The 57671-nt window shown below is 72.7% G+C and carries 46 protein-coding genes; 36 read left to right on the top strand and 10 right to left on the bottom strand.

The annotated features are described in order from the left end of the window. Nucleotides 1-22 precede the first annotated feature (22 nt). From hisS to E1262_RS16165, 6 genes are all read left to right on the top strand, one after another. A complete protein-coding gene (gene hisS, locus E1262_RS16190; RefSeq protein WP_420810531.1) occupies nt 23-1219 on the top strand; it encodes a histidine--tRNA ligase in 1197 nt (398 codons plus the stop codon). Between the two features lie 53 nt (nt 1220-1272). Further along, complete coding sequence (locus E1262_RS30920) at nt 1273-2790, top strand: Rv2578c family radical SAM protein (protein WP_132104179.1); 1518 nt, start codon at nt 1273-1275, stop codon at nt 2788-2790. Between the two features lie 285 nt (nt 2791-3075). Further along, the gene (aspS, locus tag E1262_RS16180) at nt 3076-4830 is read left to right on the top strand and encodes an aspartate--tRNA ligase (RefSeq protein ID WP_132104178.1); all 1755 of its coding nucleotides are present in this window, start codon (nt 3076-3078) and stop codon (nt 4828-4830) included. 250 nt (nt 4831-5080) lie between these two features. Then, entirely contained in the window at nt 5081-6721 is a 1641-nt protein-coding gene (locus E1262_RS16175) for an ABC-F family ATP-binding cassette domain-containing protein (RefSeq protein WP_132104177.1), read from the top strand. A 94-nt stretch (nt 6722-6815) separates the two neighbouring features. Further along, nucleotides 6816-7361, top strand: a complete 546-nt coding sequence (locus E1262_RS16170; RefSeq protein WP_162605943.1) for a Uma2 family endonuclease — start codon at nt 6816-6818, stop codon at nt 7359-7361. 245 nt (nt 7362-7606) lie between these two features. After that, nucleotides 7607-8515: a ribosomal RNA small subunit methyltransferase A gene (locus E1262_RS16165; protein WP_132104175.1), complete on the top strand. Its 909-nt coding sequence runs from the start codon at nt 7607-7609 to the stop codon at nt 8513-8515. On the opposite strand, the gene E1262_RS30375 is transcribed toward E1262_RS16165, so the two are convergent. Together E1262_RS30375 and E1262_RS16160 are read right to left on the bottom strand one after the other, a co-directional pair. Then, nucleotides 8415-10361 (bottom strand): PQQ-like beta-propeller repeat protein, encoded by a 1947-nt coding sequence (locus E1262_RS30375; protein WP_162605942.1) that lies wholly within the window; start codon nt 10359-10361, stop codon nt 8415-8417. The two genes, E1262_RS16165 and E1262_RS30375, sit on opposite strands and share 101 nt — an antisense overlap. Next, entirely contained in the window at nt 10358-12526 is a 2169-nt protein-coding gene (locus E1262_RS16160) for an outer membrane protein assembly factor BamB family protein (protein WP_162605941.1), read from the bottom strand. Before E1262_RS16160 ends, E1262_RS30375 begins: the two co-directional genes overlap by 4 nt. 446 nt (nt 12527-12972) lie before the next feature. On the opposite strand from E1262_RS16160, the gene E1262_RS16155 reads away from it, so the two are divergent. From E1262_RS16155 to E1262_RS16115, 10 genes are all read left to right on the top strand, one after another. Then, the gene (locus E1262_RS16155) at nt 12973-16953 is read left to right on the top strand and encodes a heparinase II/III family protein (RefSeq protein WP_132104173.1); all 3981 of its coding nucleotides are present in this window, start codon (nt 12973-12975) and stop codon (nt 16951-16953) included. 126 nt (nt 16954-17079) lie between these two features. Beyond that, nucleotides 17080-18333, top strand: a complete 1254-nt coding sequence (locus tag E1262_RS16150; RefSeq protein ID WP_203453925.1) for an ABC transporter substrate-binding protein — start codon at nt 17080-17082, stop codon at nt 18331-18333. 57 nt (nt 18334-18390) lie between these two features. Further along, nucleotides 18391-19296 (top strand): carbohydrate ABC transporter permease, encoded by a 906-nt coding sequence (locus E1262_RS16145; RefSeq protein ID WP_132104172.1) that lies wholly within the window; start codon nt 18391-18393, stop codon nt 19294-19296. Beyond that, a complete protein-coding gene (locus E1262_RS16140) occupies nt 19293-20171 on the top strand; it encodes a carbohydrate ABC transporter permease (protein WP_203453924.1) in 879 nt (292 codons plus the stop codon). Before E1262_RS16145 ends, E1262_RS16140 begins: the two co-directional genes overlap by 4 nt. Before the next feature lie 7 nt (nt 20172-20178). Next, on the top strand, nt 20179-20904 hold the full coding sequence (locus E1262_RS16135) for an amidohydrolase family protein (protein WP_132104171.1): 726 nt from the start codon (nt 20179-20181) through the stop codon (nt 20902-20904). Beyond that, nucleotides 20901-21701, top strand: a complete 801-nt coding sequence (locus E1262_RS16130) for an amidohydrolase family protein (protein WP_132104170.1) — start codon at nt 20901-20903, stop codon at nt 21699-21701. The genes E1262_RS16135 and E1262_RS16130 overlap by 4 nt, the downstream gene beginning before the upstream one ends. Further along, nucleotides 21698-22876 (top strand): DegT/DnrJ/EryC1/StrS family aminotransferase, encoded by a 1179-nt coding sequence (locus E1262_RS16125; RefSeq protein ID WP_132104169.1) that lies wholly within the window; start codon nt 21698-21700, stop codon nt 22874-22876. Before E1262_RS16130 ends, E1262_RS16125 begins: the two co-directional genes overlap by 4 nt. Before the next feature lie 127 nt (nt 22877-23003). Beyond that, nucleotides 23004-23141: a hypothetical protein gene (locus E1262_RS30370; protein WP_158602927.1), complete on the top strand. Its 138-nt coding sequence runs from the start codon at nt 23004-23006 to the stop codon at nt 23139-23141. A 481-nt stretch (nt 23142-23622) separates the two neighbouring features. Further along, entirely contained in the window at nt 23623-24639 is a 1017-nt protein-coding gene (locus E1262_RS16120) for an NAD-dependent epimerase/dehydratase family protein (RefSeq protein WP_132104168.1), read from the top strand. Beyond that, nucleotides 24639-25685: a dihydrodipicolinate synthase family protein gene (locus E1262_RS16115; RefSeq protein WP_132104167.1), complete on the top strand. Its 1047-nt coding sequence runs from the start codon at nt 24639-24641 to the stop codon at nt 25683-25685. Before E1262_RS16120 ends, E1262_RS16115 begins: the two co-directional genes overlap by 1 nt. Here E1262_RS16115 and E1262_RS16110 read toward each other — a convergent pair. Then, nucleotides 25675-26901, bottom strand: coding sequence for a response regulator (locus tag E1262_RS16110; protein ID WP_132104166.1), 1227 nt, complete (start codon nt 26899-26901; stop codon nt 25675-25677). The genes E1262_RS16115 and E1262_RS16110 overlap by 11 nt on opposite strands. A gap of 47 nt (nt 26902-26948) precedes the next feature. Here E1262_RS16110 and E1262_RS16105 point away from each other — a divergent pair, with 47 nt between their 5' ends. The 3 genes from E1262_RS16105 to E1262_RS16095 are packed head-to-tail and all read left to right on the top strand — an operon-like array spanning nt 26949 to nt 29652. Then, nucleotides 26949-28217 (top strand): DegT/DnrJ/EryC1/StrS family aminotransferase, encoded by a 1269-nt coding sequence (locus E1262_RS16105; RefSeq protein WP_132104165.1) that lies wholly within the window; start codon nt 26949-26951, stop codon nt 28215-28217. Beyond that, nucleotides 28214-28921, top strand: coding sequence for an amidohydrolase family protein (locus E1262_RS16100; RefSeq protein ID WP_132104164.1), 708 nt, complete (start codon nt 28214-28216; stop codon nt 28919-28921). Before E1262_RS16105 ends, E1262_RS16100 begins: the two co-directional genes overlap by 4 nt. Then, on the top strand, nt 28918-29652 hold the full coding sequence (locus E1262_RS16095) for an amidohydrolase family protein (RefSeq protein WP_132104163.1): 735 nt from the start codon (nt 28918-28920) through the stop codon (nt 29650-29652). Before E1262_RS16100 ends, E1262_RS16095 begins: the two co-directional genes overlap by 4 nt. 344 nt (nt 29653-29996) lie before the next feature. Here the strand turns inward: E1262_RS16095 and E1262_RS16090 are convergent, their stop codons facing one another. Together E1262_RS16090 and E1262_RS16085 are read right to left on the bottom strand one after the other, a co-directional pair. Next, entirely contained in the window at nt 29997-30749 is a 753-nt protein-coding gene (locus E1262_RS16090; RefSeq protein WP_132104162.1) for an NAD-dependent epimerase/dehydratase family protein, read from the bottom strand. Between the two features lie 38 nt (nt 30750-30787). Continuing rightward, nucleotides 30788-33178, bottom strand: a complete 2391-nt coding sequence (locus tag E1262_RS16085; RefSeq protein ID WP_132104161.1) for a ligand-binding sensor domain-containing protein — start codon at nt 33176-33178, stop codon at nt 30788-30790. Nucleotides 33179-33346: 168 nt separating this feature from the next. Between E1262_RS16085 and E1262_RS16080 the strand changes: the two genes are divergently transcribed. From E1262_RS16080 to E1262_RS16065, 4 genes are read left to right on the top strand one after another with little or no spacing between them, the layout of a single operon-like run. Further along, entirely contained in the window at nt 33347-35794 is a 2448-nt protein-coding gene (locus tag E1262_RS16080; RefSeq protein WP_132104160.1) for a ligand-binding sensor domain-containing protein, read from the top strand. After that, the gene (locus tag E1262_RS16075) at nt 35794-38484 is read left to right on the top strand and encodes a hypothetical protein (RefSeq protein ID WP_162605940.1); all 2691 of its coding nucleotides are present in this window, start codon (nt 35794-35796) and stop codon (nt 38482-38484) included. Before E1262_RS16080 ends, E1262_RS16075 begins: the two co-directional genes overlap by 1 nt. A gap of 34 nt (nt 38485-38518) precedes the next feature. Then, a complete protein-coding gene (locus E1262_RS16070; RefSeq protein ID WP_132104158.1) occupies nt 38519-39469 on the top strand; it encodes a dihydrodipicolinate synthase family protein in 951 nt (316 codons plus the stop codon). A 37-nt stretch (nt 39470-39506) separates the two neighbouring features. Next, nucleotides 39507-40862, top strand: coding sequence for a replication-associated recombination protein A (locus E1262_RS16065; protein WP_132104157.1), 1356 nt, complete (start codon nt 39507-39509; stop codon nt 40860-40862). A gap of 3 nt (nt 40863-40865) precedes the next feature. Here the strand turns inward: E1262_RS16065 and E1262_RS16060 are convergent, their stop codons facing one another. Together E1262_RS16060 and E1262_RS16055 are read right to left on the bottom strand one after the other, a co-directional pair. Next, nucleotides 40866-41699 carry a Gfo/Idh/MocA family oxidoreductase gene (locus E1262_RS16060; protein WP_162605939.1) on the bottom strand — a complete coding sequence of 278 codons (834 nt, stop codon included), beginning with the start codon at nt 41697-41699 and terminating at the stop codon, nt 40866-40868. 153 nt (nt 41700-41852) lie between these two features. Beyond that, entirely contained in the window at nt 41853-43301 is a 1449-nt protein-coding gene (locus E1262_RS16055; RefSeq protein WP_132104155.1) for an FAD-dependent monooxygenase, read from the bottom strand. A gap of 127 nt (nt 43302-43428) precedes the next feature. Between E1262_RS16055 and E1262_RS16050 the strand changes: the two genes are divergently transcribed. From E1262_RS16050 to E1262_RS16035, 4 genes are all read left to right on the top strand, one after another. Next, nucleotides 43429-44016, top strand: a complete 588-nt coding sequence (locus E1262_RS16050; protein ID WP_132104154.1) for a TetR/AcrR family transcriptional regulator — start codon at nt 43429-43431, stop codon at nt 44014-44016. A 177-nt stretch (nt 44017-44193) separates the two neighbouring features. After that, nucleotides 44194-45855 (top strand): serine hydrolase domain-containing protein, encoded by a 1662-nt coding sequence (locus E1262_RS16045; protein WP_162605938.1) that lies wholly within the window; start codon nt 44194-44196, stop codon nt 45853-45855. A 2-nt stretch (nt 45856-45857) separates the two neighbouring features. Then, nucleotides 45858-46529, top strand: a complete 672-nt coding sequence (locus E1262_RS16040; protein WP_203453923.1) for a winged helix-turn-helix domain-containing protein — start codon at nt 45858-45860, stop codon at nt 46527-46529. After that, nucleotides 46526-47479: a sensor histidine kinase gene (locus E1262_RS16035; protein WP_132104152.1), complete on the top strand. Its 954-nt coding sequence runs from the start codon at nt 46526-46528 to the stop codon at nt 47477-47479. Before E1262_RS16040 ends, E1262_RS16035 begins: the two co-directional genes overlap by 4 nt. A 116-nt stretch (nt 47480-47595) precedes the next feature. Here E1262_RS16035 and E1262_RS16030 read toward each other — a convergent pair whose 3' ends face one another. Then, complete coding sequence (locus tag E1262_RS16030; protein WP_132104151.1) at nt 47596-48549, bottom strand: helix-turn-helix transcriptional regulator; 954 nt, start codon at nt 48547-48549, stop codon at nt 47596-47598. A gap of 95 nt (nt 48550-48644) precedes the next feature. Between E1262_RS16030 and E1262_RS16025 the strand changes: the two genes are divergently transcribed. From E1262_RS16025 to E1262_RS15985, 9 genes are all read left to right on the top strand, one after another. Further along, nucleotides 48645-49082, top strand: coding sequence for a VOC family protein (locus E1262_RS16025; RefSeq protein WP_132104150.1), 438 nt, complete (start codon nt 48645-48647; stop codon nt 49080-49082). After that, on the top strand, nt 49079-49657 hold the full coding sequence (locus E1262_RS16020) for a YdeI/OmpD-associated family protein (RefSeq protein ID WP_132104149.1): 579 nt from the start codon (nt 49079-49081) through the stop codon (nt 49655-49657). Before E1262_RS16025 ends, E1262_RS16020 begins: the two co-directional genes overlap by 4 nt. Before the next feature lie 142 nt (nt 49658-49799). After that, nucleotides 49800-50201, top strand: a complete 402-nt coding sequence (locus tag E1262_RS16015) for a DUF948 domain-containing protein (protein WP_132104148.1) — start codon at nt 49800-49802, stop codon at nt 50199-50201. After that, nucleotides 50201-50503 carry a DUF6167 family protein gene (locus E1262_RS16010; protein WP_203453922.1) on the top strand — a complete coding sequence of 101 codons (303 nt, stop codon included), beginning with the start codon at nt 50201-50203 and terminating at the stop codon, nt 50501-50503. Before E1262_RS16015 ends, E1262_RS16010 begins: the two co-directional genes overlap by 1 nt. Before the next feature lie 2 nt (nt 50504-50505). Beyond that, complete coding sequence (gene alaS / locus E1262_RS16005) at nt 50506-53181, top strand: alanine--tRNA ligase (protein WP_132104147.1); 2676 nt, start codon at nt 50506-50508, stop codon at nt 53179-53181. A gap of 59 nt (nt 53182-53240) precedes the next feature. Next, nucleotides 53241-53702 (top strand): Holliday junction resolvase RuvX, encoded by a 462-nt coding sequence (gene ruvX / locus E1262_RS16000; protein ID WP_132104146.1) that lies wholly within the window; start codon nt 53241-53243, stop codon nt 53700-53702. Next, nucleotides 53695-54855 (top strand): endolytic transglycosylase MltG, encoded by a 1161-nt coding sequence (gene mltG / locus E1262_RS15995; RefSeq protein WP_132104145.1) that lies wholly within the window; start codon nt 53695-53697, stop codon nt 54853-54855. The genes ruvX and mltG overlap by 8 nt, the downstream gene beginning before the upstream one ends. Continuing rightward, the gene (locus E1262_RS15990; RefSeq protein WP_132104208.1) at nt 54852-55682 is read left to right on the top strand and encodes a shikimate dehydrogenase; all 831 of its coding nucleotides are present in this window, start codon (nt 54852-54854) and stop codon (nt 55680-55682) included. The genes mltG and E1262_RS15990 overlap by 4 nt, the downstream gene beginning before the upstream one ends. Beyond that, nucleotides 55679-56446 (top strand): prepilin peptidase, encoded by a 768-nt coding sequence (locus E1262_RS15985; RefSeq protein ID WP_132104144.1) that lies wholly within the window; start codon nt 55679-55681, stop codon nt 56444-56446. The genes E1262_RS15990 and E1262_RS15985 overlap by 4 nt, the downstream gene beginning before the upstream one ends. Nucleotides 56447-56554: 108 nt before the next feature. On the opposite strand, the gene E1262_RS15980 is transcribed toward E1262_RS15985, so the two are convergent. Together E1262_RS15980 and E1262_RS15975 are read right to left on the bottom strand one after the other, a co-directional pair. Beyond that, nucleotides 56555-57034, bottom strand: coding sequence for a phosphatase domain-containing protein (locus E1262_RS15980; RefSeq protein WP_132104143.1), 480 nt, complete (start codon nt 57032-57034; stop codon nt 56555-56557). Next, the coding region (locus tag E1262_RS15975) for a polysaccharide deacetylase family protein (RefSeq protein WP_132104142.1) at nt 57031-57671 on the bottom strand (641 nt) is incomplete at its 5' end. The genes E1262_RS15980 and E1262_RS15975, both read right to left, overlap by 4 nt.

The following is a 57671-nucleotide window of genomic DNA, read 5'->3' as shown; positions in this document are numbered from 1 at the left end:
CGTGCCGCCGCGCGGCGAGGCCATGCTCGCCGTCCGCGACGCCATGGCCGCGCCGCTGCGCTCGGCCGGCTACGGCTACGTCGAGACGCCCAGCTTCGAGGAGACGACGCTGTTCGCCCGCGGTGTCGGCGAGTCGACGGACATCGTCACCAAGGAGATGTACTCCTTCACCACCCGCGGCGGCGACGACGTCACGCTGCGGCCCGAGGGAACGGCGCCCGTGCTGCGCGCCGTCCTCGAGAACGGCCTGCACCGCGGCGCGCTGCCGGTGAAGCTCTGGTACTCCGGCTCGTACTACCGCTACGAGCGGCCGCAGAAGGGCCGCTACCGGCACTTCTCGCAGGTCGGCGCGGAGATCCTGGGCACCGAGGACCCCGCCAGCGATGCCGAGCTGATCGTGCTCGCCGTCGATGCCTACCGCGCGCTCGGCCTGACCGGCGTGCGGGTGCTGCTGAACTCGCTCGGGTCGCACGAGTCGCGGCCGGCCTACCGGGCCGCGCTGCAGGACTACCTGCGCGGCCTCGACCTCGACGACGAGACCGCTCGCCGGGTCGAGATCAACCCGCTGCGGGTGCTCGACGACAAGCGCTCGGAGATCCAGAAGGCGCTGGCCTCGGCGCCCGTGGTCACCGACTTCCTGTCGCCGTCGGATCGCGCGCACCACGACACCGTCCGCTCGCTGCTGACGTCGGCCGGGGTCGAGTTCGAGGACGACCCGCGGCTGGTGCGCGGCCTCGACTACTACACCCGCACGCTGTTCGAATTCGTGCACGACGGGCTCGGCTCGCAGTCCGCGGTGGGCGGCGGCGGCCGGTACGACGGGCTGTCGGAGCTGATCGGCGGGCCGGCGCTGCCGGGTGTGGGCTGGGCGCTCGGCGCCGATCGAACGCTACTGGCCATGGAGGCCGAGGGGTTGCCGCTGCCGGGAGTCACCGGCGTCCAGGTGTTCGCCGTCCCGCTCGGCGACGAGGCGGCGGCGTGGGCGTTCGGCCTGGTGACGCAGCTGCGGCGGGCGGGTGTCGCGGCCGACTTCGCCACCGGCGGCCGCGGCCTCAAGGGCGCCATGAAGGCCGCCGACCGCAGCGGCGCGAGGTACGCCGTCGTCGTCGGCGAGCGCGATCTCGCCGCAGGCGTCGCCCAGGTGAAGGACCTGGCGACGGGGGAGCAGCAGGCGATCTCGCTGAACGGGCTGGTCACGCACCTCCAGCGGCTCGTCTAGCACCTGCTCGGCGTGGGCTTGTGTCTACACCGAACATGTGTTCGAATGGATGAGTGCGTTGGGAAGGTCAGGAGCTCGCGGTCACCGACGGCGCGGCGCTGCCGGGGTTGCAGCGGCTGTCGGGGCTGGTCCGCAGCGTGCGCACACCGGAGTTCGACGGCATCACGTTTCACGAGGTGACGTCCAAGTCGGCGCTGAACAAGGTGCCGGAGGCGTCCCACGTGCCGTTCCGGTGGACGGTGAACCCGTACCGCGGCTGCAGCCACGCGTGCACGTACTGCCTGTCCGGGTACGCGCCCATCGGCATGGCCGACGGCTCCACCATCCCGCTGGCCCGGGTGCGGCCGGGCGACCGGGTGCTCGGGACCCGGCTCGAAGGACTGAGCCGGCGACTGGTGCGTACCCAGGTGCTCGACCACTGGCGCACGTCGAAGCCGGCGTTCCGCGTCGAGCTCGACGGCGGCACCTCGATCGTCGCCAGCGGTGACCACCGGTTCCTCACCCCCGACGGCTGGAAGCACGTGACGCCGGCCGCCGAGGGTGAGCCGCCCCGTCCCTACCTCACCACCCGCGACCGCCTGATGGGCCTGCGGCGCAGCGTCGTCGGCGCGGCGGTGCGGGCCGACGACGCTCTGAACGTCAGCTACGTCCGGCCGATGGACGTCGACCTGCCGATGTTCGACCTCACCACCGGCACCGGCGACTTCATCGCGCACGGCGTCGTCAGCCACAACTGCTTCGCCCGCAACACCCACACCTACCTCGACCTCGACGCCGGCGACGACTTCAACCGTCAGGTCATCGTCAAGGTCAACGTCGCCGAGGTGCTGCGGCGCGAGGTCAGCCGCCGCACGTGGTCGCGCGAGCACGTCGCGATGGGAACCAACACCGACCCTTACCAGCGGGCCGAGGGCCGGTACCGCCTGATGCCGGGCGTCATCGAGGCGCTGGCCGGGTCCGGCACGCCGTTCAGCATCCTCACCAAGGGCACGCTGCTCCGCCGCGACCTGCCGCTGCTGCAGCGCGCCGCTGAGGACGTCCAGGTCGGTGTCGGGGTGTCGCTGGCACTGCTCGATGAGCGGTTGCACCGCTCGGTGGAGCCCGGCACGCCCACGCCGAAGGCGCGCCTGGAGCTGGTACGTTCGGTGCGCGAGGCCGGGCTGCCGTGCACCGTCCTGCTGGCGCCGATCCTGCCCGGGCTCACCGACTCCGAGGAGCACCTGTCCGCGCTGGTCGCGGCCGTCGCCGACGCCGGCGCGACGGGCATCAGCTACATCCCGCTGCACCTGCGACCCGGCGCCCGCGAGTGGTACCTCGGCTGGCTCGAGTCCACCCGGCCCGACCTGCTGCCGCTGTACCGGCGGCTCTACCACAGCGGCTCCTACTCCGACCAGCGCTACCGCGACTGGCTGCGGGCCCGGATCGAGCCCCACCTGCGCAAGTATCGCCTCCGCGACGACGACGAGGATCTCGTGGACGACCGCCGGCGCCCCCTGCACGGGCGGCGCTGGGGCCCACGGCCGCTGCCCGAGCCGGCGCCTGTCGAGCACGGTCAGGGCGCGCTGTTCTGACGTGGCCGGGTGCGGGCTGCTGGATGGACGTGGCGACGACGTGGGCGGCTGTCGTATGGGCGGCGGCTGGCCGGGTTGACGTGCGGGATCTGGCCGTTCGCCGTCCCCCTGCTGCCCCATTCTCTTGCGTCGATCATGGAGCCGGCCGTGGGTACCGTGATCATGTTCCCTCGCGGTCGCTGACACGCCGCCAACGCACATGATCAAGAGGACTCGCCGTGGCGGCGAGCGGTTACGTAGGATCGCTGGGTCAGCGCAACCACACCGCTTCCCGGAGGAACACCCGTGCTCCGCACCCACGAGGCCGGCACGCTGCGTGCCGACCACGCCGGCCAGACCGTCACCCTTACCGGCTGGGTGGCCCGCCGTCGCGATCATGGGGGAGTGGCGTTCCTGGATCTGCGCGACGCGTCCGGGGTGGCGCAGGTGGTGGTGCGCGACGAGGCCGTGGCGCACGGGTTGCGCAACGAGTTCTGCATCCAGGTCACCGGGCAGATCGGCCGCCGCCCGGCGGGCAACGAGAACCCGAACCTGCCGACCGGCGAGATCGAGCTCGTCGCCGAGGCCGTCGAGGTGTTGAGCGAGGCCGCGGCACTGCCGTTCCAGATCGACGACTACGTCGACGTCGGGGAGGAGGTGCGGCTGAAGTACCGGTACCTCGACCTGCGCCGGTCCGGGCCGGCCGCCGCCATCCGGCTGCGCAGCGCGGTCAACCGCGCCGCCCGCGACGTCCTGCTGGCCGAGAACTTCGTCGAGGTCGAGACGCCGACGCTGACCCGGTCGACGCCCGAGGGGGCGCGCGACTTCCTGGTGCCCGCCCGGCTGCGGCCGGGGTCCTGGTACGCGTTGCCGCAGTCGCCGCAGCTGTTCAAGCAGCTTCTCATGGTCGCCGGGCTGGAGCGGTACTTCCAGATCGCCCGCTGCTACCGCGACGAGGACTTCCGCGCCGACCGGCAGCCCGAGTTCACCCAGCTCGACATCGAGATGAGCTTCGTCGAGCAGGACGACGTCATCGCACTGGCGGAGCGTGTCCTCAAGGCGCTGTGGGCGCTCGTCGGCCACGAACTGACCACGCCGATCCCGCGCATGACCTACCACGACGCCATGGACCGATTCGGCTCGGACAAGCCCGACCTGCGGTTCGGGCAGGAGCTCACCGAGGTCACCGAGCACTTCGCGAACACAGAGTTCCGCGTGTTCCAGGCAGCCTACGTCGGCGCCGTCGTGTACCCGGGTGGCGCGTCGCAGAGCCGCAAGGAGCTCGACGGCTGGCAGGACTGGGCCAAGGCGCGCGGCGCGAGAGGGCTGGCGTACGTGCTGGTCGGGGCCGACGGCGAGCTGTCAGGCCCGGTCGCGAAGAACCTGTCCGAGGACGAGAAGACCGGTCTGCCCAAGCTGGTCGGCGCGGTCCCCGGCGACGCCGTGTTCTTCGCCGCCGGCGCGCGCCGGCCGTCGCAAGCGCTGCTCGGCGCGGCCCGGCTGGAGATCGGCCGCCGCGCGGGACTGATCGACGAGGACGCCTGGGCGTTCACCTGGGTGGTCGACTCGCCACTGTTCGAGCCGGTCGACGAGACCGACGACATCGCCGTCGGCTCCGGCGCCTGGACCGCAGTGCACCACGCGTTCACCTCGCCGAAGCCGGAGTCGCTGGACACCTTCGACACCGACCCGGGCAATGCGCTGGCCTACGCCTACGACATCGTCTGCAACGGCAATGAGATCGGCGGCGGGTCGATCCGTATCCACCGCCGTGAGGTGCAGGAGCGCGTCTTCCAGGTGATGGGCCTGGGCCGGGAGGAGGCGCGGGAGAAGTTCGGCTTCCTGCTCGACGCTTTCAAGTACGGCGCCCCGCCGCACGGCGGCATCGCGTTCGGCTGGGACCGCATCACCGCGCTGCTGGCCGGGTCCGACTCGATCCGCGACGTCATCGCGTTCCCGAAGACCGGCGGCGGCTACGACCCGCTGACCGCGGCGCCGGCGCCCATCACCGCGCAGCAGCGCAAGGAGGCCGGCATCGACGCCGTCCCGGAGCAGGCCTAGGCCTGAGCCGCGGCCGGCTCACTGAACGCAGAACTCGTTGCGACGACGATGTTGCAGATGTTCATGGGTGACTCCTTCGCTCGGAACGCCGCACACCTCAGTGAGGGGCACCGACAGTCGCGGAAATCCGTTTGCCCGCGGCCGGGCCCGGATGGCATCATCGACAGCGATGTGATCTGACGCGTGACTCCGCCCGCGCCCGAGGTGTGTCCACCCGGCGGGCTCCCAGCAACCTCGTCGAGGTCGTCACGTGTCTCTGCTTTCTGTTCGCCACCTCTCCATCGCCTACGCCGGCCGCCGGGTCCTCGACGGTGTCAGCTACGACGCCACCGCGGGGGAGCGGCTGGGCATCGTCGGCGAGAACGGCGTCGGCAAGTCCACGCTGCTCCGGCTCTCCGCCGGGGTCGAGCGGCCCGACTCCGGCACAGTCGAACGGCATGGCACCCTCGGCTACCTGACCCAGGAGCCCGACCTGCCCGACGGCGGCACCGTCGACGGCGCGATCGACGCCGCGCTGGCGGAGTTCCGCCTCCTCGAGCAGCGCATGCGGGCCGCCGAGGCGAAGCTCGCCGACGGCGACCAGTCGGTGCTGGACGAGTACGGCGACCTGCTGGCCGAGTTCGAGCACCGAGACGGCTGGTCCGCCGACGCCCGCGCCGCCCGCGCGCTGGCCGGACTGGGGCTGGCCGACGTCGCGGGGGACCGGCCGCTCGACACGCTGTCCGGCGGTCAGCGGTCCCGCCTGGCGCTGGCGCTCGCGCTGGTCCGGGCGCCGGACGTGCTGCTGCTGGACGAGCCGACGAACCACCTCGACGACGACGCCATCGCGTTCCTCGAGGAGGCGCTGCGGGCCCACCGCGGTGCCGTCGTCACCGTCTCGCACGACCGCGCGTTCCTCGACGGCGTCGCGACGTCCATCCTCGACCTCGACCCCGTCCTGACGGTGGACCGCGACGGCACCCCGCACGTCGGCCCGGCCCGCTACACCGGCACGTACACCGACTACCTGGCCGGCAAGGCGGCCGCCCGGGCGCGGTGGGAGCAGGCGTACGCCACCTGGACCGACGAGGTCGACGAAGCCCGCGCCGTCGTCAAGCAGGATGCCCGGCGGGTCGGCCATGACGGCCGCGGCCGCCGCGACAACGACAAGTTCGTCGCGCACTTCCTCAGCCAGAAGGTCGACGCGGCGGTGTCGCGCCGGGTCCGCGACGCCGAGAACCGGCTGCGCCGGCTGGAGGAGCTGCGCATCCCGAAGCCGCCGCGGCTGCTCACCTTCGACGCCGCGCTCGGCGCAGACGTGCCCGACGGCGTGCTGATCGCCGTCCGCGACGTCAAGGTGCCCGGCCGCATCACCGCACGCGCCCTGGACGTCACCCGCGACACCCGGCTGATGATCAACGGCCGCAACGGCTCCGGCAAGTCGTCGCTGCTGTCGGTGCTGGCCGGGGCGCTGGAACCGGAGACCGGCGAGGTGCTGCGCTCGCGCCGGCTGCGGATCGGCTGGCTGCCGCAGACCGGCAGCTTCCCCGACCCGACGCTGACGGCCGTGCAGGCGTTCGCCGCCGGCCGCCCCGGCCCGGCCGACGAGTACCAGGCCGAGCTCGCCGGTCTCGGCCTGCTGCCGGGACCGGCGCTGGCGACACCGGTCGGCGCGCTGTCCGTCGGACAGCAGCGGCGGCTCGCGTTGGCCCGGCTCCTGGTGACCCGGCCGCAGGTGCTGCTGCTCGACGAGCCGACCAACCACCTGTCGCTGGGCCTGGTGGAGGAGCTGGAGGCCGCGGTCGACGGCGCCGGCCTCGCCGTGGTCGTCGTGACGCACGACCGCTGGGCGCGGCGCCGCTGGCAGGGCGAACGCGCCGAGGTCGTCCACAGCGAGCTGCTGCTCGGCTAGTCATCCACAATGTGCGGATCGCCGATTGCTGGGCGCGGTGTCGCCACGGAAGGCTCAGTGGCGACCGCGCCCGGAAGGGGGCACCATGACAACCATGACGGCGATGCCACATGCAGTCGAGGGATGGACTGTCGCCGACCTCGAGTCGTTGCCGGCCGATGGGCTGCGGTACGAGCTGGTCGACGGGATCCTGCTCGTGAGCCCGGCGCCCCGGCCCGTTCACCAGGAGGCCATCGGCGAGCTCTTCGTGCTGCTACGCGCGGCGCGACCGGAGGATTTCAAGGTCTATGTCGTGCCGCTGGACTGGCAGCCCGACGATGTCACGTCGCTGCAGCCGGACCTGCTCGTCGTCCGGCGGGCGGACGTTCGAGCGCGCAACATCGTGGCGCCGCTCGTGCTGGCCGTCGAGGTGCTGTCGCGCAGCACCCGCCGCTACGACGAAGTGTTCAAGGCCTCCGTCTACGCCGAGCACGGGGTGGCGTCGTACTGGATCGTGGACCCCGACGAGCCGTCCATCGTCGCCTACGACCTGGTCGACGGCGCATACGAGGAGGTGGGCCGGACGGCCGGCGACGAGAGCGTCACCCTGGCGAGGCCGTTCGAGGTCACCGTCACGCCGAAATCGTTGGTGTCCGGCTGACCGCGGCCGCTACCCTGGAGGCGTGGGAATGACAAAGAACGCCGCTGTGGCGTACTGGCGTCCCCGCCGGTCCGTCACGGCGTAGCTTCGCGTACCACCGGCTGACCCCCATCTGAGCGGGTCCGGGCCGGCGACACGGGAGCACGCCGCAGCCGCGTCCGTCCCTCGGTGACCACACCCGAGGCGCACGGCGCGGCTTTTCGACGTCCGCCGTCTCCCGTGATCCCGATTGGTCGTGATGGCCCATGCCACGGCATGCCCGCACCCACTCCCGTACTCACTCCCGTACGAACCGCCCCGCGAGCAACAGCGCACCGAACCACGCCGGCATCCACCTGCTCCGCGACCCGTCCGTCAGCGCCCGCATGGTCCGTTCGTCCGGTGCCGGGCCGGGCGACCTCGTCGTCGAGCTGGGCGCCGGGCTCGGCGCGCTGACCGCCCCGCTCGCCGAGACGGGCGCTCGCGTCATCGCCGTCGAGCGGGACCCGCGGTTCGTCGCGAAGCTGCGGCGGCGCTTCGACGGCGACGACGGCGTCCGGGTGGTCGAGGCCGACGCGCGCACCGTCATGCTGCCGCACCGTCCGTACGCTGTGGTCGCGAACATCCCGTACGCGATCTCGACGGCGCTGCTGCGCCGGCTGCTCGACCCCGAGGCGACGTCCGTCCAGCAGGCGGACCTGCTGGTCGAGTGGGGGTTCGCCAAGCGGATGACGGACAGCCGCCCGCGCGACCTGGAGGTCGCGTGGTGGCAGGCCCGGTTCGAGTTGAGCATTGCCGGCCGGGTCCGGCCGGGCAGCTTCCGGCCGGCGCCGTCGGTCGACTCCGCTCACCTGGTGGTCCGCCGCCGCACGGACGTGTCCCGGCCGCAGGCCCGCCTGGCCCGGAGGCTGTTGCAGGACGCCTACCGGCAGCCGCACCGGGCCGCTCGGGACGTGCTCGCTGCGCACGTGCCGAAGAAGCGCGCCCACCGGCTGCTCACGTCGACGGGGATCGACCCGCCCGCCGCCGCGGAGACGGTTCCGACGTCGACTTGGCTGGCGCTCGCCCGCGACCTCACCGCCGATGCCGCGGATGCAGGTCGAAGCGGGCGAGCTGGCGGCCCGCCACGCCCCACGCCGTCCAGCCGCGCTCGAACGCCAGCTGCGGGACGGTGAACCAGCTGGTGGCGATCGGGCCGGCCAGTTGCTCGGCGTCGTGGTCGGACCGCAGCCGGTAGATGTAGTCGCCGAAGTTGGTCTCCGCGAAGACCTGGTCGTTGTGCACACAGATCTCGCCGTACCCGCTGAGCTTCCCCTGACGGACGACGGTGCGTGTGGCCAGGTCCATCGCGAACCAGGTGCCGCTCACCCGCTTGTACACGCCGTACAGGAAACCGTCGTACACCTCGACGTGCTGGAGGCTGGCCTGCCCGGCCAGCGGCTCGGTCCGCCAGAGGACGGCCCGGGTGTCCAGGTCGAACGCCGCCACCTGCGCCACCTTCCGGGTGGGGGTGGCTCCGCCGCTGCCCCAGGTGTCGCCGGCCAGGTAGGCGACGCCGTCGTGCACGGTGACCGACATGACGCTCTGCTCGGGCAGCACGCCGACGTACACGTCCATCGCTCCGGTCGCGAGGTCCACCACGGTGAGCGCGCCGTCAAGACGGCCGTACGACGGTGCCGTCGCCACGAGCAGGAGCCCACGCTCGGCGTCCATGGCCAGCTCCCAGGGCCGCTGCTGGTTGTGCCCGATGAGGCCCATCGACGAGACGCCATCGGTCGCCGGGTCGATGCTGATCAGCTCGCCGCTCGGATACAAGGCGGCCAGCACTCGCCCATCGTGCGGCTTCATCGCCTTGACCTCGCCGGCCACCCGGATCCGATGCGGCTCGACGCCGTCCCACGGACGGTGCACGGTCAGGTAGAAGTGCCCGCCCACGTTCACGGCGCTGCCGTCGTAGGCGATCGACTGGACGAGATCGGGCCCGGCGACGTCGGTGTCGGTGAGGTCGACCGTCCCGGTGTCGCCGGTGACGAGGTCGTGGAACCACAGCAGGCCGCTGCCGCCGGCACCCAGCAGCACCGATCCGTCACGCAGCCAGATGCCCCGGGTCTCGTCACCGGCGTTGGCGGCGCCGACCCGCTCCAGCATGTCGCCCACCCGCCGGTACAGCGCTCCGGTCCCGCGGGCGGCCGCGAGTAGCTCGCCCGACGGCGTCACCGTCAGCGCGTCGATCATGCCAGGGCCGTCGGGCGCGGTGGCCACCGCGTGATCGGAGCCGTCCGGTGCCAGGTCGAGCAGTCGGCCGCCGGTGGAGGCGATCACCCGGCCGCCGGTGGCCACTATCGCGTCGATCGACCCGGCCCGGTCGAGCTCCGCCGGATAGATGTCGCGCATCGCCCCGGTGGCTCGGTCGACGGCGACGACGTGCCGGACCGGCGTGGTGCCCACGTAGACCGAGGTTTCGTCGGCGGCTACCACACGGGCGTATGCAGCATCCGTGGCGACTCGGCCGAGGTTGCGCAGCACCCCCGTGTCCGGCCGGAACTCCCACAGCTCACACCGCGGCGACGTGCCCGCGTACACCGCGCCATCCGGTGCGGTGGCCAAGCACCAGACGAAGCCGCCGCTCGGCCCGATGGTGCCCAGGCGCTCGACTCCGCCGCCGGCCGGGTCGTACCGGTAGAGGTCGGGGGTCGGATAGGTGCCGACGTACACGTGCCCGCCGGACACCGTGCACGCCCAGCCGCCGTCGCCGCGCTGGAGTCGGTCGATCCTGGTGACCGACCGGCTCGGCAGATCGACGGTGACGACCTTGGGCGGGGTCTGGCCCCGGGTCACCGCGTAGCCGGTGTCGCCGTCGACCGCCATCCCGACGATCGCCGCCGTCAGAGCGGCCGGCCCGAACAGCTCCGGCGCCGGCGCACCCGCAGCGGCAGCAGTGCCCACAACTCCCGGTACGACGGGCAGGGCACCGGCCGCGGCGACCGCGGAGAGAAACGTGCGGCGGCTGAGCTCGGTCATCGGAAGGTCCTCTCCGGTGCGGCGACGGTGACGCTCTCGGATACCTCGACCTCGCCCCGCGGAAGCGACGGGTGCGCGACGCCGGTGACGTCGACGGTGACAGCGGCAGTGTCGGCGACCGTGCCGCGCAGGACGCAGCTGCCGTCGCCGCCCGTCACGCACGTTGTGGCAGCGCCGGGCGGCCGGCCGCTGTCGGACCGCCACGCCGTCGAGACCCGAGCGCCGGCCAGCGGCGACCCATGTCCATCCAGCACACTGACGGTGACGAACGCCTGCCACACCCGGGACCGGTCCGGGTCGCCCACCCACGACGACGCTGCCGACGCGGACACCGCGGCGAACAGCTCGCCGGGGACGTCGAGGCGCACGAGGGTGCGGCCCTGCACGGCGAACAGCGCCGTGCCATCCGGTGTCGCGGCGACCGTGGGCGGCCCCGCCCACTCGCCGGCGAGACCGGTGTAGACGGTCGAGACGACCGGCACGCCCGGCTCCGGCCAAGTCAGGCGGAAGATCGACTTGCCATCGGTCGTGTAGACGCCGGTGGCCGACGGCGTCAGAACCGACGCGTTCGCCCCCAACCCGTGCTCCCAGCGCAGGTCACCGGACGCCTGATCGAGTCCGAAGAGCAGGCCGGTCGAGGTGATGCCCACCAGCTCGCCGCCGATCAGCTGGAGATCGCCGATGACGGTGGCGCCGGCGGGCGCGTCGACCGACCAGCGCACCGTGCCGGTGCCTGCGTCGACGGCGGCCACCTCGGCCCGCGTGGCGACGGGGGGCGTGCCCAGGCCGCTCTTGATGTCGCTGCCGATGTAGACGGTGTCGCCGTCGGCCGTGACCGCGGAGATCGTCTGCGCCTTCACGATGTCGCGGTACACGTCCAGTTCGCCGGCTCCGGTGTCGTAGACGGCCAAGGCGCCGCCGTAGCGTCCGTAGTCGGGTTCGGTGGCGACGTAGAGGCGGCCGGTGGGCTCGTCGAAGAAGGAGTCGCGGGGCCGGGTCTGCTCGTGTCCGATGTCCGCCAGGGACCTCACCGGCCCGGACACCCGCGGCAGCTCGTAGATCAGCGCCCTGGTGTAGACCGACAGATAGACGGTGTCACCGGTGGGCCACAGTGACTTCGCCTCGCCCGGGACGAAGACCCGGCTGCTGGTGCCGCGGGCGATGTCATGGATCTGGACTCCGCCGGAGCCGGACACGTAGACGTGCTCGGCGTCGGCGGCCAGAGCCATCGGCCGTTCCGGGTTCGGGCTGACGCCGGCCGCGTCCAGCGGCAGGCCGGTGACGCTGCCGTCGGCCGGGTCGTAGCTGTAGGCGAGGCCGTCGACCAGGCCCCAGACCCGGCCGTCGTGAAAGGTGAGGCCGTTGGCCGCCTTCTCCGGCGCTGGTACGGCCAGTACCTCGGCGGTTCCCGACCACAGGTCGTAGCCGTACAGCGTCCCCGACGGGCGCGCGGCGAAGTACGCGCGGCCCGCCTCGCCACCGGCAACGGCGACGACGAACGTCTCCGCCGGTGCCTGGACCAGCTCATACCGGGATGGATCCGCCGTGTCCAGCGCGAGCAGCTGGCCGCGCGGCGACACGCCGCCGAGGAGCACACCGTCGTGCAGGGCCAGGGACGACACGAAGGTGGCGCCCGCCAGGTCCGGGGGAGTGACGTCGGTGAACTCGAGTGTGGCCCGGTCGATGCGCACGAGTGACGCGGCCGCACCGATACCGGCGTAGACGTGCCGTTCATCGGCCACGAGTGCCCGCACGTAGTCCTGCCCCGGCACGGTCACCCCCAGGTCGGTGACCGCTCCGGTGGCCGGGTCGTAGGCGAAGATCCGCCCGCCGGACGACTCGTACGTCCCGGCGTACACCACGCCGTCCGGTGCCACCGCCAGGGCGTAGATGACCGCACCGGAATCTCCGGCGGTGAGGATCTCGTCGACCGCACCGCTCACGGTGTCGACGCGGTAGAGCTTGGCCGGTGTGTAGGTGCCGACGTACACGTCGGTACCGGACGCGGCGCTGACCCATGCGCCCTGCCCGGCCGGCAGCGGAATCTGGTCGACGGCCCGGCCGGTGGCCGGGTCGAGCCCGATCAGCGTCGGCGGGGTGGTCTGCCGGGTCGAGAACCACAACACGTCGCCGATGAACCCGCCCGAGCCCGTCGGTGTCGCCACGCTGGCCGGCCCCAACGGCCTTGCGGTCCAGGCCATATCGCCGGCCGCCGGCGTTGACGCGTCCGCAGACAACGATGCCAGCAGGGAAACGACGAGCACGAACGTCGCGAGCAGGGATGGGCGGGGCATACGGCCTCCTCGAACTGAACTTGCCGCAGCGTAACGAGCTGGGCATATTCGGTCAAGACCGTAATTGTGGGTGTGCTCGGACGATGTTGTTGGAAGCGCGGGCACACGCCGGGCTGCCGATGTCGATTGCTCGCAAGGCCTCATCGAGAGACCGACGCCCGACTGCGCGGTCGGCTCCCAGCGCCTGCGGAGAACGGCCGGCCCGGGTGGGAGCGCACCGATCGTGCGAACTCCCAATTGCGGCCCTGGACGTAATTACCGCCGTCTCGCTAGGTTGGCGCGCAGACGTCAGGCAGGCACGGCCCTGAGGAGTGCGGATGCGGCTGGTAGGCGAACGCAGAGCGCGACGATTTCGACGGCTGGGCGGTGTCACCGTATCCGCCACCCTGACGGCGGCCTTGTTCGCGGCTCAGCCCGCAGACGGCCTCGTAGACGCCGCCTTCTACGCCGAGCTCGACCTGACCAGACCGGGGCTCGCGGCCGTGAAGGCCGAGGTGGACGAGGGCGACTTCGCGGGCGCGGACGAGGCACTGCGGGATTTCTATGCCGCGCGGGAGACCCCGGTCCACCTGCCGCTGCAAGGTGACGCCAGCGCGATCCCGAAGGCGACCGACCTCGCCGCGGGCCGCTTCGAATTCGCGGGCGGCATGGTGCGCGACTACTACGACGACGCCGCGGGCAGGATCGACGTCGACTGGGGCGATACGTGGAGCGACTACGAGAACGCACCGGTCGACGCGCCGTCGCTGATGCATCGCTTCACGTTCTACGACGAGCTGATCCGGGCGTACCTCGCGCTCCCGGCCGACGACCCGCGACGCGACGACCTGGCCGTCGCCTGGATGCAAGTGGCCCAGGACTTCATCGCGGACATGAGCGACGCGCCGATCGGTGCCGCGCCGCACACCCTGCTCACCGAGGGGATCCGGCTGCGGTACTGGCTGGACGCGTTCTCGGTGTTCAAGAGCAGTCCCGCCGTCTCGGCGCGCGACCTCGTCAGGTACGTCGACTACATACGCCACTCCGCGGATGACATCCAGCTCAACATCGAGACTCGATACGGGAACAACTGGTACATCTCCCTCGCGCGGTCGATCTACCTGGCCGGCATGTACCTCCCGGAGTTCAAGGGCGCGCCGACCTGGCGCTTCAAGGGCATGACAGCGGCCGACCGGTACGTCGACCGCAACATGCGCAGCGACGGGTTGAGCTACGAGCCGGCGCTCAACTACCAGAACTACGCCATCGACCTCATGGCCGAGATGCAGCGGATGGGCCAGATCAACGGGGAGTCACCGTTCACCGACCAGGAGCTCAGCTACTTGATCCTGCAGACCGAGGCGCTGGCCGCGGTGACGATGCCCGATTTCACGGTCCCGCTGTTCGGCGACACGTCGAACGCGCGGCTCGATTTCCAGGGCCTCGCGACGTTCGCCGATCAGTTCGGACGCGACGACATCAGGTGGGTCGCGACGAGGGGCGCTTCCGGGCACAAGCCATCGTGGGGTTCGCGGCTCTATCCGGAGAGCTACGCGATCATGCGCAGCGGCTGGGACACCGACGACCAGTACATGTTCGTCGGCAACCAGGACAGCGACTACTCCGCGTCCCACCGGCACCCGGACGACCTCGGAGTGGTGGCCTACGCCTACGGCCGGCCCTTGGTGGTCGACCCGGGCGTGTACGGATCGGCAGCTGCCGCGGACACCTGGCTGCGGCGCACGACCGAGGCACACAACACCGTCGAGGTCGGCGGCGTGCCGCAGCCGCCGACGAGTGCGAGCAACCCGCTCGCGCGACGCTCGCTGCAGTGGTACTCGAACGACGGCTTCGACTTCTACGAAGGCGAGCACGAGGACTACGAGCCCATCACGCACTCGCGCAGCGTGTTCTCGCCGAAGCCGGGCTTCTGGATCGTCAGCGACGTGCTCGCCGGCAGCCCGGAGCCGGAGGACTATCGGCAGCTGTGGCACTTCCCTGCCGACGCACCGGTCTCGATCGACCCCGCGACGGAGACGGTCGCAGCTGGGTTCGCCGACGTGCCCGGAGTAGTGGTCGCGCCGGTCGATCCTGGAAGGACCACGACGAACCTTCACCCGGACGGCTACGTGGCGGACGGGTTCGGGCGCCTGCACAGCGGCGTCGACTACGTCTCGATGTCGCAGACGACGCCGGGTGACGCCACCTTCGACACCGTGCTGTACCCCGGCGACGCGGGCGCCGCCCCGGACGTCTCCACCAGCCGGATCGAGTTGCCAGTGCCGACCAGCGTCGCGACCGCGATGCGGGTGAACCTTCCCGGCGGCGTCAGCGGCGTCTACTACCTGTCGCACGAGGCCGGCCCCGCCGCGCGGACGGCCGGCGACTACCGGTACGACGGGCGGCTGTTCTACGTCGAGACGGACAGCGCGGGCGACGTCACGCGACTGTCGCTCGCCGCCGGCAGGACCCTCGTCCACGGCGCCACGACGGTCGTGTCGTCCAGCGCACCGGTGAACGACCTCTCGCTCGAGTACTCGGGCAGCCGCCTCGTCCTGTCCACGGGCGAGCCGTTCGAGGCCGACCTGACCGTCCACGCACCCGGCGTCACCGAGGTCGTGCTCAACGGCTCTGGCGTCGAGTTCACCCGCGACGGCGACGCCGTGACCGTCGCGGCACCGGTGCTGGCACCCGCCGACACGCTCCTGGACGAGCCGTTCGGATCTGTGCGCGACGGCGGCGTCCGCGAGTGGACATTCGCCGACGGCGGCGCCGAGCACTGGCAAGGCCGGCGCGGCGACTGGTCCGTGACCCACGACGCGACGGGCGACCAGGTCTACCGCCAGACCGACCGCCGCGCGGTCCGGGCTCAGACGGCCGTGCCGGCGTCCCTCGACGACGCCTCGCTCAGTGCCGACGTGACCCGCGGAGCGGCCGGACAGGGCGTTCACGAGCTCGGCCTGCTGATGCGGTACCAGAACCCGGAGAACCATTACCGGCTCGAGCTGCATCGCCTGCGAGACGACCTCGTGCGCGCCAGGATCACCGCGTCGATCGACGGGGAGGTGACCATCCTCGCCTCAGACGCGGTGTCGATCGACCTCACCGAGCGGCACCACCTCACCGGCACCGTCCGCGGCGACCGGATCGAGCTCGCGGTCGACGGCACCGTCGTCGCCGCGGCCACCGATGCTCGGCTGACGACCGGTGGTGTCGGGCTCTACGCCCACCGGACCGAAGCGTCGTTCGACAACGTCAGGGTGGACGCGAGCACCGTGTGGGACTTCGACGACGGCAGTGCGGGCGACTGGCGCGGCCTGGCGGGCACCTGGGGCGCAGCCGACGGTTTGTACCGGCAGACCGACACCAGGCAGGTCGAGGGCATGGCGATCGCCGAGTACCTCGCCGACGACGTGGACGTCGCGGCGACGGTCGGCCTGGGCCAGCCGGGATCCTCCACCCACGCGTACGGCATCGCCTTCAGGATGCACGACTCCCGCACCTACTACATGGCTCGGATCTACCGGAGTTCCGGGACGACGTCCGCGGAGCTCTTCAAGGTCATCAACGGCAGGCGCGAGGGCTTCACGAGTGGTCCCGCCGTCACGGTGCCACTGTCACTCGATGCCGCCGAGCGACATCAGCTGCGGGTCAGGGCGAGCGGCGACCTGCTCCAGTTCTGGATCGACGGTGAACTCGTCGCCACGGCGATCGACAGCGATCTGCCGACCGGAGGTGTCGGGCTGCAGGCGCACCGGGCGAACGTCGTGTTCGACGACGTCTCGGTGACGGAGTTCACGGACCCGACGGCGTGGACGGCGTCCCGAGGCCATTTCGCCGACACCTCCGAGAACCTGCGCATGGAGTCGTCGGGACGCTCCCGCAGTCAGCTGGACCTGGCCACCACGGTCATGTGGGAGGACTATGCCGCCTCGGCCGCCTTCCTACCCGACGACTGGTCCGGTGCCGGGGAGGTCGGTCTCACCGTACGCTCGACGAAAGACACCCTCGGGTACCGCTGCGTGCTGGTCGACACCGGTGCCGGCCGGGTCGCCCGGATCGAGCGGTTCGCCGGCAGCTCACGGGCGACGGCGGACCCCGTGGTCCTAGCCGAGCGGCCGGTGAACTTCTCCAAGAGCGGCCCGCTGGCCGTCGAGGTGATCGCTCGCGGATCGACGATCGAGTTCTGGCTCGACGGCACCCTGCTGATCTCTGCCACGGACACTCTGATCCGCCGAGGCGGAGTGTCGATCATCGGCTCGGGTGTCAACGCTGAGGTCACCGGCGTGCACGTGCGCGAGCTGGCCTTTCGCGAATAGGGCGATCGGCTGGTGCCGGCCCGCGCAGTCACGGGGCGGTGGCGACCGGTCTTGACCGTCTCCAATGGTCCGCTATAGTTTCGGCCCAGGCCGGTATTTGCTGGCCCTTCGGCGAGGAGGTTTCCGGTGCGAGTTCGAGGTATGGCGGTCGGGGTGGCGGCGCTGTTGACCGTCGCCGCATGCGGGGGTTCGGACGACGACACGGCCGGCGGCGGCTCGGCCGAGGTCACGGTGTGGATGTACCCGGTGATCCCGGACCAGGACGCCAGCATCGAGTTCTGGGGCCAGGTCGAGGCGGACTTCGAGGCCGAGCACGAGGACATCGACCTGACCATCGAGCAACAACCGTGGGAGGGCCGCGACGAGAAGATCGCAACGGCGATCGCGTCCGGCCAGGGTCCGGACCTCGTGCTACTCACCCCCGACCAGACGCTGCAGTACCAGGTCACCGGCGGGCTGAAGCCGGTGGACGGCGCCGTCGAGGAGGACCGCGACGCGTTCCTGCCGAGCGCGCTGGACGTCGTGACGTTCGAGGATGAGCTCTACGGCGTGCCGATCTACCACACGAGCACCACGACGGCGTACAACATGGCCGCGTTCCAGACCGCCGGCATCACCGAGCCGCCGACTACCTGGGAGGACGTGCTGGCCGCCGCGCCGGCGCTGGCCGCGAACGGCGTCGCGGTCATGGACTACTCCGGCTCGCCGGAGACGACGCTCAACCTGACCTTCTATCCGTTGCTGTGGCAGGCCGGCGGCTCGGTCTTCACCGAGGACGGCTCCGACGTGGCCTTCGATGGGCCCGAGGGCCTGGCGGCGTTGCAGTTCCTGCTGGACCTGCAGGCGCAGGGCGGGCTCCCGGCCGATGCGGCGACGAAGACGAATGCCGTGGACGGCGGGCCGCTGACCACGGGCGCGGCAGCCATGACCTTCGCCATTACCATGCCGGACGTCGAGCACATGCGGACCGCCGTCGGCGCGGAGAACGTCGTGGTCGCGGAGCCGCTGACCGGCGAGGAGCAGGTGAGCTTCGGCATCCCCGGCGTCCTTGCGCTGACCAGCATCAGCGAGGACGACGAGGCGGCCTACGAGGTGGCGTCGTACATCGCCTCACCCGAGGTCAACGCCCGCCTGAACGACGCGGCCGGCACCTTCCCGGCCCGCACCGACGTCGACGCGCCCACCGGCGACGACGCCCTGACGGCGCTCAACGACGCGCTCCAGTTCGCCCGCCCGGGCGAGGTGACGCCGACCGCGCGTCAGGTGATGGCGGTACTGTCGGCACAGCTCCAGGCTGCGCTGCAGGGGTCGAAGTCGCCCGAGGACGCGCTGGCCGACGCCGCCGCGGAGGCCCGCGACCTGATCGCCCGTGGCGGCTGACGCCACCACGACTGACGCCACCACTGCTGACGCCCCACGGCGGGCGAGGAGAACCGTATGACGTTGGAACGCACGGCAGTGCCTCGCCCGACGTGGCGGCAGCGCGTCCGCGACCCGGGCTGGGGCCTGCTGTTCGTCCTGCCCATGCTCGTGTTGTTCGTGATCTTCCGGTTCGTGCCGAGCCTCGGCGCGATCGGGATGAGCTTCACCGACTACCGGCTGAGCGGGGAGTTCTCGTTCGTCGGCGCGGAGAACTACAGCCGTCTGATCAGCGACGACCTGTTCTTCGACAGCCTGCGCGTCACGCTGCTCTACGCGGTGATCTACGTGCCGCTGACGCTGGTGGTCTCGCTCGGCACGGCGACCCTGCTGCACCACGTCGTGCGGGGCCGCGGGCTCTTCCGAGGGCTGCTGTTCCTGCCGTACGTCACCTCGTTCGTCATGGCCGGCATCATCTGGATCTGGATCTACCAGTCCGACGGCCTGATCAACGGCGCGCTGGACGGCCTCGGCCTCGGGCCGGTGCCGTTCCTCACCGGCAACCAGGCGATGGTGCTGGGCTCGCTGGCCGTGGTGTCGGTGTGGAAGAGCTTCGGGTACTCGATGCTCATCCTGCTGGCCGGGCTGAAGAACATCCCCGAGGACGTCATGGAGGCGGCCACGCTCGACGGCGCCGGCGCGTGGGCCAAGTTCCGCCGCATCACGCTGCCGCTGCTGCGCCCGGTGATCTTCTTCGTGCTCGTCATCGAGACGATCGCGGCGTTCCAGGTGTTCGACACGATCTACGTCATGACCGGCGGCGGCCCGGCCCGCGCGTCGTACGGATTGGTGTACATGCTCTACGACCAGGGCTTCCGGTTCTTCGACTTCGGCTACGCCGCCACCATCGGCGTCATGCTGTTCGTCGTCGTCTTCGTGATCTCCCTGGTGCAGCGATACGTCCTGGACCGGGAGAACACGTGACCACGCTCACCGCACCGCCGGCTCCGGCGGAGACGCGACCGGCCGGCACCGGCCGGCGTCGCCGCCGGTGGTCCGGCGCGAACATCTGGCTGACCGTCCTGCTGATCCTGGCGTCGGTCTTCACCGTGCTGCCGTTCCTCGCGGTGTTCGTGCTGGCGCTCAGCCCCGAAGGCGCCCAGACGATCCCGGACCAACTGCCCGACGAGGTGACGTTCGAGAACCTGTCCGGGGTGCTGTCGGCGTCGTCGTTCCTGCGCTGGACGCTGAACTCGTTCGTGTACTCGATCGTCTCCGTCGTCGTCATCCTGCTGACGGCGGCGATGGCCGGCTACGCGTTCGCGCGCAAGCGGTTCCCCGGCAGCAACGCGTTGATGTGGTCGTTCCTCGCCACGCTGATGGTGCCGATCCAGGCCACCCTGATCCCGATGTTCGTGCTGGTGTCGAAGATGGAGGGTGTGAACACCTTCTGGGGGCTGATCGTCCCGACGCTGGCGAACTCGCAGGCCGTGTTCCTGATGCGCCAGTTCATCAAGGGGCTGCCCGACGACCTGTTCGACGCGGCGAAGATCGACGGTGCGGGGGAGTGGACGGTGTTCTGGCGGCTGGTCCTGCCCCTGACGAAGCCGGTGCTGGCCACGCTGGGCATCTTCGTGTTCCTGTGGCACTGGAACGACTTCCTGTGGCCGCTGGTGATCGCGCAGACCGACGACATGCGCACGCTGACGGTCGGGCTGTCGACGCTGAACGCCGAGACGGTGGCGCGGGCGCGGATCATGGCGTCGGCGGCGATCAGCGTGATCCCGTGCCTGGTCATCTTCGGCGTCCTCCAGCGGTACCTGGTGAACAGCATCGCGACCACCGGGCTGAAGGGCTGACCTGCCGGTGCGGATCTTCGACGCCCACCGGGTGCTCGGGCCGGTGCCAGGCGACCACGTGCCGTCCGCCGACCTTGCAGGGCTGCTCGTGGAGCTGGACCATTTCGGCATCGACGGCGCCGCCGTCACGCCGAGCCACGGGCTGTACGGCGATCCGGCGCACGAGCACACGGCCGGGGCCGGACACGAGCGGCTGGTCCCGGTCCCGGTGATCCTGCCCGCGGTGCCCGGCGCCGGCTGGCCGGACGATCCGGGCGCGGTCGTCGACGCCGCGCCGGCGATGGTGCGGGCGTGCCCGGTGCGGCACCGGTTCGCGCTCACCGGGCCGGTGGCGTTGCGCTGGTGGCACGAGCTGGCCGCGGCCGCGATCCCACTCGCGCTGGACGCGCACGAGGCCGGCCTGGACCGCGTCCGTGCCCTGGCCACTGCGGTGCCGCAGCTGCGGGTACTGGTGCTCTCGCCGGGCTACCGGTGCCTGCGCGAGCTGGCCGAGCTGCTGGGCGCCCACCCGGGCGTCTACGTCGAGACCGGCACGCTCGCCGCCGCCGGCGCCGTCGAGTGGCTGGCCAAGCAGGCCGGCGCGCACCGGCTGGTGTTCGGCACCGGTGCGCCGGTGTGGGACGACGCCGGCCCGCGGTTCCAGCTGGACCACCTGCGGCTGCCGGACGCCGATGTCGAGCTGATCGCGGCCGGCTCGTTCGCGGCGCTGCGGGCGGGGGAGGCGCCCGAGTGAGCCGAACGACTGATGTCAGAGGCCCGGTGATCGACGCGCACGGCCACGTGGGCGGCTGGGCCGATTTCTTCGTGCCGGAGCCGGACGCGACCTGGCTGGTGGACGTCAACACCGAGATCGGCATCGACGTCGTCGGGGTGTCGCACCTGGTCGCCGTCGGCCGGGACGCCGCGGCGGGCAACGAGCTGGCGCTGGCCGAGGCCGAGCGGTACCCGGGCCGCATCGGGGTCTGGCTGGTCGCCGACCCGCACCGGCCGGACGCCGTCGCGCCGCTGCGCGACCAGCTGGAGCGGCCCGGCGTCTGGGGCCTGAAGCTGCACCCGGACACGCACGAGTGCGCCGTCACCGACCCGCGGTACGAGCCGCTGCTCGAGCTGGCCGCCGCGGCCGGCGTCCCGGTGCTGTCGCACGGGCAGACGCGATCGCCGTACTCCGACCCCGGCGACCTCGCGGAGGTGGCCCGCCGGCACTCGACGCTGCCGGTGCTGGTCGGGCACGCCGGCCTCTGGCAGGACGGCTTCGACCGTGCGGCCCGGCTGGCCGCCGCACACCCCAACCTGTACCTGGAGATCTGCGGCTCCCGGCTCACCACCCGCTGGCTGGAGCGTCTGGTCGCGGTCGCGGGCGCCGACCGCGTGCTGTTCGGCACCGACGCGTGCTTCCTCGACCCGCGGCTGGGCCTGGGCAAGGTCCGGCACGCCCGGCTGTCCGACGCCGACCGCGCGCTCGTCCTGGGCGGCAACGCCGCCCGGCTGCTCGGCCGGCGCCTCACCATCGCCTCGCAGGAGACGCCATGACGACACTCGCGATCGACGGCGGCGAGCCCACGCGCCGCGCCACCTGGCCGGCCTGGCCACCGCCCGCATCGGAGGCGCAGCGCAAACTGCTGGCGGAGGTGGTCGACAGCGGCCACTGGGGCGCGACGTCCGGGCCGCTGTGCGAGCGGCTGGCCACGGAGTTCGCCCACCGGCATGGCGCGAAGCACGGCATCGTGCTGACGAACGGGACGCTGGCGCTGTTCATCGCGCTGCGCGCCGCAGGCGTCCGGCCGGGCGACGAGGTGGTGGTCCCGGCGTACACGTTCGTCGCGTGCGCGACGGCGGTGCTGCTGCTCGGCGCGGTGCCGGTGGTCGCCGACGTCGACCCCGTCCATCTGCACCTGACGGCGGACACCGTCCGGCCGGCGCTGAGCCCGCGCACGCGCGCCGTCATGCCGGTCCACCTGGCCGGCAGCCCGGCCCCGCTGGACGAGCTGCTCGCGCTCGCCGCCGAGCACGGCCTGGCCGTCGTCGAGGACAGCGCCCAGGCGCACGGCGCCTCCTACCGCGGCCGGCCGGTCGGCGCGCACGGGACGGCCGGCACGTTCAGCTTCCAGTCCAGCAAAGCGATGACCGCCGGCGAGGGCGGCCTGATCGTCACCGACGACGACGACCTCGCCGCCCGCGCCTGGTCGGCCTGCAACGTCGGCCGGGTCCGCGACGGCGCCTGGTACCACCACGCGGAGGTCGGCTGGAACCTGCGCATGACGGAGCTGCAGGCGGCGCTGCTGCTGCCGTGGCTGGACCGCCTGGACGACGAGGTCGGCGCCCGCGACGCGTTCGCGCGGCGGGTGACGGACGGCCTGGCGGCGGCGGACGGGCCGGTCGAGGTGGTGCCGCAGCCGCCGGGCACCACCGTTGACTCGCGGCACCTGCTGATGCTGCGGGCGGCGCCGGGCGTGGACCGCGCCTGGGTCTCGCGGGCGCTGGCCGCCGAGGGCGTCCCTGTGGACGACGGCTATCCACCGCTGGCCGCCCTGCCCGCGCTCCAGGGGCAGGCGCGAGCGCTGCCGGCCCCGGGCACCGAGGCGGCCGCCGCGACGGTGTTCTGGCTGCGCCAGCCCATGCTCATGGCCGGACCGGACGGCGCGGACGACGTCGTGACCGCCGTCGGGCGGGTCTTCGGCGACGGGCGGGCGTTCCCGCGCAGGTGACGTACCGCGACACACCCGGACGAACCTCCGGGCGTCATCCCTCAATGTGAGACTTTCGCTTGCGCCGCACGGGGCGGTCGGGCCGATCATGGAACCAGCGTTGTCCCCACCACTGCAGGGAGTGGCGATGGGTCAGAAGCTGGCAAAGAGGTTCATGGTCGCGTTCGGACTGGGCCTGGTGCTGGCCCTGATCTTCGACCATTCCGCCGCGGGTTTCGCGGTGGGGTTCGCCATCGTCTTCGGAGGCGGTCTGGCCGCCGAGTAGTCGCCTCCCGGTCCCGCTCGGCCCTGCATCACCAGGATTACCCGAGCCTCGACACGATTGCAGGCGTGGTGATGCTCCAGGAAACGTAGTGACGTGCCCCGGATCGCGGCGAAATCTCACCACGTGGACGCCGCGGCGGGCCGGCGACCTCACACCGCCGCCGGGAAGCGCCGAGCTCTCGGCCCGTGAACGTGGCGGCACTCGCGCGGGCGACACATCACCCGCGTCGGGGCCGTTATGGGGACCCGGGCCCACGGTGTGCGGCCCTCAGGCGAGTGAGGTATCCGCATCGCAGGTGACGCACGATCGTCCACGCAAGAAGGACGGCGAACGCCACCACCCCGACGACCGGCACACACGCGTTACTGCCTCTTCACGGCAGGATTGCGCGCCTTGACAGCATCGCGTCCAGCACCCTTGACATGTTCACGTCTCGCAAATTACGGTCTGGACCGTAAGTACCGAATGATGGAGGGTGCGCGTGCGGAGCATCGACGAGCTCGACGAGCGACTATCGCGGCCACGGCCGGAGCTGGTGGAGGACCTGCGCCGGCTCGACGGCGACCTGGTCGTGCTCGGTGCGAGCGGCAAGCTGGGCGTGAGCCTGGTCAGGCTGGCCGTGCGGGGCATCGAGGCGGCCGGCACCGGTGCCCGCGTCGTCGCGGTGTCCCGGTACAGCGCGCCCGGCGCGCGCGAGGCCATGGAGGCGACCGGCGCGGAGGTCGTGGCGGCCGACGTCGCCGACGACGACGCCCTGTCCGCGCTGCCCGACGCCGCGAACGTCGTGTACCTGGTGGGCGCGAAGTTCGGCACCGAGGGCAACCAGGCCGGAACCTGGGAGACCAACGTCTACCTGCCCGGCCGCGTCGCCCGGCGCTACGCCGGCAGCCGCATCAGCGCGCTCTCGACCGGCAACGTGTACCCGCTCGTCGACGTCGGCAGCGGCGGCGCCACCGAGGACACCCTGCCCGGGCCGATCGGGGAGTACGCGATGTCCTGCCTCGGCCGCGAGCGGGTGCTGCAGGCCGCGTCGCAGCGCGACGGCACACCGATGGCGATCATCCGGCTCAACTACGCGGTGGAGATGCGCTACGGCGTGCTGGTCGACCTCGCGCAGGCGATCGAGGCGGGCGAGCCCGTCGACGTCACGATGGGCAGCCTCAACCTGGTCTGGCAGGGCTACGCGAACGAGGTGACGCTGCGGGCGCTGCTGCATGCGTCCGCCCCGCCGCTGCTGTTGAACGTCACCGGCCCCGAGACGCTGGGCGTGCGCCGGCTGGTGACGGACCTGTCCGCGGCGCTGGACAAGCCGGTGACGTTCACCGGCGAGGAGGCGCCGACGGCGCTGCTGGCCAACGCGCAGCGCTGCCACGGGCTGTTCGGCTACCCGGACGTGACCGTGCCCGAGCTGGTGGAAGCGACGGCGCACTGGATCCGGGCCGGTCTGCCGACCCTGGGCAAGCCGACGAAGTTCCAGCGACGCGACGGGAAGTTCTGATGCCGACGACCGATGGTCCCCTCCGCCGGTTCCGCGCCGGCGGCGTGATCCCGGCGCACCCGCTCGCCATCGACGAAGACCGCAAGCTGGACGAGCGGCGGCAGCGGGCGCTGTCGCGGTACTACGTCGAGGCCGGCGCCAGCGGCCTGGCGGTCGCCGTGCACACCACCCAGTTCGCCGTGCACGAGCCCGGCCGGGGCCTGCTCGCCCCGGTGCTGGAGCTGGCCGCCGAGACCGCCGGCGAGTACCCGGACCGCGCGCCCGTGCTGGTGGCCGGCATCGTCGGGCCGACCCAGCAGGCGGTCACGGAGGCCGAGCTGGCCCGCGACCTGGGCTACGACCTCGCTCTGCTGACGCCGTACGGCACCGGCGGCGCCACCGAGGACGAGCTGCTCGACCGCGCCCGCGCCGTCGGCGAGGTCATCCCGGTCATCGGCTTCTACCTGCAGCCCGCGGTCGGGGGCCGGGTGCTCGGCCGCGACTTCTGGCGGCGGCTGGGCGAGCAGCCCGCGGTCGCCGGCGTCAAGATCGCGCCGTTCGACCGGTACGCGACGCTGGAGGTCGTGCACGGCCTCGCCGAATCCGGCCGGGTCGGCGACATCGCCCTGTACACCGGTAACGACGACCACATCGTCATGGACCTGCTCACGACGTACGACGTCGGCGGCCAGCGGGTCGAGGTGGTCGGCGGCCTGCTCGGGCAGTGGGCGGTGTGGGTGCGCGGCGCGGTGGATGTCCTCGCCACGGCCGGCCGGGCTCGGGCCGGTGACGACGTGGCGCTGCGCGAGCTGCTCGCGCTGAACCCCGTCCTCACCGACGCCAACGCGGCGATCTTCGACGCCGCGCACGCGTTCCACGGCTGCGTGCCCGGCATCCACGAGGTGCTGCGCCGCCAGGGCCTGCTGACCGGACTGTGGTGCCTGGACGAGGACGAGGTGCTCTCGCCCGGCCAGCTGGCCGAGATCGACCGCATCTGGGCCGCGTACCCACAGCTGCGCGACGACGACTTCATCGCCGAGCGGCTGGACCGCTGGCTCAGAGGGTGATGCGGTACAGCGTCAATGGCCGCCCGATCGTCCCGGACTCCAGGCTGCCCGACCGCTCCGCGCACCCCGCGAGCTCCAGCCGCTGCAGGATGCGGCGTGCCGTCCGCAGCTGCACGCCGAGCCCATCGGCGATGTCGCGCGTGGTGAGCGGGCGGTCGGCGCTGGTGGAGGTGATCTCGCGAAGGCGGTCGAGGGTGCCGACCGAGAGGCCGACCCGGCTGGCGACGACGGCCCGGCTCTGGTCTGCCTTCGGCGCCTCGGCCGGCGCGACCGTCTCGAGCAGGATGTCGACGTCGTTGCGCGACGACACCACGGCGGCGACGTCGCCGTGGCTGCGGGCCCGGGCCAGCGCCCGGCGGGCCAGCCGCTCGGCCTCGGCGCCGCTGTGCCCGATGCCGAACCCGATGCGCACGACGTCGTGGCGCTGCCCGAGACGGTGCAGCAACGGCAGCGCGGTGAACCCGCGCGAGGCGTCGTGCAGCGGCCCGCGGGTAGTCACGATCAGCGACAGCGTCTCGGAGTACTGCGACAGCGAGCCGCCGAGCAGGCCGACCTCGCGGGCCAAGTCCTCCAGCTCAGAGGTGGGGGAGATCTCGACCAGGCCGAGCGCGACCTGCGCGTCCTCCTGGATCTGGCTGGTCGCCGACAGCAGCAGCTGGCGCAGCGCCGCACGCACCGACTGCCGCGACGGCGCCAGCCGGAACACCGGCAGCTCGCCGCTGAGCTCGTCGTGCACCGATGCCAGGCACGTGACGGCGACGGTGTTCTCGTGACGGGCCGCGTGCCGGCGGTGGAACGCGGCGAAGTCGGCGGCAGTGGCACCCGGCCGGTAGGGCAGCGTGCGCACGTCGTCGACCGGCACCCCGGCGTCCCGCAGGGTGCCCTGCACCTGTGCGGCGTCGAGGGTGTCGACCGAGAGCCGGGTGACGTCGTGGCCGTCGCGCAGCAGCCGCACCAGGGCCTCGAGCAGCGTCGCCCCGCTGTAGTCGACGAACGCGGCCGGGCGCGTCAGCGCGTCGTGCGCGATGGTGTAGGGCACGATGCCGGTGAACAGCCAGGCGTCGACGCCCGACGCGTGGGTGGTCACCATGGCGGTGGCCTGGGTCTCGTGGTCGTAGTCGAACCGGTGCACCCGCACCCCGGGCTGCTCTTCGCAGACCGTCGCGACGCTGTCGACCAGGTCGTGCGGGCCGACCACGCCGATCGAGGTGTCCATGCGACAACTGTAGCCACTTGGTCCAGATTTCGGGCCAGGCCGATACGATGACGGTCAACCGAGAGGAAGCAGGAGAGGCAGTGCGGACGCTGGCCATCCACGGCGGGACGCCAGTACGGGCCGGGCGGCCGTTGCCGTCGGCCTTGGAGGCGAGCGGGCGGACCATCGGCCCGGAGGAGGAGGCCGCCGTCCTGCGCGTGTTGCGCAGCGGCATGCTGTCCAGCGTGTGGGGGACCGAGGTGGCGGCCCTGACCGAGGAGTTCGCCGCGCTCATCGGCGCCCGGTACGCGGTGGCGTGCAGCAGCGGCACGGCCGCGGTACACCTGGCGGTCGCCGCCGTCGACCCGGAGCCCGGCGACGAGATCATCGTCCCGCCGATCTCCGACATGGGCTCGGTCACGCCCATCATCGCGCAGAACGCGGTCCCGGTCTTCGCCGACGTCGAACCTGGAACCGGCAACCTCGACCCGGACGCCGTCGCCGCCCTGATCGGCCCGCGCACGCGCGCCGTCGTCGCCGTCCACCTGTTCGGCAAGCCGGCACCCGTCGCGCGGCTGCGCGAGCTGACCGACCGCGCCGGCATCCTCCTGATCGAGGACTGCGCCCAGGCCTACCTCGCGCCGGTGCGTCCCGGCGGGCCGCTGGCCGGTGCCGTCGGCCAGCTGGGCTGCTTCAGCCTGCAGCAGTACAAGCACATCACCACGGGCGACGGCGGCCTGGTCACCACCGACGACCCCGAGTTGGCGCTGCGGCTGCGCCGGTTCGCCGACAAGGGCTGGCCGCGCGAGACCGGCGAGCGCGCCTACCTGTCGTTCGCGCTGAACTACCGGATGACCGAGTTGGTCGGCGCGGTCGCCCGCGAGCAGTTGCGCAAGCTGCCCGCCGTCGTGGCTCGCCGGCGGGCCGGCGCGGCGGCGTTCGCCGGCGGCGTGGCCGGGCTGCCCGGGCTGGGCCTGCCGCCCGACGACGGCGACCACGTCTACTGGTACTTCCCGCTGCTGGTCGACGGCCTGGACGAGGCCGGGCTGCGGCGGTACGCGGCGGCGCTGACGGCCGAGGGCGTCCCGGCGCTGGGTGGCTACCTCGCGCGGCCGCTCTACGCCGAGCCGGTGCTGCGTCAGCCGCTGACGTACGGTTCGTCCGGCTACCCGCTGCGCGGCCGGGCCGAGTACCCGGACGGGCTCTGCCCGGTCGCCGAAGACCTCGTCTACCGGCGGCTCGTGGTGGTGCCGTGGAACGAGAACTACTCCGAGGACGACGTCGACGACATCGTCGCCGCCGTCACGAAGGTGCACACCGCGCTGGTGGCGTCGTGATCCTCGATTGTGACCTGCTGATCGGCCGGGACATCGCGAGCGGGGCGCGAGTGGACGGCGCGGCGCTGGCCGCTTCGCTGGCCGGGCTGGGGATCGGCGGCGGGCTGGTGACGTCGCTGCGGGCGCTCCTGTTCGACGCGCCGAGCGGCAACGACGAGGCCCGTGAGGTCGCGGCGCTGCACGGCTGGTGGGCGGCGGCCGGGGTGGACCTGCGCGACCCACTGACCGCGCTGGCGGAGGTGTCGCGGGCTTCGGCGCTGGGCGTGCGGGCCGTGCGGATCGCGCCGGACCGGCAGGGTGTTCCGGCGACGGCGCCCGGCCTGCGCGCGGTGGCCCGGGCGGCGGCGTCGGCCGGGCTGGTGCTGCTGGCCGAGGGCGACGTCCGGGTCGTCGGGCCCGCGCTGGCCGGGCTGGGTGCGGTGGTCGTCTTCGTCGACGCGCACTTCTACCACCTGGGGGACTTCGTGCTGCTGGCCCGCGACGAGCCCGGCTTTCACACGTCGACCCGGCTGCTCGGCGACGTCGACGGCTGGGAGGTCGTGGTGTCGTCGGTCGGGGCGGAGCGGCTGGTGTTCGGCAGCCGGCCCGGCTGGTTCGAGGCGGCGGCCGTGGTGGATCGGCTGGCCGCGGCCGGGCTGACGGAGTCGGAGCGTGCGCTGGTGGTGGGCGGGAACCTGCGCCGGCTGCTGGGGGTGACGGCGTGATCGTCGACGTGCACGGCCACTGGGGCCCGTGGTTCTTCAGCACCGACGTCGCCGACGCGGCGGCCAACCTGCGGGTGATGGACGAGTGCGGGATCGACGTGCAGCTCGTGTCCGCCGTCGAGGCCGTGGTCTACGACCCGCTGAGTGGGAACCCGGCGCTGCTGCCGGTCCTGCGGGCGCAGCCGCGGCTGCGCGGCTTGCTGGTCGTCGACCCGCGGGAGTTGTCCCTGGCCGAGTCGCAGCTGTCGGAGCTGCTGCCGACCGGGCTGTTCGTGGGCGCGAAGATCCATACGCACTATGCGGGCTCGCCCGGCGGGTCGGCGGCGATGGCCGAAGCGCTTGCGTTGCTGGCCGCGCATGATCTGCCGGTGCTGGTGCACACCTGGGGTGAGGAGATCGTCGGCCTGGCCGACGTCGTCGCTCAGGTCGACGGTACGCGCGTGGTCGCCGCGCACCTCGGCGGCCCGTCCTGGCCGCTGGTGCCGTCGGCGGCCGAGCGAACCGACCGGCTCTGGTTCGAGCCGTGCTGGTCCACGCCGGCGCCCGGCCGGATCCGCTGGGTGCTGGACCGGATCGGGCCGGAGCGGCTGATGTTCGGCAGCGACGCCACCCTCATCCACCCGGCGGTCACGCTGGGCGCGATCCGGGCCGCCGAGCTCAGTGCGGCGGAGAAGGAGCTGGTCATGTGGCGCAACGCCGTCGACGTCTTCCGCCTGCCCACCCCAGCATGATCACCGGTCCAGCTCGGTGACGCGTTGTCGTCACCGAGCACACGGACACCTCACTCGCCTGAGGACCGCATACAGTGCGATCGCGTCTCCGCTACGGTCCTCACGTGAGTGATGTGTCGCCCGCACGGGTCACGATGCCGCCCAGCCGTCCTCGGGGGTCCTACCGCTTCACCAGATGGCATGCATTCCCGGGGAAGCGAGTACACGCCTGGCCCGACGCCGGAATGATCGTGGGGCCCACCCGACGACAGCAACTCACACCGTCGCACCGCAACCTGTGGATCGCCGTGATCATCAACCTCCTGTGGTGCTATCGCGACACAGAAGGTTGATGATCACAAGAGTCAGTCAGCCAGGATCCGAGCCGGCTCCCACTCCAACACGGCGCGGGTGTCGTCGGGCACGACGGAGACGCCGGCGATGTCGGCGGTCACCGTGAACGGCCGGTACGGCCCGGCCCACTCCAGCGCCCGGTCGATCGCGGCCGCGAGGTCCGCCGCGGCCAGTGCCGGGATCGGGGCGCCGCTGCCGTCGCGCATCCGCATCGAGCGCGGCGGCAGGCCCTCGGGCGAACGCCACTGCGGCCAGTCGGCGTCGGGCGTCGGGAAGATCAGCCGAAGCGAGCAGGCCGGCAGCTCCAGCGCCGGGGACAGCGCCGCCACGACCTGCTCGCCGAGCCGCTTGGTCAGCCCGTACGGAGCGATGGCGTCCGGCGCGGCCGTGGGGTCGACCGGCCGCGTCGCGTACGCCTCGAACACCGACATGGTGCTGATGTGCACGAACGCCCGCGCCCCCGCGGCCGCCGCCAGCGACATCGCCAGATGCAGCGAGCCCACGTTCACCTCGAACGCCAGCCCGTTCGCGACCGGGTCGTAGCCGAGGACGCGCGGGACGGCGGCGGCCATGTGCACGACGCCGTCGACGCCGTCCAGCGCCGCCTTGACGTCGTCAGGGGAGCGGGCGTCACCCAGCACGGATTCCACGCCATCGACGTCGACCGGCCGCGGGTCGAGCACCCGGACGGTGTGCCGCTCCGCCAGGTGCGGGACCACGTTGCTGCCGACCATGCCGGCACCGCCGATGACCAGGACGCGCATGCCGCCGCTCCTTCCGCCGCTTCAGGCCCAGTCAGGGGTCACAGCGTCGCACACTGCCCCGTCCGCGCGCCGCGAACCCGGTTCGGGACGCCGTCGTCGGTCGGCGGCTCGGCATTGCCCGAGCAGTCGAGCGAGCCGAAGATCGTCGAACCGGACACGACCGCGGCCGGCGCCGGGCCGTTCACCAGCGTCACCGCCCCGCGCACCGTCACGCCGTCGATCACCACCGGCGACGCGCCGTCGGCCGTCACCGACCCGAAGACCGAGCCGCCGCCGACGCGCAGGCCGGCGCCATCGGTGACGGTGACCGAGCCGAGCACCGTCGCGCCGTCGAGGCACAGCGTGCCGGTCGACGCCGTCAGGTCGCCGCGGTGCGTGCCTGTGATCGTCGTCGTGCAGCGTGGCGTGAACCGCAGCAGCTCGTCGCCGGACGCGACGTACACGTCGCCGTCGCTGTGCGCGGCGAGGTGGGACGCCGACCCGGTCCACAGCTGCTCGACGGCCAGGGTCGACGGATCCACCCGGACCAGGCGGGCACCGGCGGGCGACGCGTAGAGCAGGCCGTCGACGGCGCTGAACACGAGGTCGCCGGAGCTGCTGCCGCTCGACCCCAGGCTCACCCGCTCCACCACGCTCGCGGCGCTGAGGTCGACGGCGAACAGATCGGTCCCCGAGAGGCCCCACAGCCGGCCGGCGTCGTCGAATGCCAGCGCCGGGATGGACGGCTTGCCGGGCACCGGGTGCAGCTCCCAGAGCAGCCGCCGCTCGGCCACCGACCAGGCGAAGACGGTCGCCTCCGGCTGGGTCGGCGGCGTGGCGCTCTGTCCGCCGTAGATGCTGGTCGCGCCGTAGACGACGCCGTCGCGGTAGGCGAGCGCGATGATGCTCTCGTCGTCGATCAGGTCCCGCTCCGCATGCACCAGCTGGCCGCCGGCCGCGTCGTACAGCGCGAACACGCCGCCCAGCTCGCCGAGGTCGGGCATGGTGCCGACGGCGAGGTGGTCGCCGGCCGACGCCAGCGCCCGGGGCCGGATCTGCCGGTCGGCCTTGAAGTCGAACAGCCGCCGCGGGTTGTCGACGGCGCCAGGCTCCGGCGAGGGCGAGTACTCCGGGCTGTGCCACGGCAGCGCCGGATCGTAGGAGTACACCCGCGCGTCCGGGTAGGCGCCGACGTACAGCCGCCCGGCGTGCTGGGTCATCGCCTCGCTCTGCGAGAAGGTGTGGAACTCCTCGCGCACGCCCGTCGAAGGATCGACCGCCGCGAAGCCGCCGTTGAGGAACCCGCCGGCGTACACGCGCCCGTCGGGGCCCTCGCTGAGAGCGGTGATGTCGATCGGCTCGCCCTCGATGGTGGTCTGGACGAACGAGCGCGCTCCGGTGGTCGGGTTGTAGCGGAACATCATCCCCCGCCAGAGCAGGCCGACGATGCTGCGTCCGGGGTAGTCCGGCAGCCCCAGCTCGGCCCAGCCGATGCCGCGGGTGTTGGCCACCCGGCCGGTGAACGGCATGTCGGTGCCCACCATGCTGCCGTCACGCGGGTCGTAGCGGACCAGCTCGCCGGCCACGATCAGGTAGACGCGGCCCTCCTCGTCAGGCGGCGACGGCTCCAGTCCGTGCGCGGTGTCGATGTGGTCGACCCACTGACCGGCGGCGATGTCCCAGACGTAGAGCGGGCTCGGCGACGCGGTCCCGAAGCGGACGTACAGGTAGTCGCCGACGACGTCGACGTCGTACGCCCAGGCGGTCGAGACGTTCAGGCCGTCGGGCAGCGGCAGCGCGGTGCTGGCGCCGGTCACGCGGTCGACGGCGAACACCGCGGCCGGGTTCTCGGTGCCGGCGAAGATCGTGTCGCCGTGCACCGCGACGCTGCGCACGTAGGCGTGGATGGGGGAGAGCCGGCCGAAGTCGCGGAACGCGCCGGTCGCCGGATCGAAGCCGAACAGCTTCCCGCCGGGCGACGTGCCGCCGTAGACCTGGCCGTCGTCGGCGACCGACACGTCCCAGACGAAGGTCTCGCCGGCGATCGGGTTGCCGAGCGCCTCGACGCCGCCCGCCGCGGTCCAGCGGTAGAGGCCCGGCGCGCCGTAGGTGCCCACGTACACGGAGCCGTCCTGCCCGGCGTCGACCGCCCAGGACCCGCCCGCGCCGGGCAGGTCGAACCGGGCCACCGCCTCTCCGGTCGCGGGGTCGACGGCGTTGAGGTGCGCCGGCGCGCCGGATGACGCGCCCCACAGCACCGGCGTGCCGTCCGGGCCTGGAGCCAGCGTGCCGCCGATCAGCAGCACGTCCTGCAACGGTGTGCCGAGCGAGGTGACCTCTCCCGGCGGCGGCGCGTCTGTGGCGTCACCGGACGCACCGGCGGGCGGCGCGGCAGCCGCGGTGGCGAGGGCGAGCACGAGGACGGCCGATCCGGACAGCAACGCTCTCATCGCGGGGACCTCCGAGACGGCGGATAGGGAGTCTGCCCCGGAGGCTACCGATCGGGCGGATATCGGGCAAGGCCGAAATTGCAGGAGGTCTTGCCCTCCCGTGCGCGGCACTGCCAGGATGACCGCCTAACGGGCTAGGCCGAAATGAACGATCGCGAGGAGGATGCCTTGACGAGGCTGCACCGATCGTCGCTGGCGGCAGTGGCCGCCGCACTCGTGCTGTCGCTGACGGCGCCGATGGCGGACGCGGTGACCGACCCGCAGCCGCGGCCGGCGGCGTCCGCGCCGATCGTCGGAGCCGAGGAGTCCCTCGGATATCCGATCGAGAGCCGCGTACTGTCGCAGGACCAGTCCCAGGGCGTCGACGCCGAGGGGCGGCCGCAGGCGTACTGGGTGACCGCGGGCAACGACGTGACGCCCGGCATGTTCCAGGTGACCGACCTCCGCAGCGGCGAGGTGGTGTTCGGCGAACGGCTGCCGGCCGGCGCGCACAGCTGGGCGAGCACGTTCAACACCGCGAACGGCACGGTGTACTTCGCCATGACGTCGGGGGAGATGTACTCGTGGACTCCGGGCGACGACGCCGTCACCGCGCTGGGCGTGCCGTTCCCCGGTGAGGGGATCTGGCGGCTCGACGCGGCTCCGGACGGCGTCGTCTACGGCGGGACGTACCCCGGCGGCCTTCTGTTCTCGTACGACCCCGCCACCGGTGAGTTCGCCGACCACGGCCAGGCGGTCCCGGGCGAGACCTACGCACGAGCCCTCGAGGCAGACGACGAGAGCGTCTGGGTCGGTACCCAGCCGCGAGCCCGGCTGACTCGCTTCGACCGCGGGACCGGCCAGTTCCACCAGGTGGCGCTGCCGGCGCAGTACGAGACGCACGAGGTGGTCTATGACATGACGCTGGCCCGCGACTACCTGCTGCTGCGCGTGCAGCCGTCGAACGACCTGCTGGTCTACGACACAAGCAGCGGCGAGTTCGTGAACATCGTCCCGGGCATCTCCGGACGGGCCATCTCGCCACCGGATCCGGCCGGCAAGTACGTCTACTTCCGCATCTCCGCGCAGGGGGTCGTCGCCTACGACCTCGACACCCATACGTACGCGCCGATCGGCTGGGGACCCAACGCGTTCCCCGGCACCTGGGCGTGGATCGATCTGGACCACCCGGACTTCCCGGGTCTGTCGCTGGCGATGACGTACTACTACGGGCGCATCTACGTCTGGAATCCGACGACGAAGAAGACGCTCTACATCGGCGAGGGCGACCTGCAGGGTGCCCCGAACAGCATCACCGCGCTGGGCTCCGGGCCTGACGGCGCCGTGTACGTGGGTGCGTTCCTCTCCCCGCCGGGCATGGCGCGGTTCGATCCGGCCGACGACTCGACGACGCTGCTGGCCGGCGCCGGTCAGGTCGAGGGGTTCGGAACGTACGGCGAGCACCTGGTGTTCGGGCGGTACCCGAACGCAGGGCTGCTGGACTTCGACACGACGCGGCCGTGGAGCATGGGCACCAACCCCGGTCCACCCGCCACGATCGCCGGCGAGCAGGACCGCCCGCAGGCGTTCGCCCAGGTGGGTGACCTCATGGCAGTGGGTAGCGTGCCGAAGTCGGGACGCCTCGGCGGCGCGCTCAGCCTGTGGGACCCGGCGACCGGCGAGGTGGTGACGCATCGCAACGTCGTGCCGGACCAGAGTGTGGTGTCGCTGGCCGAGCGGGACGGCCTGCTCTACGGCGGCACGTCGATCAACGGCGGCTACGGCATCGACCCCGTGGCCACTGAGGCGGAGCTGTTCGTCGCCGACCCGGACACCGGCACGGTGCTGCACCGGCTGGTGCCCGTGCCGGGCGGACGCGCGGTGAACGGGCTGACGTTCGACGCCGACGGCACGCTGTGGGGCGTCTCCGACGGGACGCTGTTCACCTACGACCCGGCGACGCGTTCCGTGACCCGCGCCGAGCAACTCTTCCCGCGTACGGCGAACATGTACGGGCACGACCGCCACCTGGTGTTCCGCGGCGACGGCTACCTCTACGTCACCAGCTCCGGCAGCCTGTGGCGGGTGGACCCCCAGAGCTGGGCGGCGACGCGGCTGGCGTCGTCCGGCGTGGCCTCGCTGGCGCTGGACGAGAAGGGCGACCTCTACTACGCCCGCGGCGCGGCGCTTTACCGGTGGAACTTCTCGCTGCGGCCGCAGCCGGTCTGCGACGTGACGGTGTCCGGCCCGCATGCCGGCCCGCTGAGGGCCACGGCCGGGACCACCTGCCTCGACGGCGCCAGCGTCGACGGCCCGGTCCAGGTCAGCCCCGGCGCGGTGCTGGTGGCGGAGGACTCGGCGGTGCGCGGCCCGGTCCGCGCGATCGGCGCCGGCGGCGTCCAGCTCGACAGCGTGACGGTGACCGGCCCCGTGTCGGTGACCGGCGCCGTCGGCGGAGTGTGGATCGACGGCACGACGGTGGACGGCCCGGTGGAGCTGCTGTCCAACTCCGGCGGCACGACGGTGTCCGGCCTCACCGTGACCGGACCGCTGAGCTGCACCGGCAACGAGCCGCCGCCGGTACTCGAGAACGTCGACGTCGACGGCCCGGTGACCGGGCAGTGCAGGGAGGCATGATGCGACGCCTGATCACCTGGTTGACCGCCGTGCTGGTCGCGGCGACCACGCTGACGGCCGCCGCGCAGGCCGCCGACTATCCAGTGTTCAAGGACATCGGCGGGATGCCGCTGGACGCCGTCACCGCGCCCGGCTCCGCCGTCGGCACCGGCCCCGATGGCGAGCCGTGGCTGTACCTGGTGTCGTCGGGCAGCCCGGCGGTGTTCAGCGTCGTCGACGCCCGCGACGGCAGCCGGGTGCACGAGTTCCCGCTGCCAGGGTCGTCCGGCTCGTGGGCCGTCGACGTCACGCCGAACGGCGACGTCTACGTCGGGACCTACGGCGAGGGTCGGGTCTACCGGTACCGGCCGGGCGCCGCGGCCGTCGAGGACCTCGGCGTGGCGGTGCCGGGCGAGACGTTCGTCTGGTCTGTCACGCACGACGAGAACGGCGTCGTCTACGGCGGCACCGGCCAGTCCCGGGCGAACGTGTTCCGGTACGACCCGGCCACCGGCACGACGACGAACCTCGGCTCGCTCGCGCCGGACGCCGACCCGCTGATCGTGCGCGGCATCGCCGCGGGCGGCGGCAAGGTGTACGCCGGCACGCATGCCACGACAAGCGTCGTCGAGATCGACCCGGTGACGGGGGAGCGGCGCGACCTGGGGCTGCCGCCGGGCGCCGACCCGGCGGCCGGGGTCTACGACCTGGACGTCCGCGGCAGGCTGCTGTTCGCCCGGTTCAGCCTGTCCGGCTCGCCCGCGCCGCTGCACGTCTACGACCTGGACGCCGGAGCCTGGGTCCAGGAGATTCCGGACGCCCACGGGCTGAACGTGTCCCCGGTGGCGGCGGATGGGCGCACCGTCTACTTCGTCCGCGACCAGACGCTGCACAGCTACGACCTGGTCGACCGAACCTATGCGGCCACCTCGCTGACCGGCGTCGGCGACGTCCGCGGCTTCGACTTCCTGGACCTCGGCGACGCGGAGTGGCCTGGAGACACCCTCGTCGGCCTGAACCACGTCGGCCGCTACTTCGTCTACTCGCCGGCGACGGGCCGGTCTGAGCTGCGCACCGCGGACGCCGTCGCGGCGCCGGGCCCGGTCCGCTCCATCGCCGAGGGCCCGGACGGCCTGCTCTATGTGGGCACCTTCCTGGCCGGGGGAATGGCCAGCTACGACCCGGAGACCGGCGCGAAGGCGCAGTTCGCCGCGGAGATCAGCCAGGCCGAGGGCATGGTCACCCACGACGGCGCGCTCTACGTCGGGACCTACCCCTGGGGCGAGATCCTCCGCTACGACCCGGACCAGCCGGCCGAGCCGGGCGTCAACCCGAAACCGGTGTTGCGGCTGTACGAGCACCACGGCCAGTCCCGCCCGTTCGCGCTGGCCTCGGCCGGCGACCACCTCGCCGTCGGCACGGTGGCGAAGAACGGCTCGCCCGGCGGCGGGCTGACGCTACTGAACACGCGGACCGGCGAATCCTGGTTCGAGGACGTCGTGCCCGGGCAGAGCGTGGTCGCGCTGACCTACCGCGACGGCATCCTGTACGGCGCCACGTCGGTCTTCGGCGGCGTCGGCGGGCCGCGGCCCACCCAGACCGATGCCGTGGTCTTCGCGTACGACATCGAGCAGCGGCGCAAGCTCTGGGAGGTCGCGCCGATTCCCGGCGAGGGCGCCATCGGCGAGATCGCGTTCGACGAGAACGGCAAGCTCTGGAGCCACACGACGGTGTCGGTGTTCCGCATGGACGTGGAGACGCGGGAGGTGGAGGCGCGGCGCAACTACGAGCCGTACCCGTGGGACACCGTCGCGTACGCGCACGTCGGCTCGCGGCTCTGGTACGACCCGTACGTCGACAAGATCTATGTGGTGTCGCAGGCGAAGATGTTCACGATCGACCCGGTGACGCTGGACCGCGCCCGGGTGTTCCAGCCGGCCTCCTACGGGTTCCTGCACAACAACGGCAACGTGTTCATCGCTCGGGACCTGAAGTACTGGGAGTACACGCCGAGCGCCCGGCCGGCGGCGGCCGCGAGCGTGGCGGCGGACGCCGTCCCGGCCGGCCGGCCGCAGACGGTCACGTTCACCGGCCTCGGGCCGGGTGAGCAGCTGGAGGTGTGGCTGCGGCCGAACGCCCGGATGCTCGGCACGGTGCGGGCCGACGCCACGGGCACGGCGCGCCTGACCTTCACGGTCCCGCTGGACCGCAGTGGCGAGCTGACCGTCGAGGGCCGCCGGCTCTCGACGCGGGGCGCGCTGTGGACGTCGTTCCAGGCGGCCGCGCCGGTCTGCGATGTCACCGTCGACGGCCCGTACACCGGCCCGCTCAGCGTCACGTCCGGCATCACCTGCGTGGACGACGCCACGGTGTCCGGGTCGATCCAGGTGAGCCCGGGCGCCATGCTGGTCGTCGCCGGCTCGACTGTGTCCGGGCCGCTCCGGACCGACCGCGCCGGCGGCGTGGTGCTGACGGGCGCGACGGTGTCCGGACCGGTGACGGTGACCGGCAGCACCGGCGCGGTGTCGATCACCGGGTCCGTGCTGAGCGGCTCTGTCTCGCTGGCCGGCAACACCGGCGGCGTCCGGTTCGCCGGGAACCGAGTCGTCGGCGGGCTGTCCTGCGCCGGCAACGATCCGGCGCCGGTGCAGGACGAGCCGAACGAGGTCACCGGGCCGGTGCGCGGGCAGTGCGCGGAAGGACGGTCGTGACGATCCGGACGCCGACAATGGATAGTCTGCATCGGTGGCGAACACGCGAGGCCCGGCGGAGCTGACCGGACGGCTGCGATGGTCCCTGGTGGCCGCCGCGGCGACACCCATGCGGGCCGACGGCAGCACCGACCCCGACGTCTGCGAGGCCTACTTCGGGCAGCTGGTGCGCGGCGGCGCCGGTGGGCTGGCCGTCGCCGCGCACACCGGCCGCGGCGACCGGCTGTCCATCGCCACCAAGGCCGAGCTGGTCCGCCGCGCGGCCACGCTGGGGGTCCCGGTCCTGGCCGGCGTAGGCGGCAGCGCCGAGGGGCCGGACGACGACCTCGAGTGGGCCGCGGCGGCGGGCGCGGCCGGCGCCGACGCGCTGCTGGTGTTCCCGCCGACGCAGACGGAGCCGGACGCCGTCGTCTCCCACCACGAGGCGATCGCGCAGGCGTCCGGGCTGCCGCTCGTCGCGTTCGACCTCTACACCCGGGCGTATCCGCCCGAGACGCTGGCCCGGGTGCTCGACCTGCCGGACGTCTGCGCGTTCAAGCCGGCCCGGCTGCACGACGCCATCGCCTGCCAGGAGAGCATCGCGGCCGCCCGGTCGCGCGGGCTGCTGGTGCTGACCGGCGAGGACCGCATGCTCGGCGCGTCGCTCATGTGGGGCGCCGAGGGCGCGCTGATCGGGCTGGCGGCGGCCGCGGTGCAGATCACCGTGGCCGCGGTCGAGACGTTCGCGGCGGCGGTGCACACGTCGGCGCGCGACGCCGCGGCGCGGTTCCTGGAGGTGTCGGCGATCGTCGACGAGGTGGCGCGGGTGACGTTCCGGCCGCCGTACGAGGGCTACGTGCAACGCATGCTGTGGCTGGCCGCCGACGAGGGCACCGTGCCGGCCGAGTTCGCCGTCGACCCGTACCGGCCGGCCGACCTCGACGACGCCGAGCGCGACGAGGTGGTCCGCGTCGCCCGGCAGTGCCGCGACCAGGTCCGCCGCTGACAGCCGATGTCAGTGTGACCGCGTAGGCTCGCAGATCATGGAGCAGGAAGGACTGTTCGGCGGCGCCGCGCCGTCGGTGCCCGCGGGCTCGCTGTCCGGCGCCGACGACGATATCGCCGGCAAGCCGCTGGCGGTGCGCATGCGCCCGCGCACGCTCGACGAGATCGTCGGGCAGCAGCACCTGCTCGGCCCGGGCACGCCGTTGCGCCGGCTGGTCGAGGAGGACCAGCCGATGGCGCTGGTGCTGTGGGGGCCACCCGGCACCGGCAAGACGACGCTCGCCTACGTCGTCAGCCGGGCGACCCAGCGGCGGTTCGTCGAGCTGTCGGCGGTAACGGCCGGAGTGAAGGACGTCCGCGCCGTCATCGACACCGCCCGGAAGGACTTGGTGCGCTCCGGCACCGGAACCGTCCTGTTCGTCGACGAGGTGCACCGGTTCTCCAAGACCCAGCAGGACGCGCTGCTGCCTGGTGTCGAGAACCGGTGGGTGTCGCTGGTCGCCGCGACCACCGAGAACCCGTACTTCGCGCTGATCAGCCCGCTGCTGTCGCGGTCGCTGCTGCTCACGCTGGAGCCGCTGGACGACGACGCCATCCGCGAGGTCATGCGCCGCGCGCTGGCCGAGGAGCGTGGCCTGGGCGGCACCGTCACCATCGACGACGACGCCCACGACCACCTGCTCCGGCTGGCCGGCGGAGACGCCCGGCGGGCGCTGACGTACCTCGAGGCCGCGGCTGGGGGAGCGGCGGCCGCCGACGGCGTCATCACGCTCGAGGTGGCCGAGAAGGCGGTCGACCGCGCCGCCGTCCGATACGACCGCGACGGCGACCAGCACTACGACGTCACCAGCGCGATGATCAAGTCGATCCGGGGCAGCGACGTCGACGCCGGGCTGCACTACCTCGCCCGCATGGCCGAGGCGGGGGAGGACCCGAAGTTCCTGGCCCGGCGGCTGGTGATCCTGGCCAGCGAGGACATCGGCATGGCCGACCCGACCGCGCTGCAGACGGCGGTCGCCGGAGCCCAGGCGGTACAGCTGATCGGCTGGCCGGAGGCGCAGATCACGCTGGCCCAGGTGGTCATCGCGCTCGCGCTGGCACCGAAGTCGAACAGCGTCGTCACCGCGATCGGCGCCGCGGTCGCCGACGTGCGCGCCGGGCTGGCCGGCGCGGTCCCGCCGCACCTGCGCGACAGCCACTATGCCGGGTCGAAGAAGCTCGGCCACGGCACGTCCTACGCCTACGCCCACGACGACCCACGCGGCGTCGTCGAGCAGCAGTACGCCCCTGACGCGGTCCAGGACAAGCAGTACTACCAGCCCGGCGCCCGCGGCGCGGAGCGCGACTACGCCGACCGCTACGCCAAGCTGCGCCGCATCGTCCGAGGAGAGTAGCCCTCAGCCCAACTGGGCGGTCACCGCATCGATCAGCGCGACCGGTGCCACCATCGCGGCCGCTTCGGCCTCGTCCGGCGGCTCGCCCTTCGCGGCGACGGCAAGGAAGCGCTCCAGCACCGGCGCGGTGTAGTCAGGCGGCAGCGCCAGCTCGCGCGACCGGACACCGCTCGCCCGCACGACGGTCGCGTGGAACGGCACCTCGCCCGCGACGAACGTCAGCGTGACGTGCACGTCCCCGATGGTGGTGAGCGCGGTGACGACGAGGCCGCTGGTCCGCAGGTCCACTGGCCCGGCGTCGCCGAGTTCGCCGATGAGCTGGAGCGCCGTCTCGGCCAGGTGCACGCCGTAGAAGTACAGGCCGCCGTACGGCCCGGCGGGGTCGGCCGGCCCGGTGACGTGGACGGCGGTCGGCCGGTCCCCGGCCAGCTCGGCGATCGCCGGGACGAACCGCAGCGCCGACCCCTCGTAGAGCGGCACGGCGTGCGCCCGGGCCGCGTCGACGATGGCCGCCGCGTCGGCCGCGGACCCCGCCAGCGGCTTGTCGACGAACACCGGCAGCCCGGCCTCGATCAGCGGGATCGCCTCGGCCCGGTGCGCCCGCCCGTCGCGCGTGCAGATGAGCACTGCGTCGACCACGCCCACCAGATCGCCCGGCGCCTCGACCAGGCGCGGCACGTCGGCACCGGCGGCCGCGGCGAGCGCGCGGTTGCGCTCGGTGTCGCCGCCGGCGAGCGCGACCACGCGGGCGTCGCCGTGCCGGTGCTCGACGTTGAGCAGGCGGACGAACTGGTCGACGTGGCTGCTGTCGGTCCCGACCACCCCGATGCGCGTCACGGTCAGCCAGCCTACGCGTCGGAGCTCGTTCACACCGCGTTCGCGCGCGGCCGCGCTGCTCGCGTCGCCGCCTGCACGTCCGGGCGAACACTCAGCGCGCGGAGGGGCCGAGGAGGGCGGCCAGCTCTCCTCGGCCCGTCCAGGTGCGTGCCCCTACCCCAGGTGCGCAGCGAGCGCGGCCTCGATCGCGGCGGGGTCGGCGGAGTCGGCCGCCCAGGCCACGTATCCGTCGGGCCGCACTAGCACCGTCGTACGACGGTCTCCCGACCAGCGCTCCACGACCAGCCGGTCCCCGCGGCCGCCGCACGCCGAGTACTCCTCGGGAGTGATCAGCACGAAGCGGCCGCCGCGCAGGGCCTCGTAGAGGCGGCCGCTCTCGAGGGCGACGTCGGGGATGCGGGTACCGGTGAGGCGATGGGCGCCTCGGGGGGCCGGGTACGTGTAGCCGAGGCCGGAGATCTGGGCCAGGGCCTTGCGCTGGACGGGGCGGGCCACGTTGACGAAGGCCGAGACGAGGCCGCGTACGGCGCGCAGCACGGGGTTCTGCGCGCGAGCCAGCCGGACCAGCCCGCCGCTGCTGCGCAGCACTGCCTTGCCGACTGGGTGGCGTTCGGCCTGGTAGGTGTCGAGGAGACGTTCGGGCGCCCAGCCTTGGACGGCCGCCGCGAGCTTCCAGCCGAGGTTGGCCGCGTCCTGGAGGCCGGTGTTCATACCCTGGCCACCGGCCGGGGAGTGGATGTGTGCGGCGTCGCCGGCGAGGAAGACCCGCCCGACCCGGTACTCCGGCGCCTGGCGCTCGTCGCTGTGGAAGCGGGAGAGCCAGCGGGCGTCGTGCATGCCGTAGTCCGTGCCCAGTGCCCGGCGGGTGACCTCCTTGATCTCGTCGAGGTCGAGCGGGGCGCCGTCGGACACCTCATGCCGGCGGTTCCAGCCCATGACCCGGTACCAGCCGTCGCCGAACGAGGCGATCATCGCGAAGGCGTCGCCCGCGCCGTTGACGGTGAGCACGCCCTCGGGCCGCTGGGCGAGCCGGACATCAGCCAGGAACAGGGACTTGATGACGGAGACGCCGGGGAAGGGCAGACCGATCGCCTGACGTACGGCGCTGTGGTGGCCGTCCGCGCCGACGACGTACGCGGCGCGGCGGGTGACGACCGCACCGTCTGGGCCGCGCACGTCGAGGTCGACGCCGTCGTCGTCCTGACGCAGGCCCACGACCTCGCTCTCGTATGCGAACTCGACGCCGGCCTCGCGCGCCCGCCGCTCCAGCAGCCGCTCCACCTCGTACTGCGGAGTGATCAACAGGAACGGGAAGCGGGACGGCAGCGTGCCTAGGTCGAGCGAGAGCCGGCTGAACAGGCGCAGGCCGGTGATGGTGGCGCCGGTGGCGAGCAGCGGGTCGGCGAGGCCACGGGCGTCGAACTGCTCCAGGGAGCGGGCGTGCACTCCGAAGGCGCGGGAGAGGTTGCTGATCTTGTGGGGGCGCTTCTCGAGGAGAGTGACGGGGACGCCGGCGGTGGCGAGGTCACCGGCGAGGAGGAGGCCGGTGGGGCCGGAGCCGACGACGATGACGGAGGTTACGGTGATGCCGGTGCCGTTCATGGTTGCCTCCTGTTGCCAACACTTGTTGGCCAACAACTGGTGGCCAACGTTCGTTGACCAACGTAGGCCGTTCCTCGGAATACGTCAACACTTGTTGGCCTACACATGTTGGCCTACCCTCGTTGGCATGACCAACGGCAAGCCGCCCACACCCCTCACCCAGTCCCGCCGCTCAGACGCCACCCGGACTGCGATCCTCACCGCGGCCCGCGAGCGTTTCGCCACCGACGGATACGAGCGCGCCACCATCCGCGCGATCGCCAAGGACGCGAGCATCGACCCGTCAATGGTCATGCGCTACTTCGGCAACAAGGAGGGCGTGTTCGCGGCGGCCGTCTCCATCGATCTGAAGCTGCCGGATCTCGCCGCGCTGCCCCGGCACGCCGTCGGCGAGGCCCTCGTGACGCACTTCCTCGCGATGTGGGAGGAGAACGACGTACTCACCGCACTACTCCGGGTCGGCGTCACCAATCAGGCCGGGGCCGAGCGGATGCAGGGCGTCTTCCGAGACCAGTTGCTTCCGGTCGCCCGCCATGTGTGTCCCGACCCCGAGCAGATTCCAGCGCGGGCCGCGCTTGTCGCAATGCAGTTGCTCGGGCTGGCAGTGACCCGTTACGTCCTCCGGTTTCCGCCGGCCGTGGCGCTCAGCCGCCGGGAGGTCGTGGCGTGGCTGGCGCCCACGGTGCAGCGGTACTTGACAGCGCCGAATCCGTGACTGACACAGCGCTGCCGACGGCGCCGGCGGCACCGGTGTGCACCACGCGTTGTTGCGGACGAACTGGTCGACGTGGCTGCTGTCGGTCCCGACCACCCGATGCGCGTCACGGTCAGCCAGCCTACGCGTCGGAGCTCGTTCACACCGTGTTCGCGCCGCGGTTCCTACCGTCGCCGCATGACCAAGCTTCTGCCGGCCCTCGCCGCGGCCGCCGCTGCGCTGCTCGCCGCCTGCACGTCCGACACCGACACCCCGGCCGGCCCGAAGCCGCGCTGCGACCCGGAGCTGGACGCCGCGCTGGCTGCGTGGGCCGACGCCGGCTTCAGCGGGTCGGTCGCGCTCGCCGCCGGCGGCGAGCCGGTCTGCGAGGCGGGCTACGGGGCGGCCGACCGTGCCAGTGGCCGGCCGAACACCGCGGACACCGTCTTCGCCATCGGCTCGGTCACGAAGACGTTCACCGCCGCGGCCATCTTCGACCTGGCCGACCAAGGCCTGCTGGCGCCGGACGACCGGGTCGGCGACCTGCTGCCCGAACTGGGCGGGCCGGTCCGCGACGCCACGCTGCTGCAGCTGATGCTGCACACGAGCGGGCTGAACGGCGCGGCCGGCGCCGACCACGAGCCGCTGAGCCGGGACGACGCGCTCGCGGCGATCGGCGCGACGGAGCCGGCGTTCGCGCCCGGCACCGGCTATCTGTACACCAACGCCGGCTACACACTGCTCGCGCTGGTCGTCGAGGAGATCGCCGGGACTAGCTACCGCGAGCACGCGACGACGCGGATCCTGAGCGGCCTGCCCTCGGCCGGCTTCTGGGACGGCTCGCCGGGCGCCGTCGGCGAGCGGGCCATCGGCTACCTTGACGACGGCTCCACCGGCGAGTCCGGCGACTTCGCCGGGCCGCACTGGGCGCTGGACGGCAACGGCGGCCTGGCGATGAGCATGCCCGACCTCGCCGCCTGGACGCACGCGCTGTTCACCGGCGGCGTCGTGTCGGCGGAGTCCACCGCGGCGATCGCCGCCCCGGTGGTGGACCTCGGCGACGGAGCGGCGGAGACGCCCGGCTGGGTGGCCCGGGACGCGTCCGCGTACGGCGAGCCGTTCCTCGCTGCGGCCGGCGGGGGCGGCGACGTCGGCCACGACACGATGGTGGTGTGGATCCCGTCGGGGGAGCGGGTCATCGCGGTCGCGTCCAACGGCGGGGACGTCTCGGGGGAGGAGCTGATGGCGGCGATCGGCCCGGCGCTGGTGGCGGGCGACCCGATCCCGGCGCCGGACGCGCCGGGCGGCACCTTCGATCCCGAGGCCGCCGCGGCTATCGTCGGCGACTACCGGCTGGACACGGGAGGGACGTACCGGGTGACGCACGACGACGGGCTGCGGCTCGCCGCGCTCGGCGCCGACGCCGTCGAGGCACTGTTCCCGCCCCGCGACGAGGCCGCCGCTGACGCGGTCCGTACGCACGAGCGGGCGGTCGCGGACCTGCTCGCGGGGGAGACCGCCACGGGCCGTGAGGAGCTGGCCGCCCTGGAGGACGAGTTCGGGCCGATCGACGGCGCCGAGCCGGCCGGCACCGTCCTCGCCGAGGGCGAGCTGCGCACGTACGTCACGCTCGCGACCGGCGATGGCCCGCTGCTGTCGTGGTACGCGCTGGACGACAAGGGCGGCGTGGCCGCGGTAGAGGTCGGCGCCGAGCCGCCGGCGCTGACGCTCGTGCCGGACGGGGACGGCTTCCGGCCGGCCGACCCGGCCGGGACCGGTCCCGACGTGACGGTGACGTTCACAGGCGACGACCTGACGGTCGCCGGGCCGGACGGCGCCACGACGGCGCGGCGGAACTGACGGTGCGCATCCTGCTGGTCGAGGACGACGCCGACCTCGCCGAGGTCCTGGCCCTCGGCCTGCGCAACGAGTCCTACGCGGTCGACCACGCAGGCACCCGCGCCGAGACCGAGGAACTGCTGCTCACCACCGACTACGATGTCGTCTGCCTCGACCTCGGCCTGCCCGACGGCGACGGGCTGGACCTGCTGCACCGGCTCGGCGCCGACCCCGTACTGCGGCGGCCGCGCCGCACGCTGGTGCTGACCGCCCGCGACGCCGTCACCGACCGGGTGGCGGGCCTGGACGCCGGCGCCGATGACTACCTCGTCAAGCCGTTCCATTTCGCCGAGCTGGTGGCGCGGATCCGGGCGCTGGGCCGGCGCGCCGACGAGACCGGTGCGACGCTGCGGGTCGGCGACCTCGGCCTCGACCTCGCCGCCCACCGCGCCTGGCGTGGCGACACCGACCTGCGGCTCACCGCCCGCGAGTTCTCGCTGCTGCGCTACTTCATGCACCACCCCGGCGAGGTGCTACCGGCCGAGGAGCTGCTCGAGCACGTGTGGGACGTCAACGCCGACCCGTTCACGACGTCGGTGCGGGTGATCCTCAGCCGGCTGCGCCGCAAGCTCGGCGACCCGCCGCTGATCGACACCGTCACCGGCGTCGGCTACCGACTGCGGGCGGCGCCGTGAGCCGGGGGTGGCGGTCGCTGCGGGTGCGGCTGGCCGTCCTCGGGTTCCTGGCCATCTACCTGCCCGTGCTGCTGCTGTTCGGCGTCACCGTCGTCACCGAGTACGACACGACGACCGAGGTCGTCGACGGCGTCGAGGTCAGCAGCGGTTCGTCGGAGACGCGGTCGCCCTGGGTGATGGGGACCGTCCTGGCGCTGGCGCCGGCGGCCGCGGCGTTGGCGTGGTGGTGGGCCGGGCGGGCGGTGCGGCCCTACGAGGCGATGTACGAGCGGCTCCAGCACGCGGCCGATGCCCAGCGGCGGCTGATCGAGGAGACCAGCCACGAGCTGCGCATTCCGTTGTCCGTACTGGCGACGAACGCCGACGTGCTGCTCGCACACCCGTCGCCGACGCTCGAGGTCTACCGCGAGGGGCTGGAGCGGTCCGGACGGGCCGCCACCCGGCTGCGGGCGGTCATCGACGAGCTGCTCGTCGACGCACGCGGCCGCGCCCGCACCGTCGACCGCCGGCCGGCCGACGTCGCCGCGCTCGTGCGCGCCGTGGCCGACGACGCGCGGGTGCTGGCAGAGCGGCGCGGAGTCTCGGTGACGCTGACGACTCCGCCGCGGGCGGTGTGCGCGGTCGACGAGGCGACGGTGCGCCGCGCGGTCGCGAACCTGGTCGACAACGCCATCCGCCACGCGCCGGGCGGCTCTACGGTAGACGTCGCGGTCGAGCGGCGCGGCGCCGAGGTCGCGGTCGTCGTCACCGACCACGGGCCGGGCATCCCGGCCGCCGAGCTGGCGCACGTCTTCCAGCCGTTCTGGCGCGGCCGCAGCGACCACCACGGCACCGGGCTCGGCCTGCCGATCGCCCGGCAGATCGCGCTCGCCCACGGCGGCGACGTGACGCTGACGTCGCCCGGCCCGGACGGCGACGGCTGTGTCGCCGTGCTGACGCTGCGCTGCTGACGTCGGCCGGACCCCGCACGAGGTTGATCTTGGAGTTCTTCGGCCATCTATCGGACATTCCGGACCGTAATTGCCGAACAACTCCAAGATCAACTCGGCCAAAGGGGGTCAGCCGGTCAGTCGGCGGCGGCGAGGTAGCGCTCGGCCAGTGAGCGGAGGTGGGCGCGCAGCTCCGGCGGGTCCAGCACCTCGAACGGCACGCCGAGGCTGCCGAGGTAGCCGGCGAGGTCGTGCCAGGAGTCGCCGCCGGTCTGGAGCAGGCAGCTGCCGTCCTCCAGCTCGGTGACCAGCCCGCCCAGCGCCGTGATCTTGTCGCGCACCACCTCGATCGGCGCGTCCAGCCGGACCCGGGCCTGCTCCCGGTAGGCCTGCGACCCCACGCCGCGCAGTACGTGCGCGACGGCGTCGCCGCCGGGCGGCTCGCGCGGCGTGAAGCGCGGCCCGGTCGGCACCCGGGGGCGGATCCGGTCGGCCCGGAACGTGCGCCAGTCGTCGCGGTCGAGGTCCCAGGCCAGCAGGTACCAGCGCCGCCCGGTGAAAACGAGCTGGTGCGGCTCGACCCGGCGCACCGAGGCCGTGCCGTCGTGGCCGGCGTAGTCGAACCGCAGCTGCTCGCGTCCGTGCACGGCCGCCGCGACCGCCGTCAGCACGTCGGCGTCGACCCGCGCGCCCACGCCGGCCGCCGACGCCGTCGCCGATCGAAGCGCGTCGATGCGGTGCCGCAGCCGCGAGGGCAGCGTCCGCTCCAGCTTGGCCAGCGCGCGCAGCGACGTCTCCTCGATGCCGGTGACGGAGCCGGCGGCGGCCGCGCGCAGCCCCAGAGCCACGGCGATCGCCTCGTCGTCGTCCAGGACCAGCGGCGGCAGGGACGACCCGGCACCCAGGCGGTAGCCGCCGGCCGGGCCGGTCGTCGACTCGACCTCGTAGCCCATGATCCGCAGCCGCTCGATGTCGTTGCGGACCGTCCGCGTGGTCACGTCGAGCCGCGACGCCAGCTCCGCGCCCGACCACTCGCGCCTGACCTGCAACAACGACAGCAGCCGCAGCAGCCGCACCGATGTCTCCAACATGAGACGAAGTCTCGCACGAATTGAGGAACCGAACGTTCCACAACCACCGATAACGTCGTTCTCACCAGCAAGCACACACACAAGAGGAGAGATCGATGAGCGTCGAAATGCGCGGCTTCTGCACCCTGAACTTCTACGCCGACGACATGGCCGCCGCCCGGGCCTGGTACACCGAGGTGCTGGGCAGGGAGCCGTACTTCGAGGCCACCGACCCGCGGTCCGGCCAGGTCGGGTACTACGAGTGGCGCATCGGCGACCACCAGGACGAGTTCGGCATCATCAACGCCGCATGGCGGTCGCCGGTCGACCCGACCACGCCGGACGCCCCGGGCGGCGCCGTCATGAACTGGCACGTCGACGACCTCGACGGCACCCTGGCGAAGCTGGTCGAGCTGGGCGCCAGCGTCCACCAGCCGCGGGTGGACCGTACCGCGGGGTTCGCCAACGCCTCCGTCGTCGACCCGTTCGGCAACATCATCGGCCTCATGTACAACCCGCACTGGAAGGCCATGGCGGACGGGACGGGCGCATGAATAGCCGATCGGCCCATGTCACGAGCGAGGTGCTCGTCTTCGACGACGCGGCCGGCTGGGACGCCTGGCTGGCCGCGCACCACGACAGCGCCGACGGCGCCGTCCTGCGCATCGCGCGGAAGGGCGCGCCCGGCCTCACCATCCACGCGGCACTGGAGGTGGCGCTGTGCCACGGCTGGATCGACAGCGTCCGGCGGCGCGGCGACGATCAGCACTTCCTGCAGCGCTACTCGCCGCGGCGCAAGGGCAGCCCGTGGTCGGCCGTCAACGTCGCGCTGGTCGAGGAGCTGACGGCGGCCGGCCGGATGCGCCCCGGCGGCCTGGCCGAGGTCGCCGCCGCCAAGGCCGACGGGCGGTGGGACGCCGCGTACGCCTCGCAGGCCACCGCCACCGTCCCGGGCGACCTCAGGGCCGCACTCGACGCAGACGGAGCCGCGCGCGCCGCTTTCGACGCCCTCACGAAGAGCGGCCGGTACGCGATCCTGCTGACGCTGATGAAGGCCCGCACCCCTGCCGCGCGGGCGAAGGCGCTGGACAAAGCGTTGGCCGGGCTCCGGGCGGCTGACCTACGCTGAACGACATGGACATGGTGCCGATGCCTGGGCGAGCAGCCGCACGCCGCCCCGCAGCCGTCTCCCGGTCGTGACCGCGCCGGGTGGTCCGGCGCGGTAAGGTCAGACGCTTGAGACGACCATCCGAAGAGAGGCAGCTCCACCCATGTCCGTAGGCGAGATCGCCGGGTTGCTGGCCGCCGCCGCCCTGGTAGCGCTGGTCGGTTTCCTCGCCGTGCCGATACTCAAGCTGGGCCGCACCGTCGACGAGTTCACCCTCGTCGTGCGCGATCTGCGCCAGGAGCACGTCGCGAAGACCGCCACCACGGTCGACGAGACGAACGAGCTGCTCGCCTCGACGAATGCGCAGTTGCAGCGCATCGACGCGATCACGTCGAACGCGCAGACCGTCACCACCAACGTCGCCGCCATGTCGTCGCTGTTCGCGGCGACCCTCGGCGGCCCGCTGGTGCGCACGGCCGCGTTCACCTACGGCGTGCGCCGTGCCATCGCGTCCCGCCGCGACGGCGCGGCCGGCGGCCGGCGCCGCCGGTTCGGGAGCCGGTGATGGGCAAGCTGTTCTGGATCGCTCTCGGCGCCACCGCCGGGGTCCTCGTGGTCCGCCGGCTCACCAAGGCGGCCGAGAGCCTGACGCCGGAGGGCGCGGCCGACCGCGTCGCCGGCGGGCTGCGCACCCTCGGCGACGCCGTCCGCGAGTTCACCGACGAGGTCCGCGCCGGCATGGCCGAGCGCGACGCCGAGCTGCGCTACGCCCTGGGCATCGCGCCCGACGGCACCGGCAAGCCCGGCGTCGCCGACCCCGACGCCGTCGACGACCTGTTCCACAAGCACCCGAGAGGCACGTTCTGACCATGGAGACCGCCGAGATCCGGCGCCGGTTCCTCGACCACTTCGAGCAGAACGGGCACGCCGTCGTCCCCAGCGCCTCGCTGATCTCGCCCGACCCGTCGCTGCTGTTCACGGTGGCGGGCATGGTGCCGTTCATCCCGTACCTCACCGGGCAGCAGGCGGCGCCGTGGTCGCGCGCCACCAGCGTGCAGAAGTGCATCCGCACCGGCGACATCGAAGAGGTCGGCAAGACCACCCGCCATGGCACGTTCTTCCAGATGAACGGGAACTTCTCGTTCGGCGACTACTTCAAGGAAGGCGCCATCTCCTACGCCTGGGACCTCATCACCAAGTCCCAGTCCGACGGCGGCTACGGCTTCGGCGAGGACAAGATCTGGGTCACCGTCTTCCACGACGACGACGAGGCGGCCGAGCTGTGGAAGAAGGTCGCCGGGCTGCCCGACGAGCGCATCCAGCGCCGCGGCCTGCTCGACAACTACTGGCACACGGGCCAGCCCGGCCCCGGCGGCCCGTGCAGCGAGATCTACGTCGACCGCGGTTCCGAGCACGGCCCCGACGGCGGCCCGGTCGTCGACGAGGACCGCTTCCTCGAGATCTGGAACCTGGTCTTCATGCAGGAGCAGATCACCGACGTCAAGGCGAAGGACGACTTCGTCGTCGTCGGCGACCTGCCGTCGAAGAACATCGACACCGGCATGGGCCTTGAGCGCGTCGCGTACCTCCTGCAGGGCGTCGACAACATGTACGAGATCGACCAGGTCCGCCCGACGCTGCAGCGAGCGGCCGACCTCTCCGGCCGGCGGTACGGCGCGAACCACGACGACGACGTCCGTATGCGGGTGGTCTCCGACCATGTCCGCAGCTCGCTGATGCTGATCGGCGACGGCGTCACGCCGTCCAACGAGGGCCGCGGCTACGTGCTGCGCCGGCTGCTGCGCCGGTCGGTCCGGGCGATGCGGCTGCTGGGCGTCGACGACACGACGATGCCTGAGCTGCTGCCGGTCGCGAAGGACTGCATGAAGGCGGCGTACCCAGGGCTGGAGACCGACTTCGCCCGCATCTCGTCCATCGCGTACGCGGAGGAGGAGGCGTTCCGGCGCACGCTTCAGACCGGCACGCAGATCTTCGACCTCGCGGCCGACGAGGCCAAATCGGCCGCGCTGACTGTGCTTTCCGGAGACACCGCGTTCAAGCTGCACGACACCTACGGCTTCCCGATCGACCTCACCCTCGAGATGGCGGGCGAGCAGGGGCTGAAGGTCGACGAGGCGCACTTCCGCCGGCTGATGACCGAGCAGCGCGAGCGGGCCAAGGCCGACGCGAAGGCGAAGAAGACCGGCCGGGCCGACCTGAGCGCCTACCGGCAGCTGCGCGACGCCGGCCCGACGCCGTTCACCGGCTACGAAGAGCTGGAGACGGAGAGCCGGGTCCGCGGCCTGCTGCTCGACGGCGTCGCCGTCCCGGGCGCGAGCGAGGGCGAGACCATCGAGGTCGTGCTGGACCGTACCCCGTTCTACGCGGAGTCCGGCGGCCAGGACAGCGACGCCGGCGTCATCGCGGGCGACGGCTTCGAGCTCGAGGTGCTCGACGTCCAGCGGCCGGTCAAGGGCCTCATCGTGCACCAGGTACGGGTGCTCAAGGGCGAGGTGATCAGCGGCCAGGACGTCCTCGCCAAGGTCGACCGCGAGTGGCGGGTCGGCGCCTGCCAGGCGCACTCCGGCACGCACATCGTGCACGCCGCGCTGCGCCAGGTGCTCGGCCCGCAGGCCCTGCAGAGCGGGTCGTACAACAAGCCCGGCTACCTGCGGCTGGACTTCGCGTGGGGGCAGGCGCTGGGCGCGCAGACCCGCAGCGAGGTCGAGGAGGTCGCCAATCTCGCCGTCCGCCGCGACCACCCGGTCTCGGCCACGTACATGCCGCTCGAGCGGGCCCGCGAGATCGGCGCGTTGGCGCTGTTCGGCGAGACGTACGACGAGCAGGTGCGCGTCGTCGAGATGGGCGGCGCGTGGTCGCGCGAGCTGTGCGGCGGCACGCACGTCCAGCACTCGTCCCAGGTCGGGCTCATCACGCTGACGGGGGAGAGCTCGGTCGGCGCCGGGTCCCGCCGGGTCGAGGCGTTCGTCGGCATCGAGGGCTTCCGGTACCTCGCCAAGGAGCGCACGCTGGTCAGCCAGCTGGCCGACCTGCTCAAGGTGCAGCCCGACCAGCTGCCCGAGCGGGTCGAGCGGCTGGTCGCGCAGGTGCGCGACGCGGAGAAGGAGCTGGCCAAGGCCCGCTCCTCGCAGCTCGGCGCCCGCGCGGCGGAGCTGGCGGCGTCGGCGCGCGACGTCTACGGCGTATCGTTCGTCGCCCACGCCGCCCCCGACGGCACGGCCGCCGACGAGCTGCGCTCGCTGGCGCTGGACGTCCGCGGCCGGCTCGGCGGCGAGCGGCCCGCGGTGGTCGCCGTGGCCGGTGCCGGCGACAGTGGGCGGCCCAGCGTCGTCGTCGCCGTCAACGAGCCGGGCCGCGAGTGGGGCGTCAAGGCCGGGGCGCTGGTCCGGGTGGCCGCCCAGACGCTCGGGGGCGGCGGTGGTGGCAAGGACGACGTCGCGCAGGGTGGCGGCACCGACGCCGGCAAGATCGCCGAGGCGTTGACGCAGGTCGAACACGCTATCGGCCAGGCCGTGACGCGCTAGTGCCAAGGCCGACCGCGAGGTCCCAGGCAGCGGCGAGTCCCACGAGGGAAAGGAAACCAGTGCGGCGCGGCGTCAGACTGGGGGTCGACGTCGGGACGGTCCGGATCGGGGTCGCCTCGTGTGATCGCGACGGGCTGATCGCCACGCCGGTCGAGACGGTCCGCCGCGGGAAGGGCGACCTGCGGCGGATCCGCGAGCTGGTCGACGAGTACGAGGCGATCGAGATCGTGCTCGGATTACCGCGTAGTCTCGACGGCAAGGAACATGCGGCGGCCGCGCACGCGCGGGCCTTTGGTGCGGATTTGGTCCGATATGTGGCACCATGCCCGGTGCGTATGGTTGACGAACGGTTGAGTACGACTGTCGCCGCGCGCGGGATGCGAGCCAGCGGTGTCTCGTCGCGCGCGGGACGACCGGCGGTCGACCAGGCCGCGGCGATGGTGATCCTGCAAGATGCGCTGGACGCCGAACGTACGACCGGCGAGCCGCCTGGAGAGGTGCTGACGGTAACCGATGAGTGACCTGTACACGTCGGACACGTCGGAGGAGGAGATCGTCCGTCCCCGGCGTCAGCGGCGCCGCCGCCGCAAGCGCAGCCGGTTCGGCTCGTTCGTGGCGGTCCTGGCCTCACTCGCCGTCATCGGCGCGGTGCTGGGCGGCGTCTACTACGGCGGCAGCGCGGTGCTCAACAGCGTCGACGGCCTGTTCGGCGAGCCCGAGGACTACCCGGGGCCGGGCACGGGCGAGGTCCCCGTCACCATCGAGGAGGGCGCGACGCTGCGGGCCATGGGTGCCACGCTGGTCGAGGCCGGCGTCGTCGCCAGCCAGGACGCCTTCATCGCCGCCGCCGACCAGAACCCCGACGCGCGCTCCATCCAGCCGGGCAACTACGTGCTGCGCAGCGAGATGAGCGCCGCCGACGCCGTCGCCGCCCTGGTCGCGGGCGAAGGCGGCGAGCGGGTCTCGCTGCCCGAAGGCCTGCGCGTCGAGCAGACCCTCGAGCGGCTGGCGGAAGCCTCCGGGTTCTCCGCCGAGGAGCTGCAGGCAGCCGTCGACGCCGCGACGCTGCCCGAGTACGCCGAGGGCGAGCCCGAGGGCTTCCTCTTCCCGGCGTCCTACGATCTCGGCGGCGACGTCACGGCGCAGTCGCTGGTCGACGGCATGGTGGCCCGGTTCGAGCAGGCCGCGACCGACGTCGACCTGGTCGGCCGCGCCGACGCGCTCGGCTACACCCCGCGCGAGATCGTCACCGTCGCCAGCATCGTGCAGCGCGAGGTGCGCCGCGAGGAGGACATGCCCCGGGTCGCCGAGGTCATCTACAACCGGCTCAGCGGCGCCTGCGCGGCGAACGGCGTGCCCGAGCAGCGGCTGCAGATGGACTCCACCGTCCATTACGCGTTCAACGACTACTCCACCGTCTACACGACCCAGGAGCAGCGTCAGAGCGACTCGCCGTACAACACCTACCGAGTGTCCGGCCTGCCGCCGGGCCCCATCGCGTCGCCCGGCGAGGCGGCGCTGGGGGCCGCGCTCAACCCGTCCAGCGACGGCAGCTGCTACTTCGTCGCGGTCAACCTGGAGACCGGCGAGACGGCGTTCGCCGTCACCGAGGCGGACCACCGGGCCAACCGGGAGATCTTGGACGCCTACTGCCGGGAGAGCGACCTGTGCTGACCCGCTGCGCGGTGCTCGGGTCGCCGATCGCGCACTCGCTGTCGCCGGTGATCCACCGCGCCGCGTATGGCCACCTCGGGCTGGACTGGGAGTACACCGCCCACGAGGTGAGTGAGGGGGAGCTGCCCGGGTTCCTCGCCGAGCTGGGGCCGGAGTGGCGCGGCCTCTCGCTGACCATGCCGCTGAAGCGGGTGGCGCTCGACCTCGCGACGACGGCCTCCGACGTGGCGGCGACCGTGGGAGCGGCGAACACCCTTGTGCGCCGCGACGACGGCGGCTGGGATGCCGACAACACGGACGTGCCCGGGGTCGTGGCGACGCTGCGCGAGGCCGGTTCCGACGTGACGGGGCCGGTCTGCCTGTGGGGCGGCGGCGCGACGGCGGCGAGCGTGCTGGCGGCGCTGGCGTTCCTGGAGAGCGGCCCAGTGCACGTGCACGTCCGATCCGCCGCGCGCGCTGGGTCGGCGCTGGCCGTGGCGGCCGCGCTCGGTCACCCGGCGGAACCGGCGCCCTGGGCGGTGCTGCCCGCCTGCGCCGACGCCGGGGTGACGGTGTCGACCGCGCCGTCGGGCGCGCTGGACGAGCTCGCGCCCACGCTGGTCGCCGGCATCGAGGACGCCGCCGGCCGGGTGCTGTTCGACGTCGTCTACGACCCGTGGCCCACGCCGGTCGCCGCCGCGTGGCGGGCGGCCGGGGGCGCGGTGGCCAGCGGACTGGACCTGCTGGCCCACCAGGCCGTCGGCCAGCTGCGCCTGATGACCGGCGCCGATGTGCCGGTGGACCTGCTGCGCTCGGCGGCGCTCGCGGCAAGGGGCGCCCACGCGTGACCCTGGTGCTCGTGCTGGCCGCGGCCGGGCTGCTCGCCGGCGCACTGCTGCCGCAGCTGATCGCCCGGATCCCGGACCGTCCGCCGGTCGCCGTCCTGTCGGAGCCTGAGCCGGTCTCACCGGAGGCGGAGCCGGTCTCGCCGGAGGCGGAGCCGGTCTCGCCGGAGTGGGTGGAGGGCGGCCGGCCGCCGACGCCGATCCCGTACCGCGAACTGGCCGCCGCGCCCCGGCTCGCCGCCTGGCTGGCGGCCGCGACGGCGGCCGTCTGGGCGCTGCTGGCGCTCGCCCGCGACGGCGCGGCCGGCGCGCCGGAGGACCTCCCGGCGTACCTCGTGGTCGGCCTGCTCGGCGTCGCCATGGCCTACGTCGACCTGCGCACGCAGCTGCTGCCGGACTGGCTGACGCTGACGGCGTTCGGCGCGGCCGGGGCGTGGCTCACGGTCGCCGCCGCCCTCACCGGCGACTGGGGCGCCTACGGACGGGCCTGGGCGGCGGCCGGCGCTTGTCTGGCGTTCTACCTGCTGCTGGCGCTGCTCCGGCCGGCCGACCTGGGGCTCGGCGACGTGAAGCTGTCGGCGTCGCTGGGACTGCTGCTCGGCTGGGCCGGCTGGACGACGGTCGCGTCCGGCGTGTTCCTGGCGTTCCTGGCCGGCGGCCTGATCGGCATCGTGCTGCTGGCGGTGGGGCGGGCGGGCCGGCGGACGAGCCTGCCGTTCGGCCCGCCGATGCTGATCGGGACTCTGGCCGCTCTGCTCCTGGCATGACCTGCTGCCGCCGGCCGCGTTGATCTTGGAGTTCTTCGCCCATCTATCGGACATTCCGGGCGGCAACTGCCGAACAACTCCAAGATCAACGCGGGGCAAGGCGGGCCTTCAGGTGCGGCCCTCGGCCTCCTGGGCGCTGAACAGCGTCGGGTCGGGGCGGCTCCACTCGACCTCGTAGACGGTGAAGCCGGCCGCGCGGGCGGCGGCGCAGACGGCGGGGTCGTCGTCGACCAGCATGGCGACCTCACGGTGGGCCGACAGCCGCCGCAGGACGCCGACCTTGAACAGCCGCGCCGGCCGGCGGTCGTCGTCGGGGCGGAGCATGATCGTGCCGGCCGGCGCGCCGTGACCCGTCAGCCAGGTCCGGGTGACGGCGCGGGTGCGCTCCGGCCGGCCGCTGAGGTAGACGACGTCGTGCTCGTGCGCCAGCAGCGTGACCAGCTCGAGGCCCTCGGCGTACGGCGTGTCGTCGCCCATCGCGCCGAAGAAGCCGGCCCAGTCCTTCGGCCGCCGGCGCAGGTGGTGCAGGCGATGCTGGACGTCGGCGAGGACGCCGTCGATGTCGACGACGGCGACGGGGCGGGTCATGGGTCTCCAGGCAGGACGTAACGGTAACCGGCGGCGTCGAGGCCGGTGAGGATCTGGTCGAGGGCCGCGACCGTCTGCGAGCGATCGCCGCCGCCGTCGTGCAGCAGTATGACCGAGCCCGGCTCCAGCCCGCCCAGGACGTCCTGCACGATCGACTCCGTTCCGGGCCGCGACCAGTCCCGGGGGTCGAGGGTCCAGTCGAGCGGCTCCAGGCCGTGGTCGCCGAGGACGGTCTCGACCTGCGGCTGCACGAACGTGGCGGGCTGCCGGAACCAGCGCACCTCGGTGTCGCCGCCGACGGCGTCGTCGAGGGCCTCGTCGGTCTCGGTGATCTGCCGCTCGATCTCCTCGCGGGTGCGCTCGGACAGCTTCTCGTCATGGGTGTCGGTGTGGTTGCACAGCGCGTGCCCGGCGTCGACGACCTGGCGGACGATCTCGGGGTGCTCGCGGGCGCGCTGGCCGACCATGCAGAAGACGGCGATCGCGTCGTGCTCCTCGAGCAGCTCCAGCACCTGCGGCGTGTAGACGGGGTGCGGGCCGTCGTCGAAGGTCAGCGTGACGGTGTAGTCCTCGGCCACGCCGCCGGTGTCCGGGTTCGTCTCGCCGTCACTGTCACCGTCCTGTCTCTTAGTCATAT

It is taken from the genome of Jiangella aurantiaca (assembly GCF_004349105.1).
Taxonomy (GTDB): domain Bacteria; phylum Actinomycetota; class Actinomycetes; order Jiangellales; family Jiangellaceae; genus Jiangella; species Jiangella aurantiaca.
Note: the sequence above shows the minus strand (reverse complement) of the source record. Positions and strands in the feature narration are given on the sequence as shown.

Excerpts from the sequence above, each read along its gene's own strand:
- hisS (WP_420810531.1), top strand. The coding sequence starts at position 23 with ATGCTCGCCGTCCGCGACGCCATGGCCGCGCCGCTGCGCTCGGCCGGC.
- E1262_RS16170 (WP_162605943.1), top strand. The coding sequence starts at position 6,816 with ATGACGGCGATGCCACATGCAGTCGAGGGATGGACTGTCGCCGACCTC.
- E1262_RS16165 (WP_132104175.1), top strand. The coding sequence starts at position 7,607 with ATGCCACGGCATGCCCGCACCCACTCCCGTACTCACTCCCGTACGAAC.
- E1262_RS30375 (WP_162605942.1), bottom strand. The coding sequence starts at position 10,361 with ATGACCGAGCTCAGCCGCCGCACGTTTCTCTCCGCGGTCGCCGCGGCC.
- E1262_RS16155 (WP_132104173.1), top strand. The coding sequence starts at position 12,973 with ATGCGGCTGGTAGGCGAACGCAGAGCGCGACGATTTCGACGGCTGGGC.
- E1262_RS16145 (WP_132104172.1), top strand. The coding sequence starts at position 18,391 with ATGACGTTGGAACGCACGGCAGTGCCTCGCCCGACGTGGCGGCAGCGC.
- E1262_RS16125 (WP_132104169.1), top strand. The coding sequence starts at position 21,698 with ATGACGACACTCGCGATCGACGGCGGCGAGCCCACGCGCCGCGCCACC.
- E1262_RS30370 (WP_158602927.1), top strand. The coding sequence starts at position 23,004 with ATGGGTCAGAAGCTGGCAAAGAGGTTCATGGTCGCGTTCGGACTGGGC.
- E1262_RS16115 (WP_132104167.1), top strand. The coding sequence starts at position 24,639 with ATGCCGACGACCGATGGTCCCCTCCGCCGGTTCCGCGCCGGCGGCGTG.
- E1262_RS16110 (WP_132104166.1), bottom strand. The coding sequence starts at position 26,901 with ATGGACACCTCGATCGGCGTGGTCGGCCCGCACGACCTGGTCGACAGC.
- E1262_RS16105 (WP_132104165.1), top strand. The coding sequence starts at position 26,949 with ATGACGGTCAACCGAGAGGAAGCAGGAGAGGCAGTGCGGACGCTGGCC.
- E1262_RS16090 (WP_132104162.1), bottom strand. The coding sequence starts at position 30,749 with ATGCGCGTCCTGGTCATCGGCGGTGCCGGCATGGTCGGCAGCAACGTG.
- E1262_RS16085 (WP_132104161.1), bottom strand. The coding sequence starts at position 33,178 with ATGAGAGCGTTGCTGTCCGGATCGGCCGTCCTCGTGCTCGCCCTCGCC.
- E1262_RS16075 (WP_162605940.1), top strand. The coding sequence starts at position 35,794 with ATGCGACGCCTGATCACCTGGTTGACCGCCGTGCTGGTCGCGGCGACC.
- E1262_RS16065 (WP_132104157.1), top strand. The coding sequence starts at position 39,507 with ATGGAGCAGGAAGGACTGTTCGGCGGCGCCGCGCCGTCGGTGCCCGCG.
- E1262_RS16055 (WP_132104155.1), bottom strand. The coding sequence starts at position 43,301 with ATGAACGGCACCGGCATCACCGTAACCTCCGTCATCGTCGTCGGCTCC.
- E1262_RS16050 (WP_132104154.1), top strand. The coding sequence starts at position 43,429 with ATGACCAACGGCAAGCCGCCCACACCCCTCACCCAGTCCCGCCGCTCA.
- E1262_RS16045 (WP_162605938.1), top strand. The coding sequence starts at position 44,194 with ATGACCAAGCTTCTGCCGGCCCTCGCCGCGGCCGCCGCTGCGCTGCTC.
- E1262_RS16030 (WP_132104151.1), bottom strand. The coding sequence starts at position 48,549 with ATGTTGGAGACATCGGTGCGGCTGCTGCGGCTGCTGTCGTTGTTGCAG.
- E1262_RS16025 (WP_132104150.1), top strand. The coding sequence starts at position 48,645 with ATGAGCGTCGAAATGCGCGGCTTCTGCACCCTGAACTTCTACGCCGAC.
- E1262_RS16020 (WP_132104149.1), top strand. The coding sequence starts at position 49,079 with ATGAATAGCCGATCGGCCCATGTCACGAGCGAGGTGCTCGTCTTCGAC.
- E1262_RS16015 (WP_132104148.1), top strand. The coding sequence starts at position 49,800 with ATGTCCGTAGGCGAGATCGCCGGGTTGCTGGCCGCCGCCGCCCTGGTA.
- E1262_RS16010 (WP_203453922.1), top strand. The coding sequence starts at position 50,201 with ATGGGCAAGCTGTTCTGGATCGCTCTCGGCGCCACCGCCGGGGTCCTC.
- alaS (WP_132104147.1), top strand. The coding sequence starts at position 50,506 with ATGGAGACCGCCGAGATCCGGCGCCGGTTCCTCGACCACTTCGAGCAG.
- mltG (WP_132104145.1), top strand. The coding sequence starts at position 53,695 with ATGAGTGACCTGTACACGTCGGACACGTCGGAGGAGGAGATCGTCCGT.
- E1262_RS15980 (WP_132104143.1), bottom strand. The coding sequence starts at position 57,034 with ATGACCCGCCCCGTCGCCGTCGTCGACATCGACGGCGTCCTCGCCGAC.